Here is a 57,671-nt window from a genome sequence, read left to right as displayed (position 1 = left end):
AGTTCTCGAGGCCGACGACTGCGACGTCGTTGTGCGCGAGTTCTCCCCCGAGACCGTACCCGCGATGCTACTGCGTGATGCTGACGGTGAGCACCGCCGCGAATTGAACCGCGAACGCGAGGCCGAACCGGGCCGCTGGGACGGTTTGCTCGATTCGCTCGCGGGTGACACACACTCCCGGACCCGCACGCTCGTGCTGAATGACACCTCAGGGGTTGTGCGGCGTCTTCTCACGGCGCCACCCGGCGACGTGTTTGATGCGGGGCTGCGTTCCCTCTACCTCTCGGCCGTGATGCTCGCTGGTGACGGTCTCCGTTCTTCGGAATCGGCGGCACTCACCGACGCCCTTGGAACACTCCTCGATGGTGCGCTTGGCGCGCCCGCCCAGGAAGGCAACCTGTGATCGCAACAGTACAGCGCGAACTCAACGACATTCGGCGCATGCCCTACGGCACTGCACGCACGGCAGCGAGCGAGGCGATCACACGCCGCATCGAGACTGAGGGTCCGAAGGAGCTGCTCGCAGAGGCGCTCCTCGATCTGGTCGAGTCATACAGCTTCTCGGATCAGGGGGTGAAGTCGTTCTCCGCCTTTGCGCGCATCCTGCGGCTCTGGGACGAGAGCCCCGAGCTCTTCGACGAGGGTGACGAGCGCAACCTGTTCTGGGAGTTTAAGTGGGTGGCGGGCGATCTCGCCGAGTACCCGCAAATCTCGCTCGCCCAGGCCGTCGCGTTTCTCGACGACATGGAGCGCCGCTTCGAACTCGCGGGGCACGGCGTTTCGTCGGTGCGAATGAGCCGTTTTCGCTGGGCCTGGCACGCCGGCCGCCCCGACACGGATGCGTTCCGCCTGGAGTGGATCACGGGGCTGCGCGACGAGTTTGAAGATTGCCGAGCCTGCACGATCGGGCAACAGGTCGACTACTTCACGGCGGCTGAGCGCTACGATGAGGCTGTGGCGCTCGGTCTCACCCAAGACAGCTCGTGCAACATCGAGCCGACTCGCACCTGGTACGGGGTGGCCCTCGCTGCGCTGCTGAGCGGTGATCCCGAGCTTGCGCTCACCATGCACAAGCGTGCGCTCGCGACCGACGATGGCGGTCCCACCGAGTTCGCCTCCGCTCGCGGTTACGGCTTCGAAACCCTTGCCCGCGGAGGGCGCCTCGAACAGGCACTTCGGTTGCTCCGCAACGACTACCCCGAAGCTCTCACTAAGGGTGAGAGCCCGGCATATCACCTGCGGTTCTACCTCGGCGTGCTCGCCGGTTTGTCGGCGAACCTTGATCGTGGTGACCTGCCAACAGGGTTCCGCGAGCCCGAGTGGAGCACGGTCGCTGGGCTCCAGGCATGGGTGCTCGCGGCCGCGCAGCGCCTGGCTCGGGATCTCGACGCGCGCAACGGCAACGACATGTACGAGCGGTCAATCAATCGTGCTCTCGCCGCAACCCGAGTGGAGAAGCTACTGGCAGATCCTTCGCTCGACACACCTGACATTTCTGAGGAGATCTCCTCCGCCGCCGGACCGTCAGTCAGACAAACCGAGTCAGACAGCACCGTTGCCCCGTCAAGCGCCCACGACGTTCTTCTCGCTCAGGCCGAAGAACTCGCCGGCCGAGGAGACTACGGCACCGCTGTTCCAGCCTATGCCGAAGCCGCAAAACTGCTGGAGGCCGAGGGATGGCTCGAGCGCTCCGGCTTCGCCTTCGCCGAGGCCGCGCAGTGCGCATCAATTGCTGGCGAGGAAGAAGCCTCTCACCGGTTCTTCGCGGCCGCAGTCTCGCGGCTGCGCACCGGAGGCGGCGATGCAGGCACCCTCTCAGCAGTTCTTACCGCGTGGACTCCCGTCGCCGCGCGCATGAACGATCCGGAGACCCTGCTCAACGTCACGCGGGAAGAGCTTCAGAAACTTGGGGAGTTCAACACCGATGGACTCAGTGAGGATCTCGCCGAGCGTCGCCGGGCCGAATGGCTGCTCGAACGTGCCTCGCTTCGTGACACGTTCGCCCGCTCCCTCGCTGCGGCGGCTCCCGGGCAACGGCCCAGTGGCCTAGGCCTTGAGCAAGCAGCAGCAGAGGCGACAACAGCCGGCGAGGAGTTTGCGCAGCTTGGCAGGATCGCCGACGCCGCACACGCCTTCTGGCTCGCGGGCAAGGTCCAGCTCGAAAACGGGCAGACCACGGAGGCGCTGTGGTCGCTGGAGTCGGCGTTCGAAGGCTTCACTGTGGCGCAGCGGCGCGAGGAGCGCACAAACGCAGCGAGCGAGCTCATCGATCTGCTGCGCCAGACCGGCCAGCCCGAAAGAGCAGACGAGATCGTCGCGCAGCTGTAGCTGCCCTACCGCGTCATGTCGTTGTCACTGCGCTCGATCGCCGGGCCAAGCTCGTCCAGAATAAGCGTCTCTGAGTCGAGCTGGCCTGTACGGTACGCCGCGCGGCCCACCATATGGGCCGCGATCGGTGCCGTGAGCGATTGGAACACAAACACCGGGATCAGGCCGAGAAGTGTCGCAATCGAGCGCTGATCAAGTGCGATCGCTGCGATTACCAGCAGCAGACCGAAGATCTGCGGTTTTGTGGCGGCGTGCAGTCGGCTCAGCGCGTCAGGAAACCTGAGCAGTCCGACGCCAGCGGCTACCGAAAGCAGGGCGGCAAGAACCACACACACCACTGCGGCGAGGTCGAGGATCTGCTCAAACATGGGTCGCCTCCCCCGAGTCCGCCACCGCTTCGGTTTCGGCCTGCAACGCCGCGCGGCGCTTCACGAAACGGGCCACCACGATCGTCGCAAATGTTGCGGTCGCTGCGATCACTGTCATCAGCGGAATACTCGCGGTGTGGTGCCGCACGACCATGTCTGTGCCAACCGCCAGCATGAGTGTTGTCAGCAGCACGTCGGAGGCCACCATACGATCAAGGATCGTTGGACCACGCACAATACGCACCAGAGCCATGAGCGCGGTTGCGGTCAGCCCGATCCCTGCCGCGATGAGCAAAGCCGTCGAGAACATCGTCATCGCAGCACCCGCATCTCTTCACGTGACCCGACTGCCATCACCAGAAGACGCTCAATGTACAGCGTCTCCCGTCGCATTTTGGTGATTTCCTTTTGGGTCGGGGTGTTCAAGACGTGCAGGTACAGCGTTGACTCAAAACGATCGATGTCTGCCACGAGCGATCCCGGTATGAGAGATGTCGTCAGACCAACCATGGTCAGGATGAAGTCGGAACGGGTGCGCAGCTTTACCGCAATAATCGAGGTCTTGGGCGGCGGTCCGGGGCGCACCGCCAGCAAGGCGACCTGACAAGAAGCCACTGCGAGCTGCCACAGGAAAAAGCCGAGGTAGCGGGCTGCCCACCACACGTTAAACCGACCGGCGAGTTCGACCGGCGGAAGATAAAACAGGCGCATCACGGAAAAAGCGACGATAAACCCACTCACAAGCGACAGCAGGGAGAGGGTCTGCCACAGCATCATCCACAGCAGTACGAGTCCGATGAGAAGTGGAAGCTCGTGCAGCCGGACACCCCACTCGATGCGGCGAGCGGTGGGAAGCGCAGGAGTGTTTTGATCGCTCAATGTCCTCCTCCTTCCGAGTCGCCTGAGCCACTTGGTTCAGTCGTCCCGCTGCCTCCGCCGAGTTCATTCGGGGAGTTGCCCAGCACTCGTTCAACCAGTTTGCCCGGCTGGGCGAGATCTTGCCCCGCCTTCCAAGCGTAATCGTAGAGGGGTCCCGCGAACACAGTGAGTGCAATACTGACCAATACCATGCCTGCCGTGGCGCCGACCATCAGCCGCGGAATCGTCTTACGTTCCTGCTGAGGTTGGGCATCAGGCGCATCGTGGAGCCTCTCGAAGAGCGCTTCCTCACGCTCACGCAGCCGAAGCGCCTCGGTTGCGGCCGCAGGCGTCGAGCCCGTGGTTGGGATCGGGCCAGTTTCAAGCGCGGTCGCGCGATCCCGCCCGCTCTCTCCCAGTGCCTTCGGGCGTTGCCGCCAGAATGCCAGCACCCAGGCGCGCGCGAGCGCGTACAGCGTGAGCAAAGACACGAGCGCGCCGATCCCGATCAACCAGTAAGCGCCGGGTGTTGCGAGCTCGGCGGCGACGGTAAAGAGTCCAACCTTGCCGATAAACCCGGAGAAGGGAGGAATGCCGCCGAGGTTGAGCATTGGAATGAAAAAGAGCACCGCGATAACGGGCGCCGTCTTGAGCATTCCGCCGAGACCCGAGAGGGATGTGGTGCCCCCCTTACGCTCGAGCAGACCCACCGCGAGGAAGAGCGTCGTCTGCACGATGATGTGGTGGGTGATGTAGTAGATCGTGGCTGCGAACCCCGCGGCATTCGCCATGCTAATGCCGAAGATCATGTAGCCGATGTGGCTGATGAGGGTGAAGGAGAGCAGACGCTTGATATCGAGTTGCGAGACCGCCCCCAATATCCCAATTAATAGCGTGAGCCCCGCCACCACAAGCAGGAGCTTGTCGACGCTGGAGTCCGGGAAGAGCTGCGTTTGAGTCCGAATAATGGCGTACACGCCGACCTTTGTCAGCAGGCCCGCAAACACCGCCGTTACCGGCGCCGGGGCAGTCGGGTACGAGTCGGGCAACCAAAAAGAGAGCGGGAAGACGGCGGCCTTGATCCCGAACGCAATGAGCAGCATGAGGTTCAGCAGTAACTGGACCTCGGACGGAAGCTCGGCGATCCTCACGGTCAAGTGCGCCATGTTGACGGTTCCGGTCGCCCCATAGATCATCGCGATCGCGGCGAGAAACAGCACTGACGACACGAGAGAGACCACAACGTAGGTCACACCGGCTCGAATGCGCTGCGCGGTGCCACCGAGGGTGATCAACACGTAGCTCGCCACGAGAAGGATCTCGAACCCCACGTAGAGGTTAAAGAGATCACCCGCGATAAACGCGTTGAACACCCCGGCGCCCAGCACCAAATACGTTGGGTAATAGATCGAAACCGGGGCATCCTCGTCGCCGTCGGCGAGGCGCTGACCCGTTGAGAAGATGAACACCGCGAGCAGCACCACGGCCGAAACCGTAACCATCAGGGCAGAGACGCGATCCACCACCAAGGCGATACCGAATGGCGCGGCCCACCCGCCCACTTCCATGACCAGGGTGCCCTGAGTGTTCACAACAAACATCAGGATGCCGCCAAGGGCAACAACACCGCCGAGCGCGACCAGGGTGATCCCCTGCTGGAGGCGGCGCCTTCCAGGCACGGCGAGTGCGAGCGCCGCGCCAATCAACGGGAGCAGCACAACAAACGGCACGAGAACGGTCATCGCTGTTCACTCCCCTCTGCGGTGGTCTCGGTGGTCTCGGCGGGCACACGATGGCTGCTGTCGCCTGAAGCGGCGTCGGTGCCAGTGTTGGTGTCAGTGTCGTCATCGGAATCGTCGTCGGAGAACTCAGGGGTCTCCGCGAGATCCTCGTCGGTAACCTCGTCGACGGACAGTTCGTCCGCCGTAGCCAGCTCAAGATCGGTCTCGTCATCTCGCACGGTGTCATCCCGATCCTGCGCCAATCGCCACGAGCGGTATATGAGCGCCAAGAAAAAGGCGCTGACACCAAATGTGATCACGATGGCGGTAAGAATAAACGCCTGCGGAAGCGGGTCGCTCATGTCTTCAGGCGCCGCCTCACCGACGATAGGAGCCGCGCCGAAGGATCCTGACATGAGAAAAATAAGCAGGTTTGTTGCGTTGCCGACCAGCAAAAACCCGAGCAGCAAACGCGTCAGAGTGCGGTCGAGCATGAGGTAGATCCCGCACGTGTACATCACGGCCATGAGCACGACCAGCACCAGGGGCATTGTTGTCATCGGGATTCCACCTCCTCCTCGGTCATTGAAGCCTCGTTCTCCTCGTGTTCGTCAATCTCAGCACCAAGGCTGCGCAGCACGTCGAGAATGAGACCAAACACCACGAGGTACACACCAACGTCAAACAGCGTTGAGGTGACAAAGGGAAGTGTGCCGAAGATGCCGAGGTCGACGTCGACCCACGAAGAGGCAAGAGCGGCCTGCCCAAAGAACATCGGTACAAACGCCATCGTAACGGCGAGGGCAAGGCCTGCCCCGAGGATCCGTCCCGCGTCTAGCGGCACGGTGGCACCCAGCTCGTGGCGACCTCCCGCAAGGTACCGCGCAACGAGCGCGAGCCCGGCAACGAGTCCACCCGCAAACCCGCCGCCTGGGCCATTGTGACCGGCAAGCAACAGGAAGATCGACAGAATAATGAGCGCGTGGAAGAGCAGTCTCACCACAACCTCGAGCATGATCGAGCGCCGTGCCGGGTCAAGGTGACGGCCCGCAAGCAACCAGCTAATGCGGCGCATTGGGTCGTTCGGGTCCACCACCCGCAGGAGGTGCTCACGTGCCTGAGTGCGAGCGGCGCTGCGACTGAGCTTGGGTCGGTTGTCTTCGCGAGTGTTCAAGAACACGAGCGAGGCGACGCCCGTGGCCGCCGCGAGGATCACAGAGAGCTCACCCATGGTGTCCCAGCCTCGAATATCGACCAGCATCACGTTCACCACATTGCTGCCGTGGCCGCCGCTGTAGGCGAGCTCGGGCAACTGCAGCGAAATGGGATCGGCAACTCGGGAGCCCAGGGCCACAAGGGCGAGCGCACCGATCGTCAGACCGACCGAGGCACCAATAATGATCCTGATCCAGCGCACACGCCGCGTTGAAGAGGAGCCAAGACGCTGCGGCAAACGACGGATCACGAGCACAAACGCGATCAGCGTGACGGTCTCGACGAGAGCCTGAGTCAGCGCGAGGTCGGGGGCGCCCGACATCGCAAAGATTGCGGCCATGCCGTAGCCGGTCACACCGACAAGCACGACGGACTGGAACCTGGTGCGGGCGCGCAGCGAGAAAATCGCGGCGACCACCATCACGATCGCGATCGGGATCTGCACGGGCGAAGTGATGAGTTCAAACGATTCGGGCCACTGATCCGTGGCAATGAGCGTTCCCCCGAGGGTGCCCACCACAACGATCAAGATCACCGAAAGATAAAACGGGAGGGATCCGCGCTGTGTAAGTGAGGTCAACCGCACCGCAACAACGTCGAGCCACTGCGTAATCAACCAGTACACGTGTGAGGCGGAGAACCGCTCGGGCACCGTTCGGAAAACCGCCGTGGTTCGCGAGCAGAACTTGGCCAGCAGAAGCCCCAGAACGATGACCAGAGCGGAGGCGCCCAGTGCGGGAGTCAGCCCGTGCCACAGAGCGAGGTGCTCGATTGCGTGGCCGTCTGTCGCACCCTCAAGTTGCGGCGCGATCGCAGCCTGCATAAAGGGATCAATCGCGCCCGCGAACAGCCCGGCGAGCAGCGCAACCGCTGCAAACGCCATCGGGGCGATCAGGATCGCGCGACCGGGAGAGTGAATCACCGTGCAGGTTTCGGTGTTGGCCTTTCGCGAGAAAGCTCCCCAGAGAAAGCGTCCCATGTACGCGACCGTCAAGATGCTACCGAGCACGGCAACCGTAAACGCAAAGAGCGCGAGCGGGCTGTCTGTTCCTATGCTCAACATCTCGGTGAACGCGGATTCTTTTGCGACGAAACCTACCAGAGGAGGCAAGCCTGCCATCGACGCTGCAGCCAAGGCAGTCACCACAAAGAGCACTGGCATCCTTCGTCCCAGTCCCGAGAGCTTGCGCAGGTCACGAGTGCCGGTGGCGTGATCGATGATACCAACAGACAAGAAGAGCGGCGCCTTGGCGACGGCGTGAGCAAAGAGCAGTGCGAGCCCTGCGAACGCAGCTCGAGGGTCTGCCAAACCAAACACCATCACCAGCAGCCCTAGCTGGCTCACCGTGCCGTGAGCGACGATGAGCTTAATGTCGAACTGTTTGAGCGCGCGGATCCCGCCATTCAGCATGGTGATTGCGCCGAGAATCACGAGTGTCTCGCGATACCCCACAACATCCCCAAATCCGGGGCTGATACGAGCGATGAGGTACACCCCCGCCTTGACCATCGCGGCCGCGTGCAGGTAAGCGCTCACCGGGGTGGGCGCTGCCATAGCGCCCGGAAGCCACAGGTGGAAGGGGAAGATCGCTGACTTTGAGAGAGCACCGGCCAGCACCAGGTAGACAGCGACCGTGCCGAGTGCACCCTGCGGAGGATTGGCGACGATTTCAGAAAGCAGAGTGGTGCCGGCGGCCTGCGAAAGCAGCACAAACCCCACGAGCATCGCGAGGCCACCGAAGGTGGTCACCATCAACGCCTGGAGCGCCGCAGCGTTTGCGGTTCGCAGTTTCGTCACGTGACCAATCAACAGGAACGACAGGATCGTCGTTCCCTCCCAGAAGATAAAGAGCAGGTAGACGTCGTCCGCGAGCACAAGCCCGAGCATGGCGACCGCGAAGCCCATGAAGACCGCGGCAAATCGAGCGAGCCCGGCTTCGCCCTCTTCAAAGTAGTAGGCGCAGTAGAGCAGGATCAGCGCGCCCGCGCCGGTTACGAGCAGCGCGAAGAGAGCGGAAATCGCGTCGAGACGGAAGCTGAGCGTCATGTTCAGCTGCGGGATCCACTCGAACGATTCGGTGATCACTTCGCCGGAGAACACGGGTGCAACCGCGATGAACAGCGCAGTAAAGGCCCCTGCCATTGCGACGGCTAGGCCAATAAACGTCTTGCGCCCGAACCTCTGAACAATCGGGTGGGTAAGAAGGGAGATGAGTGCAAGCGCGAGCAGTGTGCTCGTCATCACACCCATAGGCGGCCTCTTCCACTCGGTCGTCGTTTGGTTCCCAAAGCAAAGCTTATCGGAAACTGGGCACCCAAACTCTGGGCTTGCAATGCCCCCTAAAATGCGAAAGGGCCCCTCTCGGATTGACGATCATCACAGATCGTCGCTCCGAGGGAGCCCTTTCTAAAAGTTGTCCGGCGGTGTCCTACTCTCCCACGAGGTCCCCCTCGCAGTACCATCGGCGCTGTCAGTCTTAGCTTCCGGGTTCGGAATGTGACCGGGCGTTTCCCTGACGCTATAACCACCGTAACTCTATTGACATGTCCCACACCCCACCAGAACACCCCGAAAGAGTATCCCCGTGTTGGGGTGTGTGGCCGTACGTCAAGAACCACAAAGCGGACGCGATTATCGTTACAAAAATAAGTCTTACGTCTCCACCACAAAGAGTGGAGAGAGAAGTCAAGTCATCGGCTTATTAGTACCAGTCAGCTCCACACGTTACCATGCTTCCACATCTGGCCTATCAACCCAGTCATCTACTGGGAGCCTCACCACCTCAAAGGGTGACGGAAATCTCATCTCGAGGCCGGCTTCCCGCTTAGATGCTTTCAGCGGTTATCCATCCCGAACGTAGCCAACCAGCCATGCCCTTGGCAGAACAACTGGCACACCAGAGGTTCGTCCAACCCGGTCCTCTCGTACTAGGGTCAGATCCTCTCAAATTTCCAACGCGCGCAGAGGATAGGGACCGAACTGTCTCACGACGTTCTAAACCCAGCTCGCGTACCGCTTTAATGGGCGAACAGCCCAACCCTTGGGACCAACTCCAGCCCCAGGATGCGACGAGCCGACATCGAGGTGCCAAACCATGCCGTCGATATGGACTCTTGGGCAAGATCAGCCTGTTATCCCCGAGGTACCTTTTATCCGTTGAGCGACAGCGCTTCCACAAGCCACTGCCGGATCACTAGTCCCGACTTTCGTCCCTGCTCGACCTGTCAGTCTCACAGTCAAGCTCCCTTGTGCACTTACACTCGCCACCTGATTGCCAACCAGGCTGAGGGAACCTTTGGGCGCCTCCGTTACTTTTTAGGAGGCAACCGCCCCAGTTAAACTACCCACCAGGCACTGTCCCAGAACCCGATCAGGGTCCGTAGTTAGATATCCAATATGACCAGAGTGGTATTTCAACAATGACTCCACCTGAACTAGCGTCCAAGCTTCACAGTCTCCCACCTATCCTACACAAGCCACACCGAACACCAATACCAAGCTGTAGTAAAGGTCACGGGGTCTTTCCGTCCTTCTGCGCGTAACGAGCATCTTTACTCGTAGTGCAATTTCGCCGAGTTCACGGTGGAGACAGCTGGGAAGTCGTTACGCCATTCGTGCAGGTCGGAACTTACCCGACAAGGAATTTCGCTACCTTAGGATGGTTATAGTTACCACCGCCGTTTACTGGGGCTTAAATTCAAAGCTTCGACCGAAGTCTAACCTCTCCTCTTAACCTTCCAGCACCGGGCAGGCGTCAGTCCGTATACGTCCACTTGCGTGTTAGCACGGACCTGTGTTTTTAGTAAACAGTCGCTTCCCACTGGTCTCTGCGGCCACCACACCCTTTCGGAGTAAATCCTAATAAGTGGATGGCCCCCTTCTCCCGAAGTTACGGGGGCATTTTGCCGAGTTCCTTCACCATGATTATCTCGATCTCCTGAGTATTCTCTACCTGACCACCTGAGTCGGTTTGGGGTACGGGCAACAGCAAACCTCACGTCGATGCTTTTCTCGGCAGCATAGGATCACCTGCTTCCCCATACGGGTCCGCATCATGTCTCACCCAAAGCCGAAAACTATTAATAATCGACGGGCTACACATTTACACCGGGACAACCATCGCCCGGCACAGGCTACCTTCCTGCGTCACACCTCACGCTCACCACCCCAGTTCGGGTTCGCAGCCTCCACCCCACATCACCCGAAGGATCCATGAAGTTTCAGTTTGCTTAGCACTACTAGTTAGGTCTTTGACGGTTTACCGCCGGTACGGGAATATCAACCCGTTGTCCATCGACTACGCCTGTCGGCCTCGCCTTAGGTCCCGACTTACCCAGGGAAGATTAGCTTGACCCTGGAACCCTTGGTCTTCCGGAGGACGGGTTTCTCACCCGTCTTTCGCTACTCATGCCTGCATTCTCACTCGTGTGGCATCCACGGCTGGTTCACACCGCCGCTTCACTCGCCACACGACGCTCTCCTACCCATCCATACGGCTGGACCACGAAGGCCTACCTGTTATATGAATGCCACAACTTCGGTGGCGTGCTTGAGCCCCGTTACATTGTCGGCGCGGAATCACTTGACCAGTGAGCTATTACGCACTCTTTCAAGGGTGGCTGCTTCTAAGCCAACCTCCTGGTTGTCACAGCAACTCCACATCCTTTTCCACTTAGCACGCGCTTTGGGACCTTAGTTGGTGATCTGGGTTGTTTCCCTCTCGACAATGAAGCTTATCCCCCACTGTCTCACTGCTGCGCTCTCACTTACCGGCATTCGGAGTTTAGCTGACGTCAGTAACCTTGTAGGGCCCATCGGCCATCCAGTAGCTCTACCTCCGGCAAGAAACACGCAACGCTGCACCTAAATGCATTTCGGAGAGAACCAGCTATCACGAAGTTTGATTGGCCTTTCACCCCTATCCACAGCTCATCCCCTCAGTTTTCAACCTAAGTGGGTTCGGTCCTCCACGCGCTCTTACACGCGCTTCAACCTGGCCATGGATAGATCACTTCGCTTCGGGTCTAGGACATGCGACTGAATCGCCCTATTCAGACTCGCTTTCGCTACGGCTACCCCACACGGGTTAACCTCGCCACATATCGCTAACTCGCAGGCTCATTCTTCAAAAGGCACGCTGTCACACCTACAAGGGTGCTCCAACGGATTGTAAGCAAACGGTTTCAGGTACTATTTCACTCCCCTCCCGGGGTACTTTTCACCTTTCCCTCACGGTACTAGTCCGCTATCGGTCATCTGGGAGTATTTAGGCTTATCAGGTGGTCCTGACAGATTCACACGGGATTTCTCGGGCCCCGTGCTACTTGGGATACACACCACGCAGTGCCACCATTTCGGATACGGGACTCTCACCCACTCCGGTCCGCCGTTCCAAGCGGTTCTCCTATAGCTACACATTCACGTCGGTAGACCGGCAGATCTACCAGGCATGTCCCACAACCCCAACCATGCAACCCCTGCCGGGTATCACACATGACTGGTTTAGCCTCATCCGGTTTCGCTCGCCACTACTACCGGAATCACATGTTGTTTTCTCTTCCTGGGGGTACTGAGATGTTTCACTTCCCCCCGTTCCCTCTACCCGCCCTATATATTCAGGCGGGAGTCACCAGGTACGCACGCGCCCTGGCGGGGTTTCCCCATTCGGAAATCCTCGAATCACAGCCCGTTTATCGGCTCCCCGAGGCTTATCGCAGATTACTACGTCCTTCTTCGGCTCCAGATGCCAAGGCATCCACCGTTTGCTCTTAAAAACTTGAAATCACATAAGTATAATCATAAAAAACACACACACTCCCCAAAAGGAATGCATGCGACCAATGAAATTAATTTAAGTATCTCAAGACAAGACAAAGTCTTGTCTTGAAAGATGCTCGCGTCCACTGTGTAGTTCTCAACGTACGGTCGATCCCCGCATCATGGACAACGTGTTCCATGACCCAGGGTCAGAAGATCAGTCCCCACACCAACAATCACACTCTTACGAGCATGACCATCAATGTGACGGCTGGGCCTCCAGGACCCAATAGTATGCACAATACGCACCAACCCACATCAACCAGCAACGTTCCAACCACCCCCGAAGAGACAGCGTACTTATCACCAATCAACACGATCAATGCTTGTCAAATGTTCCACCCATGAGCAGCTCGCAGTGAACATTCGCCACTGTTCGAGCCATTCTGCAACAACATAGTTGTTGAGTGCTCCTTAGAAAGGAGGTGATCCAGCCGCACCTTCCGGTACGGCTACCTTGTTACGACTTAGTCCTAATCACCAGTCCCACCTTCGACGGCTCCCTCCACAAGGGTTAGGCCACCGGCTTCGGGTGTTACCGACTTTCATGACTTGACGGGCGGTGTGTACAAGGCCCGGGAACGTATTCACCGCAGCGTTGCTGATCTGCGATTACTAGCGACTCCGACTTCATGGGGTCGAGTTGCAGACCCCAATCCGAACTGAGACCGACTTTTTGGGATTCGCTCCACCTCGCGGTATCGCAGCCCATTGTATCGGCCATTGTAGCATGCGTGAAGCCCAAGACATAAGGGGCATGATGATTTGACGTCATCCCCACCTTCCTCCGTGTTGACCACGGCAGTATCCCATGAGTTCCCACCATAACGTGCTGGCAACATAGGACGAGGGTTGCGCTCGTTGCCGGACTTAACCGAACATCTCACGACACGAGCTGACGACAACCATGCACCACCTGTTTACGAGTGTCCAAAGAGTTGACGATCTCTCGCCCGTTCTCGTATATGTCAAGCCTTGGTAAGGTTCTTCGCGTTGCATCGAATTAATCCGCATGCTCCGCCGCTTGTGCGGGCCCCCGTCAATTCCTTTGAGTTTTAGCCTTGCGGCCGTACTCCCCAGGCGGGGAACTTAATGCGTTAGCTACGACACAGAACCCGTGGAACAGGCCCTACATCTAGTTCCCAACGTTTACGGCATGGACTACCAGGGTATCTAATCCTGTTCGCTCCCCATGCTTTCGCTCCTCAGCGTCAGTTACGGCCCAGAGATCTGCCTTCGCCATCGGTGTTCCTCCTGATATCTGCGCATTCCACCGCTACACCAGGAATTCCAATCTCCCCTACCGCACTCTAGCTTGCCCGTACCCACTGCAGGCCCGGAGTTGAGCTCCGGGATTTCACAGCAGACGCGACAAGCCGCCTACGAGCTCTTTACGCCCAATAATTCCGGACAACGCTTGCACCCTACGTATTACCGCGGCTGCTGGCACGTAGTTAGCCGGTGCTTTTTCTGCAGGTACCGTCACTTTCGCTTCTTCCCTACTAAAAGAGGTTTACAACCCGAAGGCCGTCATCCCTCACGCGGCGTTGCTGCATCAGGCTTGCGCCCATTGTGCAATATTCCCCACTGCTGCCTCCCGTAGGAGTCTGGGCCGTGTCTCAGTCCCAGTGTGGCCGGTCACCCTCTCAGGCCGGCTACCCGTCGTCGCCTTGGTGAGCCATTACCTCACCAACAAGCTGATAGGCCGCGAGTCCATCCCCAACCGATAAATCTTTCCACCCACACACCATGCGGTGATAGGTCATATCCAGTATTAGACGCCGTTTCCAGCGCTTATCCCAGAGTCAGGGGCAGGTTACTCACGTGTTACTCACCCGTTCGCCACTCTTCCACCCAGCAAGCTGGGCTTCATCGTTCGACTTGCATGTGTTAAGCACGCCGCCAGCGTTCGTCCTGAGCCAGGATCAAACTCTCCGTAAAAAATTACATGCCCACAAACCAGCGGAATAAGCCGGAACGTGAGCGAGTTCAACCTGACAAAAAACAAACATCATTACTGACGTTCATCTATAATTTTGTCCAAAAGGAATCGCCATCAACCAACCACCAAAGCGGTCAGCGACGGGATAAATAATTGGCATTTGACAATTAAAGTGCACACTATTGAGTTCTCAAGGACCAGACACCCCCCGTACACACCCAACCGGGCTTCCGAAGAGCAACTTTCCTAACCTACCAAAACAACCTGGAAAAACCAAGTTAGCCGAATCATTCAGATCTCGGCATCAACGTGACACACGAATTCGTGTTGTCACCGTTTCGGTGAGATGAGGTTCCCTACTCTACACACCAGAACATGACTAATCAAGTTCGAATGTGATCCTTGAGTGGGATCCTATTCAGGCTTTCGGTCCGGGCCGCTTTCGCTTCCCGCACCGTCTCGCTGACAAGGGAAAACATTACGCGGATCGAGCATGGCTGGCAAAGCGCGCCCCCTTCCCGGGCGTGTCTCCGCAGGATCATGCGGATCTCGGTTCTCGGTGCCCGAGAGCGTGCTTTTCGTGCGCAGCCCAAATCCTCGTCAAAACAGGGCAAACTGCCTTGGGCGCCACGTTTCCCGGGCGCGCCGGAGCGCTCACCGCACCCATAACCACAGCCAAGCGATCAGCACACCTGCTTGAATAGTCGGGTGAACGACTCCACTCCCCCAAAGACACAGCCCTCCCCCTCTGATTTCAGCTTTACTCTCGAGCATCGCCTAGAAGAGGGAGGCGCCCGCGGATCCCGCGATCAGGCACTCGGACGCACGGGAACGATCCACACTCCTCACGGCGAGATCCAAACCCCGGCCTTTATTCCGGTTGGCACCAAAGCAACGGTCAAGGCGATGCTGCCGGAAACCGTGAAGGATCTCGGTGGGCAGGCGGTACTCGCAAACGCTTACCATCTCTTCCTGCAGCCGGGCAGCGATCTCGTTGACGAGGCAGGTGGACTCGGCAAGTTCATGAACTGGAGCGGCCCAACCTTCACCGACTCGGGCGGGTTCCAGGTCATGTCACTCGGCGTCGGCTTCAAGAAGGTCATCTCTATGGCGGAGGAAGAGTACGCGAGCACCGAGGTCATCGCCTCAACAAAAGAGCGACTGGCTCACGTCGACGAAGACGGTGTCACCTTCAAGTCATTCCTCAACGGGGATCGCCACCGCTTCACACCTGAAGTCTCCATGCAGATCCAGCACCAGCTCGGCGCAGACATCATCTTCGCGTTCGACGAGTGCACCACTCTCATGAACACCCGCATCTACCAAGAAGACTCGGTCGACCGCACCGCACGTTGGGCGGTCCGTTGCCTCGACGAGCATGCCCGGCAAACGGCGGAACGAACCCACCGTCCGTATCAGGCACTTTTTGGTGTTGTTCAGGGCGCGCAGTATGAGGATCTGCGCCGCAAGGCAGCCTCGGGTCTCGCGACCATGACCGGTGCCGAAGCATCTGAGCAGCAGTTCGACGGGTTCGGGATCGGCGGGGCGCTCGAGAAGAGTCGCCTCGGCACCATCGTGTCGTGGGTTAATGACGAGCTTCCAGAAAACAAGCCCCGGCACCTGCTCGGTATCTCTGAACCCGATGACCTCTTTGCCGCGATCGCTGCGGGTGCCGACACCTTCGACTGCGTTGCTCCGTCGAGGCAGGCACGCGGCGGCACCATGTACTCTTCACGTGGTCGCATCAATGCCAAGTCCTCCGGGCAGCGACGCAGCTTCGAACCGCTCGACGCCGAGTGCGACTGCTACACCTGCCAGAACTACACCGCCGCCTACCTGCACCACCTGTTCAAGGCCAAGGAGATGCTCGGCTCAACCCTCGCGACGATTCACAACGAGCGGTTTATCGTGCGTCTTGTTGACCGTATTCGCGAGAGCATTGTCGACGGCACCTTTGCCGAGCTCCGCGATGAGGTGCTTGGGCGACAGTACGGTGCAGAATTTGCGCGCGAGGCTGCCGCTAAGCATCGCCTACTTACCGCGCAATAGCCTCTTCGGCGCGACGCACAATTCGGATCACGCGCGTCGTCACGGGCAGCAGCACGACCTCGGCCAATACCTTCACGAGGTAACCGAGAACGATATACATCACAAAATCAATGCCCGTGATGATGCCCGCGAAGGCGATGGTGCAAAACAGCAGCGTGTCGGCCAGCTCGCCGACAAGTGTTGACACGATCAACCGAGACCGCAGGAAGCGGCCCTTGCTGCGGCGGTGCATGAGGTCCATCACCCATGCGTTGAGCAACTGTCCTGCAAGGAAGCCGGTGAGGCTCGCGATAACAATGCGCGGCACAAACCCGAGGACCGCGGCAAAGGCCTCCTGGTTCTCCCACCCGGCAGCGGGTGGTGAGATCTGGGTGGCAAGGATCGTGAGCGAGGCCAGCGCCGCAAGCGCAAACGCCGTGAAAATCGTACGTCGTGTAGCTTTCAGCCCGTACACCTCCGCGAGCACATCACCCAGGATGTAGGCAAGCGGGAAGAGGAACACGCCACCATCGAAAACGAGCGGCAGCGAAAAATCGCCGAACGGAATCGCACCAAACGCGATCGGCTTCACGGCCACCACGTTCGAGATCAACAGGATCCCCACGAAGACAGCAGAGATTGTCGCGTAGCGAGCTCCGCTGGCAGCGGCCCGCGCACCCGGCGTCAGATATTTCGAGGAATCAGACGATTCCGCTGCGGCCTGTTCCACTTTCTGCTCCGTCTCACTCATCGATGAGGCCAACCCCCAGTGCGCCGCGAATCATGTCCATGTTGAGCTTTGCGGCAACCCGCGCACCATCGCCCGCAGCGATCACAATTTGCTGAGGGCCGGGCGGCACGATGTCGCCAACCGCGTAGATGCCTCGCACAGAAGTTTCCCCGCGCTTATCAACAACAACAAGACCCCAGTCATCCCGCTCGATGGCGTTTTCACCGAGAAACTCAACGGGCGCGTGCCAGCGTGGGCGCACAAACCCACCAACACGGGGAATAACCTCACCATCCGCGAGGCGAACACCGGTCATGTCGGCCTTTTCGCCAACAATGTCGTCGATCTGACGACGCTCGACGCGGATCCCGATCTTGGAAAGCTGTTCCTCTTGCGCAGGGGTGATCGTGTCAGCACCGTTTGTGAACACAATGAGGTCTGAGCTGATCCTGCTGATGAGCAGAGCGCGCGCGAAGAGATCGCTCGTCTCGCCGATCAACACGAGCGGCTTGTCACTCTTTTCGAAACCGTCGCACTCAACACAGCTGTGCAGCGCGGTGCCGTAGTAGGCGCGGATCATCGGGAGGTCAGGCAGATCCTCGGTGAGCCCGGCCGCGATCAACACGCGGCGCGAAATCACCTCAGCGTCTGCGGCCCCACGCACTCCGGTGCCGCGCACTCGGAAACCGATGCCGTCGGGGAAACCAACCGCGATCGCTTCATCTCGAGTGAGCGGGGTGACCTCGCTCGCCACGGCTTGCACAACCTTGGCGGTCGGGTAAGCCTCGAATTCTTCGCGCGCCAGCCTGCGCACCTCAAGCGGTGGCACACCGTCCCGGGTCAAAAAGCCGTGCGAGCGCAGTGTCGCCGCGTGCCGAGGCCGATTGCTATCGAGCACCGTGATGCGGCGATTCGCGCGCACCAACTGCAGCCCCGCTGAAAGGCCAGCGGGACCTCCACCGATGATTGCAACTCCGACGGGCAGCTCAGTCTCTTGCACGACAGCTTCTCCTTTGTTGTGTTAACGGACCAGAAAGGTCACAACTTGCCCGCTAGGACTCTACGCTGAGGCGGCCCTCGAGCTTTGCGAGACGCGCGAGTGACTCCTCGCGGCCCAGCAGCTCGAACGATTCAAACAGGGGTGGAGAGACGCGGCGTCCGGACGCAGCAACTCGAAGCGCTCCAAAGGCAACGCGTGGCTTCAGACCCAACCCATCAATGAGGGCGGTCTGCAGCGCGGTTTGGATCCGCTCGGTGTTCCACTCGGCCTCCGGAATCTCCGTGAGCGCGGCGGTACCGGCAGCGAGCACCTGGGGCGCATCGTCTTTCAAAGACTTAAGCGCATCGTCTTCGTACTCAAGCGCCTCAACCGAGGTGAAGAGGAAGCCCAGCATTGCGGAGACTTCCGACAGCACGGTGACACGGCTCTGCACGAGCGGTACTGCCTTGCGAATGATCTCTTTCTGGTGCGCACTCGGCTCGATTGGCAGCACGCCGCTCGCAACGAGGTACGGGCGGATCCGCTCGCCGAAGTCCTCTTCGCTCAGCAGGCGGATGTGATCCGCGTTGATGGAGTCGGCCTTCTTCTGGTCGAAACGAGCCGGGTTCGGGTTGACGTCGGTCACGTCGAACGCGGCGATCATCTCTTCGCTCGTAAAGATGTCGCGATCCGGGCCGATCGACCAGCCCAGCAGCGACAGGTAGTTCAGCAGTCCCTCGGGAATGAAGCCACGCTCGCGGTGGTGCAACAAGTTGGACTCGGGATCGCGCTTCGAAAGTTTCTTGTTGCCCTCACCCAGCACGTAAGGCAGGTGCCCAAACTGCGGGATCGCCTCTGAAATACCGAGGTTCACAAGTGCGTGGTGCAGGGCGATCTGGCGCGGCGTCGACGAGAGCAGGTCTTCACCGCGCAGCACGTGGGTGATGCCCATGAGCGCGTCGTCAACCGGGTTCACCAGTGTGTACAGCGGGGCGCCGTTCGGGCGCACCACAACAAAGTCGATCGTGGAGCCGGCAGGGAACGTGATGTCGCCGCGCACGAGGTCAGTGAACGAAAGATCGGTGTCGGGCACCCGGAAACGCAGGGCGGGCTGGCGACCCTCCGCGCGGAAGGCAGCGCGCTGCTCTTCAGTGAGGTCACGATCAAAGTTGTCGTAGCCGAGCTGTTTCGGGCGACCCGCGGCTTCGTTGCGCGCATCGATTTCCTCGGCCGTTGAGTAGCTCTCGTAGAGGTAGCCACCATCGACCAGCTGGGCAATGATGCCCTGGTAAATCTCGCCGCGTTCTGACTGGCGGTACGGCCCCTGCGAGCCGCCGGCGTCGATGCCCTCGTCCCAGTCAAGGCCCAGCCACCGCAGGGAATCGAGGATCTGCGCGTAGCTCTCTTCGCTATCGCGCGCAGCATCTGTGTCTTCGATGCGGAACACAAACGTGCCGCCAGTGTGCCGCGCGTAGGCCCAGTTAAACAGGGCGGTGCGCACCATACCCACGTGCGGTGTGCCCGTCGGAGAGGGACAGAAGCGGACGCGAACGTCGGAACCGGTCGCGTTTGAAAATTTGGGGGTCTCGGTGTGTGCCATCCCCACTAGTCTACCCTCGCGTGACGATGGCGAGCCGCGCAGCGGCCGCGATCCCAAGAGGATCAAAACCCCGGCAACGACCGACAGCGTCGGGAAACCACCGATCGCAAAAATGACCCCGGAGGCAGCACCAAAGAGTGCACCCGCCGCGTTCATCGTGGTGTCTGACTGGCCCTGACTCCTTGGCCGCTGTGCGAGTGGTGTCAGATTCGTGAGCAGCGTTGCACCCGCGACCGTCACCATGCTCCACCCGATACCAAGCAGCACAAGCGCCACCTGGATAATCGCGACGCTTTCTCCCCCGGAAAATGTGCCGAGCGCTGCTAGGCCGAGAAACACGAATCCGGCGAACACGACGGGGATCGCGCCGAAGCGTCCGGTCAAGAAACCGAACACGGGCGAGAGAGCGTACATGCCAGCGATGTGGATGCTGATGGTGAATCCGACGAGCTCGATGGTGCCACCGTGGTGCGTCAGGTGCAGCGGTGTCATCGCCATGAGGCCAACCATGACCGCGTGAGCGAGGGCAATGACCGCGATTGTGAGGTACTGCGGAAACGGTGAGCTCGGCGCTTCGACGGTGACCTCGGCAGCCGCCGCGGATCCGCCATTCTCTTCGCCGGCAATCGCGAGGCGGCGTGATTCGAGCAGCGGATCCGGGCGCAGCCCGAACCACACGACACAGGCCGCGGCCAGCTGAGCAGCGATCGTGAAGATGAAGATGCCGGAGAGCCCGGGGAGTCCGAGCGCTTCGCCCAGGTGCTCCCCCGGGCCAATGAGGTTAGGCCCGGTGACCGCGCCAATTGTGATCGACCAAACGACGAGCGAGAGATCCCGACCTCGCCGCTCGGGCAGCGCGAGGTCTGCCGCGGCAAACCGCGACTGCAGTTGCACGGCAACGGCAATGCCGAGCACGGCCAGCCCAACAAACAAGAGGGGAACGATGTGAGCGGCAGCTGCGACGATGACGAGCACGGCACCGCACACGGCGGTGAGATTGCCGGTAGCCAGCGCGATTCTGCGCCCGCGTTTTGCCGCGAGCCGAGCGAGCGGGATTCCTGCGACCGCCGCGCCGACCGCGTTCATGGTGGAGCCGAGGCCCGACAGTGCGGGGTTGCCCGTAATATCGGCGATGAGCAACGCACCCGCCGAGAGCGAGGCGCCCACACCGAGACCGCCGAGGATCGTGGCGAGCGCCAGCACCGTGACAGTGCGGCGCTGCACGCGAGATTGAGTTGAGAGAGTATCAGTCGTCAACGGGCGCTAACCCCCAGCAGCTACCGTCCACCTCAGAGAGCAAACGCTTTGCGAGCTTCACCTGAGGGCTCTCGTTGGCGGTGACCATTGAGACGAGACCGATGGTGCGATAGCGCGGCGGAGCAAGTGGCAGCGCCCTGGCGTCCTCGGGCAGTGTGCGCGCCGCAGCGAGCGCGAGGCCAGGAACGAGCGCAACCGCGCCACCCGCCGCCGCCATCGCGAGCATCGCTGGCACGTTATCGGTCTCTTGAATAATGTCGGGTTCGAACCCCGCCTCGCCCGCGGCGGTCAGCAGGTGACCGCGGCACTTCTCGCAGCCAGCGATCCAGTGCTCCTCCGAGAACTCCCCCAGATCTGCCGAGGTTGCATCGCCCGCGCGCTCGTCTGAGACGACCAAACTCACTTCTTCGCGCCACAGCGGCATAAACGCGCTGCCGGCGGGCAACTCGGCGGCTCCTTCGTAGTCAAACACGAGAGCACAGTCGACCTCACCGTCGCGCAGCATCTCGGTGGCCGTGGGCGGCTCGGCCTCGCGGTACTGCAGCGAAACCTCGGGCGCTTGCACAGCGAGTGTGCGCATGATGGCGGGGACGACGGTTGCGGAGGCGGAGGGAAACCCCACCAGACGGAGGGTGCCCGCGCGCTCGCCGCGTAGATCGTCGATCGCGGCCAGCGCAGCGTCGATCTCGGAGACGACGGTGCGGCCGTGCTCCGCAAGAATTCTGCCTGCTGGCGTAAGCCGAATGCCACGTCCGCTGCGCTCGATGAGCGGAACCGCAAGCCTGGTCTCAACGCGCTTGATGCGCTGACTGACCGCGGGCTGGCTGAGGCCGAGCTGCGCGGCGGTTGCCGTGAGTGAACCGGAGAGGGCGAGGGCGTGCAGAATGCGGAGCTCAGTCGAGTCGATTGAGCCGAGAGGATCGGCGCTGCGAATCGTGTTCATGCGGCAATCATAACCCAGGATGAGGGAAATGATAAGAATCTTTCACTTTCATTATGTTGGCCCGTCGCTTAACCTGGCTGCATGACCGCATCAGTCAACACCGCCGCTTTTCTGCAGAGCCAGTTCTCACCGGCACCCGGATACCTTTCCGCGTGCACGGGTGGCCTTCCCAGCCATGCAACGAGCGCGGCCATGCACCGCTTCACAGATTCCTGGGCTGCTGGAACGATGGACGCCCGAGCCATTGGCAAAGAAGCCGACCGCTGCGTTGAACTCTTCGCGACGATCGCTGGGGTGGCGCCAGATCGAGTGGCCATTGGGTCGCAGGTGTCACAGCTCGTATCGATCGTGGCGACCTCGGTGCCCGATGGTGGCGAGGTACTGTGCGCTTCAGGTGACTTCGCCTCGCTCACACATCCGTTTGAACAGCTCCGCGGTCGCGGGGTAACCGTGCGCTATGTGCCGGTGCCTGAACTGGCTTCTTCGGTCAATGCCAAGACCTCACTCGTGGCGTTTTCGCTCGTGCAGTCCGCTTCGGGTGTTGTCGCCGACGCGGCCGCGATCCAACGTGCCGCCGCCGCAGTCGGCGCGCGCACCTGTGTGGATCTCACCCAGTCACTCGGTTGGTTGCCCATTGGGGCTGGTGACTTCGACTACACCGTCTGCCACGCCTACAAGTGGCTGTGTGCACCGCGAGGCACCGCGTTCCTTACGGTCAGGGCAGGCCTCGACGACACGCTCACCCCGATCGCCGCCGGATGGTGTTCAGCCGACGACGTGTGGGGATCCTGCTACGCCGGTCACACTCCCCTCGCAGCGGGCGCTGGCCGATTCAGCGTGTCGCCTGCCTGGCCCATCATCGAGGGAACCGCCGCGGCACTCGAACTCTTCACGAAACTCGACCCGGCGTTCGTTCACGCGCACGACCTTGCGCTCGCGAACTCGGCCAGAGAAGTACTCGGCCTGCCCGAGGGCGACTCGGCCATCGTGACGTGGGCCGATCCTGAAGGCACAGCGCTGGCAGCCATGCAGCGGGCCGGGATCACCGCCTCGGGCCGCGCGGGCAACGCGCGGGTCTCATTCCACCTGTGGAATACAGCCGCAGACATCGAGATGCTTGGGCGAGCGCTCGGTAAGTGACGCTTCAGCCGGTGCAGAGCGTTCAGCCGGTTCAAGACCGCGTCATTGGACCGGTTGAGCCGTGAGTACCGGCTGAGCTGCTGCCCGATCGAAACCCCAACAGTGACCGCGCAACGGTCTCGACGTAAACTGCTCGCATGACCGATCACGCCCTCACGGAGCAGCAGCGGCTCGTCGCTACCATCGCGATCCTCGCCTCGTTTGTCACCTCACTCGACGCTTCGGTGACCAATGTTGCGCTGCCTCGGATTGCGGCGGATCTCGGCGGCGGTCTCGCAACCCAGCAGTGGGTGGTCGACAGCTACCTCGTGACTCTCAGCGCGCTCATGCTGCTGGCCGGGTCGATCGCCGACGCCTACGGGCGCGTGTTCATCATGCGCATTGGGCTTGTCGGATTTGGTGTCGCCTCGATTGCGGTTGGTCTTGCGGTCAACCCCGAGATGATGATCGTGGCGCGCGCCGTGCAGGGTGCAGCGGGCGCCTTTTTGCTGCCGAGCTCGCTCGCGCTAATTACCTCACGCATCTCCGGCCCCGCGCAGGGGCGGGCCATCGGCGTGTGGACTGCGGCGACAACCGGGGCGATGATCGTTGGGCCGCTAATGGGCGGCCTCTTTACCGATTATTTTTCGTGGCGATTCGTCTTTCTCATCAACGTCATTCCCATCGCAATCACTCTGTGGATGCTCGTGCGGCTGCGCGGCACTGACGACCGGCAAACGGGGGTGCGTATCGACTGTGCGGGTGGCGCTGCGGCGGCCCTGGGACTCGGGCTCGCGGTCTGGGCCCTGATCGAGGAGCCGTCCCACGGGTGGGCGAGCCCTCAGATCTGGATGCCCCTGGTCGCCGGGGTCATACTCTTTGCGGGGTTTCTGTGGTGGCAGACGCGCGCTGCGTCGCCGATCCTGCCGCTCGAGCTCTTCCGCGTGCGCAACTTCTGGACGGGCAACCTTGCGACACTGTTTATCTACGCGGCGCTGTCTCTCAACGGATTTGTTGTTGGGGTGTACCTGCAGAACACCGACGGCCCGGGGTTGACCGCTACCCTCGCGGGCCTCGCCAGCCTTCCGATCACGATCCTGATGGTGCTGCTGAGTTCGAAGGTCGGCGATCTCGCGGGCAAGTACGGACCGCGGCTGTTCATGTCGGTGGGGCCGTTTTTGCTAGCCATTGGAGCATTCATGCTGCTCTGGGTCGGTCAACCCTTTTCTTACTGGTGGCAAGTATTGCCGTCGATGATCGTGATGGGCCTTGGGCTTTCCATCATGGTCGCCCCGCTCACCGCGACGATTCTCGGCGCCATCGGCCCAGAACGAAGCGGCATCGCCTCGGCGGTGAACAACGCGATCTCGCGCGTGGCCGGACTCATCGTCATCGCGCTGCTCGCGAGCATTGTCGGCGGCAGCCTCGACCTTGCCGGGTTCCACTCGGCAGCCATTGTGACGGGCACGCTGTTTCTCGCGGGGTCGCTCGTCTCGTTTCTCGGGATCCGCAATCCTGCTCGGGCAAGCATTTAATCACGTGGATTCTGCGACTCCGCGCAGAATGACCGGGTGAGGCGGACGGCTCAGGAGCCTAGGGCCGCCTCAGCCGCGACCGCCGCGTCAGCGTCGGCGCGATCCTGCTCCGTCGCCACCAGCTGCCCGCAGGCACCGTCGATCTCTTTGCCGCGGGTATCGCGCAGCGTCGTCGGCACACCGGCAGCGTTGAGGCGATCCACAAACTCGCGGGTCACCTCGCGCGTTGACGAGGTCCAGATGGAGCCGGGTGTCGGGTTCAGCGGGATTGGGTTCACGTGCACCCAGCCCTTGCCGTACGCGTTCAACTTGTCGGCGAGCAATTCCGCGCGCCAGGCGTGGTCGTTCATGTCTTTGATGAGCGCGTACTCGATCGAGACCCGACGGCCCGTCTTTTCGTAGTAGTGATAGGCGGCGTCGAGCACCTCCTCGACCTTCCAACGGCTGTTCACGGGGATCAGTTCGTCGCGCAGCTCGTCGTCCGGCGCGTGCAGCGACAGGGCGAACGTGATCGGGATGTCTTCGTCGGCAAGCTTGCGGATCGCGGGGGCCAGGCCAACGGTCGACACCGTGATGCCGCGCGCAGACATACCGAGGCCCTCGGGTGACGGCGCGATCATGCGGTGCACAGCGTTCATGACGCGCTTGTAGTTGGCAAGCGGCTCCCCCATGCCCATGAACACGATGTTGTTCACGCGCTCGGGCTCGGCGCCATTCACGGCCTTTCGGGTGTGCCCGAGGCCACCCTCTTCGATCACGCGGTTCGCCTGCACAATCTGGTCGAGGATCTCGGCGGTCGACATGTTACGCGTAAGTCCCGACTGCCCGGTTGCGCAGAACGGGCAGTTCATGCCGCAGCCGCACTGGCTCGACACACAAAGCGTGATCCTGCCCGGGTACCGCATCAGCACCGACTCAACGAGCGCGCCGTCAAACAGGCGCCACAGGAACTTCACCGTGTCGCCGTCGTCGGTGACGAGGCGTTTCACCTCGGTGAGCAGCGGCGGGAAAAACGCCTCGGCCATTTCGCCGCGGCGATCCTTCGGCAGATCGGTCATCTGCTCGGGATCGGTGGTGCGGTGTTCGAAGTAGTGCTTTGAGATCTGCTTGGCTCGGAACTTCGGCAGCCCCATCTCGACGACCTTGGCTTCGCGCTCCTCCAGCGTCATGTCGGCGAGGTGCGTTGCGGGTTGTTTGACACGCGGCGAAGCGAACTGCAGCGTTGGCCTGCCGTCGGGGCCAGAGAGCTGCTTCCAGCCCTCAGCTTTCGGGCGCACCTGTGGACGCGAGGTGTCTCGCCGCGGACGAGTCTTGATGTACTCGGCCTTTGCCTCCTCGCCTGACGGCTTGGGGGCATCATGATTGAGCTTGTTCGGATCCATTGCCATCTATTGTCGCATCTGCGGCCTGGGGGCGCACGCAGAAGAACCAAGGGCTAGAGCAGGCGGGAGCGAATCAAGAAACGCTGACCCTCCGGGGCCTCAAGCGAAAAACCGCTGCCGCGACCGGGAATCGCGTCGATGGTGAGGTGCGTGTGGGCCCACACGCCGAACTGCTCACGAGACATCCAGAACTGGATCTCGCGCGGCTGATCCTCGGCTTCCGCGAGACCCGGCAGTTCAAGCGTGCCGAGCAGTACATCTTGCGATCCTGTTTTGAACTCACCGTTCTGGTAGCACATGGGTGCGCTGCCATCGCAGCAACCTCCAGACTGGTGAAACATGAGCGGGCCGTGCATCGCCCACAGCCGATCGATGAGATCAATAGCGACCGGGGTAAAAGCGAGTCTGCTCTCGGCTTCACCCGCAACCTCGGGACGCGCGGCCACGAGGTCTTGCGATTCTGCTGCGTGCTCAGACATGTTGCCCTCCTCTGACGGCTTCGCTGCCGCCCACTGTCATGCTATGACGCTGCCCCGAGAAGGGAATCAGGAACTCGGGGCAGCGACCCCCCTTGTATTGCTGCGGATTAGGCGTTTGCCAACCGCAACACGATGCGACCGTCGATCGCACCGGCCTTCATCTCGTCGAACACCCCGTTGATGTCGTCGAGTGGACGCTCAGCAATCGTGGGGTGGATCATGCCGCGCGCGTAGAAATCAAGCGCTTCGATCATGTCTTGACGCGTTCCCACGATCGACCCGCGGATCGTGAGCCCCTTGAGCACAATGTCGAAGATGGGAGCGGGAAAGTCCCCGGGCGGCAGACCGTTGAACACGATGGTGCCACCGCGTCGGGTCATGCCGATCGCTTGGCCAAACGCCGACGGGTGGACCGCCGTGACGAGCACACCGTGCGCTCCTCCGGTTGCGGCCTGGATCGCCTCGACCGGATCCTCGTTGCGCGCATTGACCGTAACCTCGGCGCCGTGCTGCTTCGCCAGCGCAAGCTTGTCGTCGGCAACATCCACGGCCACGACGCGCATGCCCATCGCCACCGCGTACTGCACGGCAATGTGGCCAAGGCCACCAATTCCCGAGATCACAACCCACTGGCCAGGTCGCACACCCGTAACCTTTAGGCCCTTGTAGACGGTGACTCCTGCGCACAGCACCGGAGCAACCTCGGCGGGATCGGATCCGGCTGGCAGCGCCGCCGCGTAGGCAGCATCAACGATCATGTACTCGCCGAACGATCCATCAACCGAGTAACCACCATTTTGCTGCTTTTCGCAGAGTGTCTCCCAGCCCGTGCGGCAGTGCTCGCAGTGCCCACACGCAGACCAGAGCCAGGCGTTACCGACGAGGTCACCGACGGCGATCTCGGTGACACCGTCGCCAATCTCGACGACAATGCCAACACCCTCGTGTCCGGGAATGAAGGGTGGGCTCGGTTTGACTGGCCAATCACCCTCAACGGCGTGCAGATCGGTGTGGCAGACGCCTGTTGTGAGCACGCGCACAAGCGCCTGCCCCGGGCCCGGCTGTGGCACCGGGACCTCGTCAACCTCGAGCGCTGCGCCGAGTGTTCTTACGTTTGCCGCACGCATGGTCGTGGGCGTGGAAGTGCTTGCGTTCATTGTTTGTCTCCTGGGGAGGGTATTGGTCGAAACAGATTGGGATACCGCGGTGCTGCGGCCTAGAAGAACCCGTCTGCCGTCTCCTTGTAGCTCACCAGCAGGTTTTTGGTCTGCTGGTAATGGTCAAGCATCATCAGGTGGTTTTCACGACCGATGCCGCTCGACTTGTAACCACCAAACGCCGCGTGTGCGGGGTATGCGTGGTAGTTGTTCACCCAAACTCGACCGGCCTGAATCGCCCGGCCCGCGCGGTATGCAGTGTTGCCATCGCGACTCCACACGCCCGCACCGAGACCGTACAGGGTGTCGTTGGCGATCCTGATCGCGTCGTCAAAGTCGGTGAACGTCGTGACCGAGACCACCGGCCCGAAGATTTCCTCTTGGAAGATGCGCATGGAGTTATCACCGCGGAAAATGGTCGGCTTGATGTAGAACCCACCGCTGAACTCACCGCCGCGATCATCGGGCTCACCACCCGTGAGCACCTGCGCACCCTCTTGGCGGCCAATATCGAGGTACGACTTGATCTTCTCGAACTGGTCATTGGAGGCCTGCGCGCCGATCATCGTGTTGGTGTCGAGTGGGTTGCCGCGCGTGATTCGCTCGGTGCGCTCGACCACTGCGTCAAGGAAGTCGTCGGCGATCGAGGCCTGCAGCAGACCACGAGACGGGCAGGTGCAGACTTCACCCTGGTTCAGGGCGAACATCGTGAAGCCCTCCTTCGCCTTGTCGAAGTAGGCGTCGTCCTTTGCCATCACGTCTTCGAAGAAGATGTTCGGGCTCTTGCCGCCGAGCTCGAGTGTGACCGGAATGATGTTCTCGGAGGCGTACTGCATGATGAGGCGTCCCGTGGTGGTCTCGCCGGTGAAGGCGATCTTGCGGATGCGCGGACTCTTCGCCAGCGGCGCGCCCGCCTCGGCCCCGAAGCCGTTGACGATGTTGAGCACACCTGGTGGTAGCAGATCGCCGATGAGCCCGGCCAGCACCAGGATCGAGGCAGGGGTCTGCTCCGCAGGCTTCAACACAACCGCGTTGCCCGCGGCGAGCGCTGGCGCCAGCTTCCAGGTCGCCATGAGGATCGGGAAGTTCCAGGGAATGATCTGGCCGACCACCCCGAGCGGCTCGTGGAAGTGGTACGCCACCATGTCTTCGTTGATCTGCGAGAGGCCACCCTCTTGCGCGCGGATCGCACCCGCGAAGTAGCGGAAGTGATCGATCGCGAGGGGAATATCGGCGTTGAGGGTTTCGCGCACGGCCTTGCCGTTATCCCAGGTCTCGGCTACGGCGAGCACCTCAAGGTTTTGCTCCATGCGATCCGCAATGTTGTTGAGGATCACAGCGCGCTCTGCGGGGCTCGTGCGCCCCCAGGCGGGTGCCGCGGCGTGGGCGGCGTCAAGCGCAGCGTCAATGTCTTCGGCGGTGCCGCGAGCAACCTCGCAGAAGACCTTGCCGGTGATGGGGGTTGGGTTCTCGAAGTACTGGCCCTTTACCGGGGCAACCCACTCACCGCCGATGTAGTGCTGATACCGGCTCTGAAACTTGACCAGCGAATCGGGGTGGCCTGGGGAAGCGTACACAACCATGGTGGACTCCTTTGACGTCGATGTCAGGTGAATCCCGAGCTGCCTCTACGGGCTCGGGTACCCGCCAGGCTACGCAAGGCAAGGTTGCACTAAGGTTGCATGTTCTCCATCGCCTGGAGTTTTGCCACGACTCGCGCTCGACGAGGTGACAGCGGGGGCAAGATCGTCAGCAGCGTTTGCCACACCTCGGCATCTTCGTCGGCCCAGTGTTGGGCGTACTCGAACAGCAGCTCGGCGCCGGCAGCTTGCAGCATCGCCTCGCGCAGCGTGGCGTCGACATCCGCACGCAGAGACTCCACGAGCGGTGCGTCAGACAGCGGCAGCACCGCACCCTCGTAGGCGGCGAGCGCGAGCCGATGTGCGCCGCGCGACAGTGCCGAAAGCAGTTCACGGGCGTCGACCCTCAGAGCACTGCTGAGGCGATACGGTCGGGATTCCAGCTCAAGGTCAATCTCGCTCGTGCGCAACCACCTGCGCAGCCGCACAAGTTCGGGTCGCAGCGTCGATTCGTAATCGCGATCCCCATAGACCTTCTCGGCCAGCTCAACGGCGCTTAAGCCGCGCGGTGCATCACTGAGGGCAAGCAGGATCTCGGCGTGACGTCCGCTCAGCGGGAATGACTCGCGGCCCGTTTCAAGTACGGCCGGGTCTCTGCCGAGCACCAGCAACCGCGGCGCACGTTGCGGCGCCCTGCGGGAGCGCACTGCGCTGCCCCGCGCTCGCTCTCGTTCGATCGTTGCTTGGAGCGCAGCGAGCTGCAGTTCTGCCTCGACTGCGGCAAGCGTCGCTTCGACGAGCGGCAACAGGTGAGGTGAGGCCGCTTCGTCGCCCCCGGTCACGTCGATCACGCCAATGATCGAACCGTCGCTCGGGTCATGCACGGGGGCTGCTGTGCAGCTCCACTGGTGCGCGGATCGGTTGTAGTGTTCCGCACCCAACACCTGAATCGAGTGGTCAAGTGCCAGCGCGCTTCCCGGGGCGCTCGTGCCGACCGCTGCTTCCGACCAGTCCACTCCCGCGACAAACCCCATGTCTTCGGCCTCAGAACGAAGTCGCGAATCGCCGTCGACCCACAGCAGCCTTCCTTCGGCATCACCAACCGCAACGATAAACCCCGAATCGTTTGCTTGGTCGAGCAACAGCCTCCGCACCACGGGTAACACCCGACCGAGCGGGTGGATCCTTCGGAGTTCCTGGAGCTCATCGTTCGTCAGAGCGACGTGATCCGGCACCCGATCCGGATCAATCGTTCGGCGCTGCGAACGCATCCAGGAGCTGAGCACGACCGGCCGGAGCGTCGCGCGCGCCACACTGTTTACGGCATCGTCTGCCGCAGCGGCACCCACAAACTGCTCGTGGACACGCTCAAGCAGACGTCGGCGTTCTCGCGCGGATTCGCCCTGACGCAGGGCCTGCCATCCGTTCGACATGGGGCTCCTTCTTCGCAGCGTTACCCCGAGGCTACCCCAGTTACTCCACCCCTGAGAATAGGAACTCTTTTGCGTCAAACCCGGATCCGGTATCTGTCGGAACAACCACAACGGTGTACCGCAGCGTCAGCCGCTGGCCCAGATCATCGACCACATCCACGCTCAGAGCATCAACCCCCGCAAAATCTTTCGGGGGCGTGTACACGACTCGCCCAGCACGCAGGGAAACCGAGCCGATTCCGCCATGCAGGGAAGCTTTGGCGAGCGGCATCAGGTTGACACCGGTTGTCTGCCCGACGGGATCAAAGGAAATGCTGTCTGCGTCTCCATCGATGGTCAGCGAGGTGCCAGACCCCTTGGGTTTTTGCTGGACCGTGACCGAATACTCATCGGTGTTTTCACCCGGGCTGAGTAGCCGGAACGTGTACGTACCGGGCGCGATACCCGTCGCGTCAAAGAGGATCGCTTCGTTCGTGAAGCTCAGCTTGCCTCGCTTCGGGTGCACCTGAATGGCGGGTTGGGATCCCTGTTTCACTCCCCTCGGCAGCACAAAAGCCGCCGTTCCGCCCTCGGGAATGGTCGCGGTATGAGTGTCCGATTTGCCCGTGACGATATTCGGAGCGCCACACGGCTGTTCCTCGCACTTTGGAATGGACTTCGCACGCGTCATCACGAGCTGAACGCCCGTTACCGACTCGGCCGGCTCGAGACTAACCGTGCTCGGCGAGCTCTCGTACCAGCCCTCCGCAAGCGCCGCCTTCAAATGAATCGCATACGTACCCGGTTGTAGGCCGTCAAAACGGAAGGTGCCGTCTTGAGCGATGGCACCCGCTGTCACGTCTCCGGACTCGTCTACGAGTTCAAGACCGTCATCCGCCGCGGGCCACGCCTGGGCCGGCCCGCCTTCCGTGTCTGTGCGGTACACCGTGCCCGTGACCATCGCCGATGAAGACTCCAGCAGTGAGGCGGTCCCGTGCCGCACATTGAGCTGTTCGCCACCGTTTCCGACGGCAAAGGAAACGTCGTTGCCGAGTGCCCCCATGTGCTCGATGGTTGGCGCCCGATACGAGATCGTTGCCGCCCCCATGGTTCCCGGCTGCAAAGCTGTTTGGGGTGAGAAACGGAACGCAGTGACCGATGCGGGTATTGCCCCGTCAAGCGGCATCCAGTTGATGCCGGATCTTCCGTCCGCGTTCCCCGTCCGGTCCAGGGCGGTCGCCACGTCCTCCGGGGCATCGGTTGAATAGTCAATTGCTACAGCCGCCGCTGGATCGTCCGGCACAGACGCACCCACCCCCAGCACCCGTGTGGCTGCGGTGCCGAGCCCCGAGGTGCCTCGCCCGTCACCCTCAAACGGCAGAACACTCACAAAAGATCCGCGTTGATAACTCGTTGCCGAAGTGTTGGTCCAGAGCAGCGAGTGAGTCACCGTTTCCAAGGGCCCGATTTCACCCTGCACTCTGGTTGTGTCGACGGTCGAAACGTTGAACGACGCGGCGCCAGAAACTCGCAGCGTAACCTTCTCGGTGCGATCCTGCCCGATCGAAACCATCGTCGCGAACGGATTCTTACCGTTGTTCTCAACAGTCGGGTCACTCGAGCTTGCGACGACGACCGGAACGGTGAGCTGGGCCGGTACCGAGAGGTCTGCGTCAATGACAAGCGGCAACACAATGGCGCCTAGCCGCGTCGAGCGGCCCGGATAGCTGGACCCCTGCGGGGCTCCCGCGGGGGCAGCCACGTCGCCAAGCGGGACCGTAACGATCCCGGGCACAGCGGTGTTGCAGTCTGTCCCGTCGCCACCCGGGGTGAATGTTGCACCCGTTGGCAAGGCCGACACGAGCGGTTTCACGCAGGCGCTCGGCAGGGCAACACGCACTTGAGCGTCACGAAGCGTGGCATTGCCTCCGCTAAGCGGTCCGATCGCCACCGGCGTCACCTTCAACTCCACGATGTCACCGCGCTCGGCCTGTGAACCGGGAAGCTGCGAACCGTTCGTGGGTTTGAGCGCAACAGTCGCACGAATCAACGCATCGGCGGCCTGGACGCTGCCGCCCAAGCCGGTTATCGTCGATCCTGACCCCGCGTAATTCGATTTCGTGAGCGCCATTCCTTCTGCGCCGTACTGCCAGAACCAGGGCATGTGCGCCCCCACGGTCAGCCCTTTGCTCAAGTCGCTGCGCTGCATCGGCAACACAAACCCCACGGTGTTGTGAGGGGCAATAGGGGTGAGGATCCGAAGCCGCACACTAGAAACCGAGTCAAGGCCGCCCGGCAACTCTTGCGGATCCTGCACCCAGTGAGGTGCGCTCGACGAGAAGGCGGCCAGGCTCTTACGCTCGGCATCGTTCGCAAACGCGTAGTCCGTGTACTCAATCTGAGTCTGCTCTGCCGCGAGAGGCTGAGAGGTCTGGATACCCGAGAAGCCGCTAAAGCTCGACACTCCAGAGTTGAGCCTCGCTTGGGGCGCTGCCGTCAAGTGTTGCTGCGCCGGATTCCAACTGAGACTGGCGTAGGCCCCGTTGAGGTCTTCTTCGGCGGTTGCCGCGTTGAAGAGATTCGTCTGCACGTTGTACCGCTGCCCCACGAGCACCGCTTCGGTACCCGTGGTGTTGGGGTCACCATCTGCATAGATGTTGCTGATGCCGTCAGCGCCGGACGTCGTTGAGTAGGTGGATTTTGGTGCGGGTAATGCCGCTCGGGTGAAACGCTTCCCGTAGCAAGAGGCGTCAACCTCTCTCGCGGGAACCGCGGGGCAGGTCACTCCCGGCGCGAATCCCGGTGCGAAACCATCGCCAAAGTTTGACTGGCCCGACATCGATACGGGATCGAAGCCGCGCAGCTGGCCTCCCAGCGTGACCGTTTGCCCGACCGCAATATTGCCCTCGTACGGCACAAACAGTGACAGCTTGTAGCTCGCGATCACCCGAGCGTCTTCAGCAAGCCCGGAAGCGGCGAGCCCACCCGCAAAGCCGTTGGAGGCAGCTCGAAGGAAATCGAGGGGCGAGCCGTCTGCGTTGATCGTCACACTCACGGTCTCCCCCGGAGCTGTCTGCTCGGTGGTCAGGGTCGCGGAATCCGGGGTGCTCACGACGGCACCGCGCGGCACATCTAGCTCGAAGGTGATGGGAGACGCGATGGCCTCGTACCCAAAGAAGTTGGGGTTTGCGGGATCCCGTTCTGCACCGAGGAGAAATGTCAGCTGCGTACTCACACCGCGGACACCGTTGAACTCGGTTCCGGCAGAGAGGGCGCCGTGGCGCACCGAAAGTCCCGTGCGAGGGGCCGCCGAGATGGTGACCGGCGCCGAGGCCTCAATCGCTTGACCGTTTACTGCAAACTGTGGGGCAACCCTCGCTCCGTTGGGGAGTGCTCCCGCAACCGCAGAAACGGGGAATGCCGAGGTCTCGTGCGCTCGTACGGTCCTGTCGCAGCGAAGTGTGAGCCCATCCGCACTGATCGATCCACCGGCCGGTCCGTTACACACCGAGGCCACGATCGAGGCTGGGGTCCACTGCATTCCCGTCGGTAGTGTTGCCGTGAATGTCGCGGTCGATGCGGCCTCACCCGTGTACTTCACCTCCCAGGTAGCGGTGTCTTGCGAACGCAATATTCCGTTCGCTGCCCCCGAATCGAGCCCGGGACCATCTTCCGCGTCAAACGGTGCCGTGCCATCGGATACGAGCGCCACAGTCGGGCCGGAGACGGTGGGTTCTGCCATGGCCGCGTCACCGGCGAGACCGACAGTCATGCCAACCATCGCGACGCAACCGAGCAAACCGAGAGCGGCGTTCGTTACTCTCCGGGTCATTTCGTTTCTTCCCCCGCTTGAACTTCAAAGTCCCTCGCCACGGTCTGCTCGGGCGCCTCAACGCTGAACGAGTAGATACCTGTTCTCGGCGCCATGATGATTTCGTACTTCTGCACTTCCAAGGGATGGCGCACCGTTTCACCGTCAAAGCGAATACCGATGGTGCAGCTGCCTCCCGTCTCATTGCTCGCGATAAATCGGGAGCTCGCCTGTGAGCCGGGCACAAAATGCACGGCGCAGGCGCCCTCAGAACCGACTACCTGGGCAACAAGCGTCTCAGCTTCTCCCCCTGAAGATTGAGCAGCGGTGCCGCTCCCGCCAGATCCGCTCAGGGAGATCGCCACGACAACGGCCGTGACTGCCACCGCGCTTCCCGCGACCCCAGCCAGCAGTTTTGCCCTTAGCGGCCACGCTGTTGCGCTCTTTGCGCCCGCGGTCGTTTGCGCTGCAGCGGCGGCAGGATCTGGAGCACTGGGGATCACTGCCAGGAGAGGGAGCACCGCTACAAATCTTGACGCAACCGCCAGCATGCTCTGTTCCTGCTCCCTGCAGGAATCACAGATCGAGAGATGATCCTGTAACCGCTTCGCCTTCGCTCCGCGCAATGAGTTACGCACCAGCGCCGGCAGCATTGCAAAGAACGGCCTGCACGCCTCGGGAAGCTTTGCGACATCGACGGTCAGCAAAAACGAGAGCCGCATCTCCTCTTTGGCCCGGTAGTACAGCACGGAGAATGCTGCGGGGCTCAGGTCCATGGCGGTGGCCGCTTCCTTGACGCTCACTCCCTGAACAGCACGCAACCAAATAGCTTTGCGGCGACGTTCCGGGAGCGTGAGAAACGCGTCGACGGCGCCCGTGTCTTCAACGGGGAGGTCCTCAGCAAGGTCGGTCACGTAGTCTTCGATGCCACCCGAGAGCACCTCGCGTGCACTTTTTGTGTTCTTTTGAAGTGCGATACTGCGAATGGCCGTCATCCAGTAGTGCCCGAACGAGAACTTCGGTCCTTTACCTCGCCGAATTGCCTCGCAGGTCGCGACAAACGCGTCTTGCACGAGGTCTTCGGATGATCCCGGATCATGCAGGAAGCGGCGGGCATGCGCAAGCACGTAGGGATGGTGGAGCAGGTAGAGCTCGCCTAGGGCAGCACGATCCCCCTCTCGGGCGCGCAGAAGAACCTGCTGTTCTTCTTCAACCGAGAGCTTTCGAACTGTCGTTTTTTCGTTCACGAACATACAACTTTGACGTCACTACTTTGACGCGCACCAAATAACATGCGGCGAGTTCCTCCCCAAGGACGGTCGGTACGAGCGAAGGCTCCTTCGACCGATAATTCTTACCAGTGTAAATTACCGCCCCCGGTGTTCCCTGGGTACGGCAAAGCTCGGCATCCCCCACGAAGAGAGGATGCCGAGCGCGAGTCGAGCTTGTCAGCAACGAGCTACTTGCGGTAGTCGAGCACCAGTCGGTAGATGAACGCGGCCATCGCCTGACGGCTCAGGTCGTCCTTCGGCCAATATTCCTTACCGGTCGCAGTCTTGTTACCGGTGGAAAGCTTCTCGCTATACATCCACGAGATCTCCTTGTAGAACGACATCCCCGGCTTCATGTCAGCCATGGGCGACACCTTCGGTGCCGTGTAGTTCTTCGGAGCCTCAAGACGGTAAATGAACGCCGCCATCGCCTCACGCGACAGGGAATCATGCGGACGGAACGTCGGCTTCCCGCCCGTCTCCCGGTACCCGGTCGACAGCTTCGACTCGTACATCCACGCGATCTCCTTGTAGAAGGAGTCGCCCGGCTTCACATCAGCGAACGGAGACACCTTCGGAGCCTTGTAATTCTTGGGAGCCTCCATCCGGTAAATGAACGCTGCCATCGCCTGACGCTCCAGGTTGTCGGCCGGCTTGTACAGCGGCTTACCGACGGGCTGACGCCAACCGGTGGAGTATTTCATGCACTCCATCCAGTCGATCTCTTTATAGAACTTGTGCGCGAGCGGGGTGTCAGCAAACACCGGAATCGGACGGGGTGCGGAGCACTTGTCAGTACCGCTACCGCCGCCGTTGCCGTTGCCGTTGCCGTTGCCGTTGCCACTATCAGCAGCAACGGTGATCGACCAGGTGCCCACAACGGCGTTCCCCGCCGCATCACTACTCGCCGTAGAGAACTTAAACGTTCCAGCCTTTGTGGGCTTGCCGCTCAGCTTTCCTGTTTTTTTGTCGAGGGTCAACCCTGGTACGGAGCCCGAGGTGATGCTGTGGTTGGTCGCGACAAAGCCGGGGGTTACTGTGAGGTCTGCCGCGTACTGCGCGCCAACCTTGGCTGAAACGGGGTTAGCGTTTGTGTACTTTGCGGGGACCACCGGGTAAGTCGTGACAGCACTGTAGCTTCCCTTAGCCGAGTTGTCACTCACGACGCCCAGCTTCAACTCCGCGGGAGTGGTCGCGCCCAGCTTCCACTGAGCGACGCCCGATGAAAGCGTCGCACCACTCTCAACGTTGACCTTCTCACCCTTGGCGAGAACGTAGGGAGCCAGCGGATTCGCGAGCTTGAACGAGGTCGCATTTTCAGGCACGTAGAGCGTAGGACCCGTGACCGCCTGACTCGAGACATCTGACAGAGGCAGATTCTCGAGCGAGGAGAGATCGGTGATGCGGTTGTTCGAGAGATACAGCGCAGTAAGGTTCTGTAGCCCTGCAAGAGGAGCAACATCACTGATCTGGTTCAGATCAAGCAGGAGGCTCGTCAATGTATTGAGCTGACCAAGCGGCGCAACGTTTTCGATTTGGTTCGCTGACAGCGACAGGTTCTGAATGCTGCTCAAATTCGACAAAGGTGCCACATCTGAGATCTCGTTCTGGTCGAGGAAGGCACTCTCAAGCGAACCAAGCTCACTCAGCGGGGTAAGGTCGCTGATTTTGTTGAGTGAGGCAGTAAGCGTCCTCAGCTTCGTGAGATTGCTGAGGGGCTCGAGAGAGGTAATTTCATCGTTGTAAAACGAGAGATTCTCGAGGTTGGTAAGGTTCGCGATCGGAGTTAGATCTGTCACACCAGTAGAAGAAAACCTGAGTGTCTTCAGAGTTGAGAGACCAGCAATCGGGCTCAAATCACTGACCTGAGATTGGTCCAGGGTAAGGGTTTGGAGCTTCTTAAGACCCGAGATGGGACTCAAATCACTTACCTGATTTTGAGAGATCTGCAGGTTAGAAAGGTTTGGCACATTCTCCAGACCACTGAGGTCTGTAATGCCTCGATTACTAATCGCTAAGTAGGTGACTGCAGCGAGGCGCTTCTCAGTGAAAGGGGTTCCCGCTGGTTTGTTTGTGACTGCGTTAAGTGCATTCTCAAGCGCAACATCGGGGAATGTCACCACATCGTCTGGAGCTGCGGACGCCGCGCTTGCGACTCCCCCAACACCAACAAGCGCGCCGACAAGCGTGGCTGCGGCGACCTGTACAAGCCTGCGCAACATAGGTTTCTGTTTGGTCATGTTTCCTTCTGTACTCGGGTAGCAAAAGGGCAAAGAACTTCAGCTAGCGGCCGAAACTTCGGCGCACAAAACTCAAGGCCCTAGTTGCTAAGAGAAGGCAACAGGCAGAACACAACACACTCGGAAAAGAATTATAAGTCAGCGGTTTGGTAGAGCTCAAGCAGCCCCGCGACACCGCCCTCGGCGAAACGCTGCAATTGCAGTCTCGCCGGTTCACCCTGTGCGCAGCGGCGCTCGATAAACCGCTCGACCCGGTCGAGGTCACCCGCAGCCGCGAGCTGATCCTGCACATGCTCGATGAGCGCCGCAATCGCGTCAGCAGCCCGCACCGCATCACCCGACAGTGGATGCACCAGCCGAGAGCTCAGGCCGTTGCGCGCCGCGAGCCAGTGCGCACCCTTCACGAGGTTGAGGTCGGGATCGTGCCTGGGCGATCCTGACTCAGCCTCTGCAACGCAGCGGTCAACCAAAGCGCGCACAATCACGGCAAAGGCGACGGTGTCGCGCGGATCAAGCTGCGCGTCGGCGGTGCGCAGCTCAACAGTCGGAAAATTCTCGGAGAGCCGGATCGACCAGTTCACGACCCCGGTATCGAGCACGATCCCGCTGCGCATGAACTGCTCGATCATCACATCGTAGTCAGCGCCGGTCTCGAAGTAGGGTGGGTACCCCGCAGTCGGCCACTGCATCATCGTCAGGTACCGCCAACTGGCGAACCCGGTCGGTTCGCCAAGGTGAATAGGCGAGTTCGCAGTGAGTGCAACCAGCAGCGGCGACCAGCGGGCCATGCGCGCCATCACGTCAACGCCGACATCGCGCGAGGGCACCTCAACGTGCACGTGAGTGCCCGTGGAGTAGTAGCGGGAGACGAGCGTTCCGAGATCCTTTTCGATGGCCTTATAGCGAGGCTTTTTGGTCACCGTGCCGTGTTTGTCTCCCCCGACAGGCGGCAAACCAGTGCTCGCCAGCACAACTCCAAGGTTGGTGGCGGCGTGAGCTGCCCCGGCTCGGAAGGCAAGCAGCGTGTCTTCCGCCTCGTTCGCATAGGTGCAAATAGGGGTCGCGGTTTCCAGCTGGCTTTCGAAGTACTCAACCTCGGCGCGCAAGTCGGGTAGCGCCGCAATCATCTGCTGCGCGGCGTCACGGGGCAATCCCGTTTTCGCGTCAAGAAGCAGGTATTCCTCTTCTACGCCAAAATGGCGCGGACCCCCCTGTGTGGAAACCATAAGGCACTCTACCGCACGACTTCCCTACTGCACAGGATTGCGGAGGATCCCGATTCCCTCGATTTCCACCTCGACCACATCACCCGATTCGAGCAGGCCGACCCCGGCCGGTGTGCCGGTAAGGATCACGTCACCCGGCAGCAGGGTGAACGCCTGCGAGGCGTAGGAGACGATCTTCGGGAGGCTGTGGATCAGTTGCGAGGTGCGACCATCTTGGCGAATTTCACCGTTCACCCTTGTGACCACTCGGGCGTCGCTGAGGTCGGGATCCGTCTCGATGATCGGGCCGAGCGGGCAGAAGGTATCGAAGCCCTTGCCCCGGGTCCACTGTCCGTCCTTAATCTGAATATCGCGTGCTGTGACGTCGTTCGAGCAGGTGAAGCCGAAGACGTACTTCAGCGCGTCTTCTTCGCTGACGTCCTTCGCCATCGCACCGATCACGATGGCGAGTTCACCCTCGTGCTCAACACGATCCGACACCGCGGGCCGCACAATGGTGTCTTCCGGGCCGATTACGGAGGTGTTGGGCTTCAGAAAGAGCAGCGGCTCAGCGGGTGGCGCATCAGAGCCGCCGGTGACTCCGCGCATCTCTTCCACGTGATCGAGGTAGTTCTTGCCGACGCAGACAACCTTCGAGCGCGGAATCACGGGAGCAAGCAGCCGCACGGTTTCGAGCGGAAAGCGCCGCCCTGTTGTGTCGTACCCCGAGACCAGTGGATCGGCGACAAGTTCTACTACGTCAATGCCGTTGCCGCTCTCAGCGGCATCGAGGACCCCGTAGGAGATCTCACCATCGACCTGAAACCGTGCAACCTTCATGCTTTACGCCTCCACCATAACTTCGAGCCAACCGTGCTTGTCATCCAATGCGCCGAACTGAATCCCGGTCAGTTCTTCGCGCAGCGAGAGGGTGATCGGGCCGGGTGCCGCCTCGCCAAAATCAATGCTGAAATCGGGTGACTTGAGCTGACCGATTGGAGTGATCACGGCGGCCGTGCCACAGGCGAACGCCTCGGTGATCGAGCCGTCAGCAACACCCGCACGCCATTCGCTTACGGTGAGTGCACGCTCTTCAACGGCGAGGCCACGATCCTTCGCGAGCTGGATCAGGCTCTTGCGTGTGATCCCCGCGAGAATATTGCCGTTCAGCTCGGGTGTGAGCAGCGTTCCATCAGCGCGCACCAAAAACAGGTTCATGCCACCGAGCTCGTCGATCGTGTCGTCGGTCGCGGAGTCCGTGAAGAGCACCTGCTGGCACCCGTTTTCGGCGGCCTCGTTCTGCGGAAGGAGCGATGCGGCATAATTGCCGCCGCACTTGGCGGCGCCCGTTCCGCCGCGACCCGCGCGGGCGTACTCCTGCGACAGCCAGATCGACACCGGTTTCACGCCGCCCTTGAAGTAGGGACCAGCCGGGCTAGCGATCACCATGAAGCGAGCCCGTTCAGCGGCGCGCACCCCGAGGAAGTTCTCATCTGCGATCATGAACGGTCGCAGGTAGAGGCTCTGATCCGCACCGCTCGGCACCCAAGCGGCATCGGCCGCGATGAGCTCGCGCACGGCCTCAACAAAGAGATCGACGGGGATCTCGGGCAGCGCAAGACGGCGGGCCGAATCGTTGAGGCGCTTGGCGTTTTCGTCTGGGCGGAAGGCCACGATCGAGCCGTCAGCGCGACGGTACGCCTTCATGCCCTCGAAGATCTCCTGGCCGTAGTGCAGCACCGAAGAGGCCGGATCCATCGGGATCGGCCCGTACGGCAGAACCTCTGCGTGCTGCCAACCGTCTTGTTTGGTCCACACGATCGAGACCATGTGGTCGGTGAAGTAGTTGCCAAAGCCGGGGTCTGCGAGGATCGCCTCGCGTTCTGCGGCGGGCAGCCGCTGAGCCTCGGTGCGGGTGAACGTGAGTTCGGTCATGATGGTGCCTTTGGTGTTGGGCTCGCGTTAAGAGAGCGAAAGTTAAGCGATTGCCGCGTGTGCCGGTGCCGGGAGCTGCGCGATGACGGAGTCGCCGATCTGCGCGGTGGAGCGAGCGGCGGCCCCGCGTTCGGCGAGGTCTGCGCGCACTGCGTCGCGTACACGGCTGGCCTCAGTGGTGAGGCCAAGATGATCGAGCATGATTGCCGCGGAGAGGATCGCCGCGGTCGGATCCGCCTTCTGCTGCCCTGCGATGTCGGGAGCAGATCCGTGAACGGGTTCGAACATGCTCGGGAACGTGCCGTCGGGATTGATGTTGCCGGAAGCTGCGAGCCCGATGCCGCCACCAATGGCGCCGGCAAGGTCTGTGAGGATGTCACCAAACAGGTTATCAGTCACAATCACGTCGAAGCGCGAGGGGTCTTGCACCATGAAGATGGTGGCGGCGTCGACGTGCATGTAGTCGACGGCAATTTCGGGGTACTCCGCCGCAACAGCCGCAACGACCCGCTGCCAGATCGAACCCGCGTGCACGAGCACGTTGGTCTTGTGCACCCAGGTGAGCTTCTTGCGCGGGCGAGCCTGCGCGGTTTCAAAGGCGTAACGCACGACACGCTCAACACCGTAGGCGGTGTTGACCGAGACCTCCGTGGCAACCTCGTGCGGGGTGCCGGTGCGCAGGGATCCACCATTGCCCGCGTAGGGCCCCTCGGTTCCCTCCCGCACAACCAGGAAGTCAACATTGCCGGGGTTCGCGAGCGTCGAGGTGACACCCGGGAAGAGCGTGCAGGGTCGCACATTGGCGTAGTGATCGAAGTCAAAGCGCAGCTTCAGCAGCAGACCACGCTCGATATTCGCGGCTTTCAGTCGTGGGTCGCCAGGCACACCGCCGACGGCGCCAAAGAGGATCGCGTCGTGCTCGGCGATGGCCGCCTGCTCGACCGCCGGGAGCGTGTCGCCCGTAGCAAGGAAGCGCTCGGCGCCGAGCTTAAATTCGGTGCGCTCCAGCGTGACGTCGCTCTCTGCCAGCACAGCATCGAGCACACGATTCGCCTGCTCAATCACCTCCGGGCCGATACCATCGCCGGGAATTACTGCGAGCTTGATGGTGCGGGTCACTGGCGCTCCTTTGCCTACTGTGTGCTGCGTCTGCTGCGTGGGGCTTACTTTTTGCTTGCAAATTGCTTGCACGCGTCATTCCAGCATACTGCCGCTTTGGCCTCGGATCCTGTCCTTTTCTCACACTAGGCTGGGTCATTAATCACTCAACCGAGGAGGAGTCATGGCTGCAAAAGAACCTGCAATGTCACCATCATCTATCCCCGTCGAGACGGTGCTCGATAAGGCGACGGGCCCCAGACGCGCTGAGGCCGAAGAACTGCTTGAGATGTGCCGCGAACTTACGGGCGAAGAACCCGTTGTGTGGGCCGGGCGCATCATCGGCTTCGGCGAGTACGAGTACACCTACGACACCGGCCACAGCGGCCGCGCTCCGCTTCTCGGATTTGCGCCCGGTGCCGCACGCCACACGGTTTATCTCAGCAATGATTTTGAGGATCACTGGCCTGATCTGATGTCGAAGCTCGGAAAGTACAAGGCCAGCAAGGCGTGCCTCTACCTGACCCGCCTCACCGGTGTGGATCGCGAGGCGCTGCGGCAACTGCTGGAGCGTTCACTCGTGGAGACGCTTGAAGAGTGGGGGCGGAAGTAGGTTACTGATCCAGGATCGCCCGGGCACTCGTCTCTGGTGCAAGGTCGATGCGACGCAGCAACTGCGCATTCAGCGCGACGACGATTGTCGAGAGTGACATCAGCACCGCGCCCACCGACATCGGCAACACAAACCCCCAGGGTGCCAGCACCCCGGCTGCGAGCGGCACCGAAACGAGGTTGTAGCCGGCGGCCCACCACAGGTTCTGCTTCATCTTGCGGTATGCCGCTCGCGACAGCGCAATAACCGAGAGAACCGATCGCGGATCCGAGCTCGCGAGAATCACTCCGGCAGAGGCTATCGCGACGTCTGTTCCCGCACCGATCGCGATCCCCACCTCGGCTTTCGCGAGCGCCGGCGCATCGTTCACCCCGTCGCCCACCATGGCGACCCGCTTGCCCTCACGCTGAAGCTCCTCGACCTTCGCGGACTTATCTTCGGGGCGAACCCCCGCAAACACTCTGTCGATGCGAAGCTCGGCGCCGACTGACTGCGCGACGGCCTCGGCATCCCCCGTGATCATGACAACCTCGATGCCAAGCTTGTGGAGCGCATCGACCGCTTCGCGGGACTCAGGTCGAACCTCATCAGCGAGTTTGAGGCTGCCGACAACAGTGGCGTCTTGGGCCACGTGCAAAATGATTGCCCCCTCTTCGCGCCATTGCGCCGCACGGTCGAGCTCGTGCGCACCGAGTTCTTCGAGCAGCCTCGGGCCGCCCACACGAACCTCGTGGCCGTCCACCATTGCGGTGATACCGACAGCTGGCGTCGCGGTAAAAGCCGAGGCCTTCCCCGGGCGGAGACCCTTCTCGTGTGCGGCACGCACGATCGCCTTCGCGAGCGGGTGCTCGCTCTCAAGTTCTGCGGCGGCAGCAAGCGCGAGCACCTCGTCAGCGTTCAGGTCACCCGCTGTCTGAATACCGGTGATCGTCGGCTCGCCCCGGGTGAGGGTGCCAGTTTTGTCGAACAGGACGACGTTTGCGGTGCGCATACTCTCGAGAGCGAGGCGATCCTTCACCAATACTCCACCGCGCGCCGCGCGCTCAGTGGCGATTGACACCACAAGTGGGATCGCCAGCCCCAGGGCATGAGGACAGGCAATGACCAGTACCGTAATGCTGCGCACCACTGCGGCGTCGACGTTGCCAAGGATCCCCCAGACGGCCGCCGTGACAGCCGCAGCGATCAGCGCGAACCAAAACAGGAGTCCCGCGGCACGATCGGCGATCCGCTGCGCACGAGACGATGAGTTCTGCGCCTCGGAAACGAGACGTTGAATGCCGGCCAGGGCAGTGTCAGCACCGGTCGCTGTGATTTCTATACGCAAGCTTGAATCGGTTGCGACGGTGCCCGAGGTAACGAGGTCCCCAGTCTCTCTGGTGACAGGCCGAGATTCACCCGTAATCATCGATTCATCCATGGCGGCTCTGCCCTCAACGATTTTGCCGTCTGCGGGGACACTGCCGCCGGGTCGCACGAGCACTGTGTCGCCAACGTTCAGTTCGCTGGGCGCAACTTTCACCAGTGAGTCACCCTCAACTCGTTCAGCCTCATCAGGCAGCAGCGCCGCGAGCGAGTCAAGAGCCGAAGTAGTTTGGGCGAGGGAGCGCATTTCTACCCAGTGACCGAGCAGCATGATGACGATCAGAAGGGCCAGCTCCCACCAGAACTCCAGTTCGTGGTGCAGCAATCCGAGCGTTGCGCCCCAAGAGGCAAGCAGCGCAACCGTAATCGCGAGGCCAATCAGCAACATCATGCCGGGTTTGCCAGACCTCACCTCACTGACAGCACCGGAGAGAAACGGGCGGCCGCCCCACACATACATAACGGTGCCCAGAACTGGTGCGACAAATCGCGCCCAAGCGGGAACGTCGTAGCCCAAAATCATTGCGAACATGGGCGAAAACGCCACCACCGGAACCGCGAGAATCAGATTGAGCCAAAACAATCGCCGAAACTGCCCGACATGGTCACCGTGGCCGGAGTGGCCAGAGTGCTCGGAGTGCTCGGAGTGCCCAGAATGTTCCGAGTGCTCCGAATCGCCGGAATGCCCTGCCTCGACCCGATGACCTGATGCGTGATGCACTGTGTGATCTTCTAGATTTGACATAACCCAATTCTATACCCCCTGGGGGTATCCTTTCTAGGCCGATCGACGACCTCTGACAATCAACACTCCCGCGGCCGTCAGCCCGATCCCGATCAGCGCGGCCGAGATGAGAAGCCCCGAGCCCGTTCTAGCCAAAGGACCACTCTGAGACTTCGGACCCTTTGAACCCGTCTCGGTAGATACCACCGTGTTCGTTACCGTGCAGACCGCGTGATCTCCGGCAGCAACGGTCACGCTCGTAGCGGTCGATTTCGTTGCGCCCTCACACTTCCAGTCTGAGGCCTTGTAGCCGCGAGGTCCCGTTTCTGAAAGCTTGTAGGTTCCGGCTTTCACCTCAACCTCGGTCACCGAACGGTCTGCAGAAACCCCCTCAAGACTTTGGGGCCCTGCAGCGTGCAGGGTCCAATCCTGAGGTGTTCTGATTGCCCGACTCGTTCCGTTGTCAACCTTTTTTATGAGCGTGAGTTTCGGCAGAACCGAACGATTGTCGTCTGGTTCCGCGGTGTTGGTTACCGTACAAACCGCGTGATCGCCCTTACCCACTGTCACGCTCGTCGCGGTCGACGATCTTGCGCCCTTACACACCCAGGGAGAGGCAGTGTATCCACGGGGGCCCTCCTCCGACAGCTGGTAGGTCCCCTCGTTCACCGGCACTTCAGACGCCTCATCGGAGCCAGAGGTTCCTGAGACATGATCGAAGCTGCCGACCGCGTGAAGTGTCCAGTCGGTTGGCCCGTACCGCTTTTGGGTCTTACCGTTGTCGACGACCTTAACCAGGGTGAGCTTCGAATCAATCGTCTTCAGCGGCGGGATCGCTGGATCGTTCACGCTGTTCACAAAAATGCAAGTGATGTTATCGCGGGCACCGGGCGTCACCTCCGTGACGTCGATGTACGCTCCACTATCCCCAACATTGCAGCGGAGAGAGCTCAAATGGTAATCGGTCAGCGGCCCCGTTTCGCTCAATTCGTAGGTGGTCCCCGGATTCACCTCGACGGACACTCCCTGGTCGGAGCCAACCACCGTCTGCGCCTTGTCTCCCGCCAGAATGTTCGCTTTTGGTGTCACTACAAGTTTCCACTCCGACGGAGTTCGCTTTCCACCAACCACCTGTTTCACCAGGTTGATTCGCGATCTACAACTCACGGTGTTCGTGATGGTGACGCTGTTGTCCCCCTCTGCGAGAACCATCGTGTGCGGAATCGGCTTGTCCACTTCCGTGCCGTTCTCCACCGTCAATCGGGAGGAATCGAGCGTACACAGAGCCGGCATCTCACCAGCCATCGTTTCGCCGACCACCACGCTGTTTCCCGCGGTCTTTCCTGCCTGCTTCGTCCCCCAGGTAACCGACGTTCCGTCGAGCTGAGGCACCGCACTTAACCCGTATGGCTGCTCTCCATCCGCGTAGCTTTGCCCGTTGACGACCCAGGTTTTCTGGATCGAAATGTTGGTTTCGGGTGGAATAGGGTTCACGCCCCCCGAACAATCAGGGAGGGACCCCAGGAACGGGTAACTGTGGAATTCACCGCCCGCACCGCCAAACCCGGGTTCAGAAACGTGACGAATGCTACCAGCGGTAAAAAATCGCCCGGCGAGACCTGGAACAGAGACCTGAGTCGTGCTCCCCGGGTTACCGATGAGCACACTCCCCTGGAACTGCTGGAAGCCGCGAAGCGCCACCGAAGTTGCATTCGGAAAATTCCAAAGCAGCCGACTTCGCATCTTGTTCCACTGGGAAGAATCATCAACTGAGCCGCCATTCGTGATGATCTGCGGCGAGACACCGGTCATGTTCACGATTACCGTTGCCCCGTCTGGGACTCCCGTGAATTGCACTCCGTTGAGAGGACTGCTGCCTGACTCCGGGATCGATCCCTTCACTTCAAACACCTGCCTCATCGACGCACCGTCACCAGCGAAACGCACGACACCAGCGGCAATCTGAGCCGTGCCCGTGACCGGTTGTGTCGCAAGGCAGAGACTTCGCGCGGTCAGCCCCGGCACAACGCCTCGGTAGGCAGCGGCGGCTTCGGGATCCCTAACCCACGGCGAGTCCACGTTTCCCTGGATGTCACCCGCCTCGGCATACCGAATAACCCCGGGGGAACTCCAGATCGTGTTGCCAGCGGCGAGAGAGAATTTTCCGCCCACCGTCAGGAAGTCAGAACCGCTCGGTGGCTGCACTTGAGACCCTTTACCCACCCGGCCAACGTTGTACCCTCGGTACCCAACCTCTGGCCCCTTGTTCTGGGTAAAATCTCCGAGCGTGACAATCTTGCCTTCCATCTCTGCCGCGGCCCCAGACACCTCAATGTTTCCCCCGGCGAAGATGTTCACCGCCTCATCTCGGTAACCCTGGTCTTCCGAGGCATCCGAGGTCGGTGGAAAATCACCACTTGGGCAAAGCGGTCCTTCGCACGGCCCCGGTAGGAAGTTATCTGGATCTACTGCGCCCGCAGGAGTGATGCCCGGCAGTAGCGCGATCCCCAAACCCGCGACCAGAACCGTAGCGGCGATCCTCCGCCCGATACCGCGATAGCTTTTGCCCCTCATGTGCGTATCCTGTTCATTTCGGGATCGCCCAGCTGAGGCCCGAAAAACGTTCACATCGGCGGTCACCAGCCCGGACCGACCCTCCGATCCATTGCTGATACTCACACTTCAGCAAGCAGAAAGGGCACACCAGGCCAGAATGAGAACGTGGCCTAAATACTGCCTCCAAACTGCATGTTCGGGGTCAACTACGCGGAAAGCTCAGGGTATGTCTGGCGATTCGCGAACACACTCTCGATTTCGAGGAAGTCACGCGCTGCGGACTCGTCATCTCCGAGGTCGCGATAGGCCGATCCGCGCCCCATAAGAATTTCAATCAAGACGGGGTGTCCCTGCAAACGGGATTTCCATTCGAGAGCATCCGTACTCACCGAGATGCAGGTTTCGAGGTCTCCCCTCAGGCGAAATGATTCAGCGGTAATTCTCGCCAGGTTGGCCAGGAAAAACTCGGGGATACGAGGAACAGAATCATAGAGCTCGAGGGTCATGTCACGCGATTCGAGCACTTTTTGCATCGCCTGCTCATGGCGCCCAAGCTTCACAAGCAGCTCAGCTTGAATCATGAGGGAGTGCAGCAGAAGCCCCGGGATCGTTTCTGCCTCACGTTCAATCACACGAACCGCCTCATCGCAGCGCCGCAACCCATCCTCAAACTCCCCCACCTCAAGGTCTGCTTGCGCTCGCAAAAGCAGGTTCTGCACAGTATGTCGAGGATTGCCCAGTTTCAGGGCAGCCTGCTCAGCACCTTCCAGCGCCAGCAATGCCCGAGGCACGTCGCGTCGAAACTTGAGCGAGAACCAGGCAATCTCTTCCTGGAACCGCACCAGTTGCGCCGCATCGCCAGTAGCCTCAGCTGACTCCAGCGCGAGATCCCACAGTTCAAGCCACCCAAGCTCCTGTGGCCACAGCTGAGCAAACCAGTGCAGATAACGCACGAGGGACAAAATGAGTTCATGCTTTCCGGCAGCCTGAGCCCTTTGCAGGGCTACCGGCCAGTTCTCTCCTTCGGCAAATAACCATTCTGTGGCCTCCTCGAAAGACACCAGGGGCCTCACTTCCGAGCTCAGCTCTGGTGCGGGCCGGGCGGAGAGATCCCGAAACCACCAGACCGCCGAGGCAACCCCCGAGATCAGGTACTCGTCGGCTCGTTGCCTCGCAGCCGCCGCATCCGCGTCTGCGTTTATTTGCATGCGCGCGAAAACGTCAACGAACCCGTGCAAGCGGACTCTTCCGCTGCCATCAAATTCAACGATCGACAGCTCACCAAGTTCTTGAACTATCGCCTGAGTTTTCAGCTCGCTCACGCCGGCGAGCACCGCTAACAATTCTGTCGTGGCGAAGTTCCCGTCAGTCAGGCAAAGTCGCCGAAAGACCGTCTGCTGATCCTGACGAAGGCGCTCGTATGAAGCTTCAAACACAGCGAGCAAGCTCCGATCCCCCGCGCTAAAAGCTCCCAGGCTGCGATTTGTGTGAGAGTCAAGCCTCTTGAAAACTCCGCCCGCGGTCAGGCCAGGATTTGAGGCAACCTGATTTCCTGATATCCGAAGCCCGAGGGGTACGTTCTTGCAAAAGTGCGCAAGTTCAAGCGTGTCTTGAGGAGTGCGTTGCTGCTCCGGGATGATGCTCTCAAGCAGCCGCACCGAATCCTCGACCTCGAGAGGCTCCAGCGGCAACCGGAACACTCCGTCAAGGCCCGCTAGTGGGAGCCAGCTTGTGAGAATCATCGCCGATTCCCCGTGCGCCGGAAGCAGGGGTCGAATCTGCGATTCACTTTCGACGTCATCACAAACGATCAAAATGCGTCGGCCGATCAGTGATTCTTGAAACTGTGCAACCACATCGCTGTCGGGGACAGGCTTAGCTGACGGCGTAATCGCCCGCACAAGGTTTCTGGCGGCCTCTTCTGGGTGAATCGGGGCGTTGTTTTCTGAACCCACCATCGGCAAGAAGACCGTCATTTCGAAGTCTTCCTCGGCTGCACGGGCAAGCGCAACGGCAAACGTTGTTGTCCCAAAACCGACCGGGCCGGTGACCGTAATAATTGGCGAACGATTCGATACGAGCATCTGCATCGCTCGCTGAAGTTCGGCGTTCCGCCCGGTGAAATCCGGGACCATGCGCGGAAGCACAAAGGGACCGGTTGCCTGTGCCCGCGGGAGGGATCGCACCCGACTTACCAACGAATACAGCGTCTCAGCGTCCTGAGGCGAAAGGTTAAGCGCGGCGGCGAGAGTGTTGAGCGTGTATCGATGCGGGGTTCGCCGGACGCCGCGCTCGATATCACTTATCGTGCGAAGCGAAACACCGGATTGAGCTGCTAGCGCCTCAAGCGTGAGCCCACTTCGATGGCGAAACCCGCGCAGTAGTGGACCGAGTTCTGCCTCATTCTCAGACTCCATAGCTTCCTCACCATTTAAGACTTGAAATCATGCCTCGCTAGCGAATCTTACTCCCACTTTTATTCTCAGCAAATTACTCAGAAAAACATCATCCATTGATCGCAAATGGAAAGCTTTAAAACCAGGCTTGGGGAGCTTTTCCGGCACACCAGGATCGAGGGGGTCGCTGAGAAATCATACATATCCACGCTTGGAATCCACGGGCAGTTTAGGCAACCTTCGAAAGCTGCCCGAGAGTAGGCATGTTCCTCCTTCGGCCAGCAATCTAGCATCGGAGCAATGCTACTCAGTGTCAATTTCAGGGAGAAACCATGAAAAAAACAACAAAAGCTGCGGTTGCCACCGCTGCGGCCGCGGTTCTGCTCGTCGGCTCTGCGGGCACGCTCGCGTTCTGGAACGACACCGCAAACATCAGCGGCCAGAATGCGATTACCGCCGGTGATCTCAAGCTCACCGCAACCTCTGCACCCACCTGGACGATTCGGCATACGAGTGGCACCGATTCTGAGGTGACTGACATCACCGCGGTCAGGCTAGTACCGGGTGACAAGCTCACGTATTCCATGCCGGCGACCATTACCGCTCAGGGGCAAAATCTCAGGTTCAAGGTGGGGCTCGCGGGCGGATCTATCGCCGCGCCGACCACTCCCACCGCAGCAGACACCGCCCTGGCAGCTCGCCTCACCAGTGCGACCACTTTCACCGTGGTCGGAGCGACCAGCGTTCCCGGAACGACAGACACGTTCGACCACAAAAACAATGGCGCATCGAACTACGTCACGACGATCAAGGCCACTATCACCTGGCCCTTTACCGGGCAGCCAACGGATGACAACGCCGCACGGACCGGGCAGGTGAACCTCGCGAACTTCGCCATTACGGTCACCCAGGAAGACGCCTCGGTCTAGGCTCGCGCAGAGAATCGAGGAGGTGACCAGGGTGTCGCACCAATCACGGTGCAGTCCACGCGGGCAACACGGCTTGCGGATCCGCAATGAGCCGCGTTTTTCCCGCACGCGCACTCTGGCCATCTCTACGCTGTCGACCGGTGTCGCCGCGGCGCTCGCGGTAAGCATGGCGGGCGGCACCTACGCCTGGCTCAACGCAAGAACTACAGCACCGGGGGCCACTCTGCGCTCGGGCAGTTTTGAGCTGTTGATAGACGGCGCCGGCTCCACAGTTCTCGACCCGTTCACTGCATCGCCGCTCTCACCCGCCGCACGACCTTTTTCGGTAACCAACAGCGGCGACACCCCGGCCAAGCTGACCGCGGTCGCGACCACCAATTCGGCGCCAACGCTTCTCGACCACACCACGGCCCGGCTCACCCCGGTCGCTAATAAAGCGAGCTGCGTTGTCGGTTCAACGGCCCCCAATGCGTCACTCAGGGGTTTTGCCACCCCACCCGATTTCTTCACGCTCCCGGCCGCTTCGACCCAGTGGTTCTGTTTCGAACTTGGCATCACGCCGAATCCCCCGGAGACGGCAAGCGGGCAGGAAATCTCGTTCGCCCTCACTATCACTGGAGATCAAGGTGGCAGCTGATCAGCACAAACAACTACAAGGCGGTTCTTGGATCGCCCGCAGCCGCGTGCCCACGATCACCGGTTTCGTCACGCTCCTACTCCTCATCAGTGGCGGCACGGCCTGGGCCTACTGGTCGACCCAGGTGACGGCGAATGCTTCACTGCACACCGAAAGGGTCCGGGTCGTCGAGAAGGGGTTTTCAGATCTTTCAGCCGACTACACCCCCAGCGGCTACAGCCACACTGGATCGTTTACGATCAAAAACACGGGCGACATTGCCGGGCAGTCAGCGGTGAACATCGCCGCAACGGGTGAGCTCGCGGCCGCACTCAAGATCACGATCTGGGAGACGGCGGCCTCGCAGAATTGCACCAACAACGCGCAGGTGCCCGGTGTGGCGTTCACCGGCACTTGGGCCGCGCCGCCCTCCATTGCCCGCTCCATCGCTGCGGGCGAGGAAGCCAGTTATTGTTTGCGATCTTTCGCCTCCGACCCGGCAGACATCGCTTCCCCTAGTGGTGCCCAGTCGTTCACCTCTGAGATGACCGTGACTCTCACGGCGAAGGGATGGCTATCAACCACCCCACCCTCGACGAATCTGCAGCAGACAATAGGCATTTTTCCGCCCACACCAAACTTCTACGACCCGACGCTGTCACGCTGGTTCGAAGTGCATAGCTCGATCAATAGTTTCGTTTGCCTGGGGGCCTCTTGGAATCAGAGCACCCTCTACAACTTGCCACTTCGCTCCTACGCCTGTGCGCACAGGGCAGATCGTCGCTGGGAATTTGTGCCCGTGAATGGCCAGGATCAGTCCTTCGTCACGATTCGCTCCCGCAACGTGCCAAGAGCCCGGGTGTTCGAAGACTATGATGGCTGGCTGAGCCTAAAAACACCGACGGCGGCCATCACCGCCTCCCAGCAGTGGCGGGTGCACGAAGACAAAACAACGGTTCCGTCTACCTTCAAGTTTGTGAACGCGGTCTCCGGGCTCTGCCTCGGTGTCGCCTCGGTCAACACCAACGATGATGTGTACACCGTGTCGTGTGACGCCCCCCAAGCACGGGTCGTCCTCATTAGAGAGCCGCTCACCTTTACCGAAGTACACATTCAAGGGGTGAGTCCGTACCGAATCGGGTTTTCAGACGCGCAACTCCCGGCCACAAGATACCTTGAGCGTTGGACCGGCAGTTCGTGGGAATCGGTCAGCTTCGCAATCAATGGAGACACGTACATTCCCATTCCACTTGCCAAAATTAACGCGTTCCCACCGGGTGAAAGCAGCTACCGGATCATTGATTCTGAGGGGCAAGTGTTGTGGGACAGTATCAAGCTAGTACGCGACGGCAGCACGCTCACCCCCACCGGAGGGTTCGGGTAATGGCGGGCAGCGTTCGATTCCGCGACAGGGTGGAGCGCGGGTTCGGGATCGCAACAGCCCTGGTTGTTGCCTCGTGCATCGTATTGGCCACCCCACCAGCAGCCCTCGCCTCAGTCGACGGACTGATGGTATCCACCGACGGCATCAATTACGCCCCCGGAAGATCGCTGTCCATGTTCGAGGAAACAATGAGGCTGGTGCCCGGTGACCATCTCGGCGACTCCGTGTGGGTGCGAAATGATGCACCTTTTGCGACCCGACTGCGCATTGACGTGACCCAGCCTGACAGCGACTCCCCCGAGCTTGCTGCGGGACTCACACTGACGGTGTCCCAGCAGGGCACGGTTCTGGGCGAGCGGCTGTCATTCGATCACAGTATTGCCAACGGAAGCTGCACGGTGCTCGCAAACGGGATCACACTCGAGCCGGGTGAGGGTAAACGCCTCGACTTTGAGCTCACCATCGCTTCAAGCCTCAGAGAGCGCCAGGCGACCGGTGCCTCCGGACATTTTTCGGTGCGGGGTGTGCTGGAAGAGCGGACAGTCCCCGATACCTCTGTCGCCGGCGGCGCGTGTTTTGAGCCGAAGGGCAGACCCGAGGCTCCAACGCCGCAGCCGCCCGGATCACTTACCCTCACCGGCGCCCAGTCCCTACTTCTGCTGGCGGCGCTGGGCGGAATAGCGGTGTGTGGCGGTGTCTTCGTTGGCTTGCGCTCATGGATACAACGATTGGACGCCTCGGAGGACCCCGGTGAGTGAGGTGCGGGTTCGTCCGCAACGCAGAGGAGTATCCGCATTTCTCAGTGCCCTGGGTACGGGGGTGATGGCCGGGCTCACGGTTCTATTTGTGGGAGTGATCTTTGCCACAGTGGCGATTCCGTTTTTCACTGGCTCGACAGCGCTCACCGTGAAGACCTCTTCGATGGAGCCAGCAGTGCCTCCGGGCACCATGATTGTGGTGCACCCGATCAGGTTCAGCGAAATCGAGCCCGGGATGATCGTGACGTATCAGCTGCGCAGTGGCGAACCCACCCTCATTACTCACCGAGTAACGCAGCAGCAGAAGCTCGCAGACGGCACCGGAGTGCTCATCACGAAGGGCGATGCGAACCCGGCGCCCGACGTGGATCCAATCATCGAAACGCAGGTGCGCGGCACCGTGAGGTACGCGATTCCCTACATTGGCTGGGTGACAACTCTTTTTGCTGGCGAGACTCGCACCGCCATCGTCACGCTTGTCGTCGCCGGTCTGCTGCTATACGCAGCCTGGATGCTGATCTTGAGCGTGCGTGAGCGGCGCAAAATGGGCAGGTAGATCCTGGCCCAGAAGTACACCCCCATACATTCACTCATCTTGAACTACTCGACTTACTAAACTCTCAGGGCCACCTGACGACAGCACTCATGTCAGGTGGCCCTGCGACTCTCGTTATTTCTTGCGAAAACCGGTTTCTAGCCGGTAAATAAAGGCTGCCATCGCCTCACGCGATAACGCATCCTTCGGCCGATACGATCCGTCACGGTACCCAGTCGATAACCCCGACTTCTTCATCCACTCAATCTCCGTGCGAAACTTCTGTCTCACAGACACATCCGTGAACGAGTCCTTCTTCGGCGCATCGAAGCTCTTTGAAGCCTTCGCCTCCAACCGGTAGATAAACGCTGCCATCGCCTCACGAGAAAGGGAATCGTGGGCACGGAACGTCGGCTTCCCGCTCACTTCCCGATACCCGGTCGATAATTTCGCCTCGTACATCCACGAGATTTCCTTGTAGTAGGAATCACCAGGCTTCACGTCAGCGAATGGAGACACATTCGGTGCTTTGTAACCCTTCGGTGCCTCCATACGGAAGATAAATGCCGCCATGGCCTGACGTTCAAGACTATCGGCTGGCTTGTACAGGGGCTTGCCCGCGGGTTGCCGCCAGCCGGTGGAGTACTTCTTGCACTCCATCCAATCAATCTCCCTATAGAACTTATGGCTCAGCGGAGCGTCTGCAAAAACACTATCTTTCCGCGGTAGTTTGCAACTCTCATTTGTGGGCGGTATACCTGGTTTTCCAGGGTCCGGATTCTCTGAGCCAGGGTCGACGGGGACCTTGTTATAAATGAATCCCCCAGAAATGAGCACAGGATCTACTGGCTCACCGTTAGGCCTTTCGCCAGTTACAGTTATATCCACCGCACCGGCATCATGCGCTGGAGTTTTTACGGTCACTCTCGCGATGCCTGCAGAGATCTCACTTCTTACGATCGTCCCAGCCTCACCATCAAACAGCACCGAGGTCGGCGTCCATCCCGCAACCAAGGTTGGTGACCACCGATCGGTCGTGGTGCCATCGCCTAACTGACCCGAGTCATTTGCCCCCCAAGCATATGCAATCCCTTCCTCAGTGAGGGCTACAGCGTGCGCAGACAAGGACGCTGACAGGCTCTTAAATTTCACCCCCGCAGGAAGCTCAACTTTGGTCGGCACGAGGCGGTTAACTTGCGTACCGTCACCGAGCTGCCCTTGATCGTTCAGGCCCCAAGAATAGAGTTCCCCTGCCTCAGTAAGGGCGAAGGACTGGTCCCCTCCAGCCGCAATACTCACGAACTTTACGCTTTCCGGCATCATTACTCGGGTAGGTAGAAGACGCCGCTCTAAGGATCCGTCACCCAGTTGTCCGTAAGAGTTACTTCCCCAACCGTACACATCACCATCATCCGACAACGCGAGGGAATGCGATCCGCCTCCCGCAGCAATGCTCGCAAACTTTATTCCTTCTGGCATCAGCACAGCACTCGGAGACAAACGATCAATCTGATCCCCCGTCCCCAACGCGCCACGATTAAGCCCCCAAGCATATGCGTTACCCTCGCTCGTAAGGCCGAGCGAGTGATTGTTACCTGCAGCAACACTCACAAAAGTTTTCTCAGCAGGCATACGCAAAGCTTCCAATGAGCGATTGCAGGATATCCCACCGGCACCCCAAGCGTTCGAAGGCTGGTATTCATTTCCCCAGAAGTATCCTTCACCGTCAGAATTCAAGGCGACAACATGCCTCGAACCGGCGTCGATCTGAGCAATTGCCACGCCAGTAGGAGACTCAACAGCGGTGGGTATCCCGTCAACTGGCCAGGACGCGTCGCACCATATTTGGCCCCATTCGTAGGCAGTCCCGTCAGTTGCCAACGCCGTTGACATTGACCCCGCAGAGACCTTCGAATACGTGACGCCCTCGGGCGTTGCAACTATGTCAGGCAAAGTTCGATCATTCCGCGTACCATCGCCCAACTGCCCATGGTTGTTCGCCCCCCAAGAGTATGGCGTGCCGTTCGGCCCCAATGCGAGAGTGTGATCGGTTCCCGCAGAAACACTCAAAAGATGCACTCCAACAGGCACTTGTATCAACACTTCTGTACCGCCCAGAGAACTGCCTCTAGCTGGGCGCACCTGGAGGCCCGAATCGGTGCCCGGCGCAGCAACAGCTGCAGCTCCGCCGCAGACACCAACGACAACTGACAGCACGAGAGCTCCCGTGAATAGTCGGCGTAGCCGTCGACTGGGCACTACATTTATTTGACCTCTCCTCACTTCGTTCTTTCCAGTAACGTCACCAGTCAAAGTCTTCTTATGGAGTCCCATTGAGCGCCGCCTTCACGTTGATGTCTCTCGCTGCTGGTGGTGCGTCCTGTCCAACCAGAGGTGCTCCTGTCTTAGCCAGAAGCGCTGTTAGCTCGTCAACCGTCGGTTCATCGCCGAACTTTTGTCGCAGTACAGCGAACGCACCTGCAACCTGAGGTGCTGCGAATGAAGTACCGCACCAGTATTGGAATCCTTTATCTTTGTAAGCAAGGAGTATGGCGTCTCTGGCCCCGTCTAGAGCGGTACAGGTGCCGTTTTTTGCTTTCCCACCAACTGGCGCATAGAGCACTGTTGAGGGGTGAAAGTTGCTATAGGTCGCTCTTTGGTGAGGCACAATCGTCGTTGTTGCGCCAACTGTGATGATGTTCTCGCCGCAGTCCAGATGGCGTAATACGGGCAGTCCCTCGTTCCCTGAGGACATAACCACTGCAACGCCTTTCTTTTTTAAACGTCCCGCAACTTCATTGATACGTTTTCCTAGAGAGGAGTTTCCGCAAGTCTCCTGAGAGAACGTTCCTGAACCACTAATCGCCATGGTGATCGCGACCACTTTTCCTCCGAGGCGATGCTCATTAAGCCTGGTCCCTCCTCCGGCACCGAGCATGCGGTCAACCCATTCAAGAGCATTTATCAAAGATGGCACCGACCACCCCCAACGTTCGGGCCCCATTCCTCCGCCCACTTTGATGCCGAAGACCTGTGCTCCGGGCGCAGCTCCCACCGATGACACGACGGCCTCATCCATAATGCCGAGATCCTTATGCGACCCTTCTGAGCGGGTTGCGGCCTGTCCGATGATTGCGCCGGCGGTTCCTGCACCGTGGCTAGCGTGACAGGGCTCAGAACCGCCACCTTCTAGCGGCAATAAACAATCGAGGCTCGGGGCGGCGCTTCCTGGTTGCACACTAATGTGTGCCGATTCGTACAAGTATGGGAGGTCGAATTGGCTGCCGGTCTGGCACAAGTTCTTCAGATTCGCCCAATGGTTTGGGTCACTGCCGTCTGTGGGGTCAATCGTTCCGAAACACGCATCGCCTGCAAACTTTGAGTTTCCTGCTCTGTCAAAGAACACTGGGTTCCCTGTCATGAACGCGCCATCAATATCAATCACGACCTGCCCGGAGCCATCCCACTTTTTCCCATCGCGGTCGATGTAGCCGCCATCTACTTCGCCTCCCAATAGCACTGAAACGTTAGATTTGTTCCAAATTGTGGGTTCGATAGCACTTCGGAAACCAGCATTTGCCTCCCGGAACGGGACACCTTGCTCATTGAGACCTTGAACTTCGTTAAACTCGGTCGAGCCCTCGTCTTGTTCCACGCCTAGTGCCACAGCAGGCTGCACCAGAATCGCTATCGCGCACACCGCGACGACGATTTTTGCCAGAAGATTCCATTCGAGCCTTAGGGCTGAAACCTTGGCTTTTTCCTTACTGCTCAACATATGTCG

The 57,671-nt window shown here is 60.5% G+C and carries 39 protein-coding genes and 3 rRNA genes (2 of these 42 running past the window's edge); 11 read left to right on the top strand and 31 right to left on the bottom strand.

Going from position 1 to position 57,671, the window contains the following annotated elements; all coding sequences use genetic code 11:
* Both G7068_RS15265 and G7068_RS15260 read left to right on the top strand, forming a co-directional pair.
* Positions 1–403, top strand: the 3' end of a protein-coding gene (locus G7068_RS15265; protein ID WP_166292746.1) for an HSP90 family protein. It extends 1,448 nt beyond the left edge of the window; only the last 403 of its 1,851 coding nucleotides appear in the window; the start codon falls outside the window, past its left edge; its stop codon occupies positions 401–403.
* Positions 400–2,328 carry a hypothetical protein gene (locus tag G7068_RS15260; protein ID WP_166292745.1) on the top strand — a complete coding sequence of 643 codons (1,929 nt, stop codon included), beginning with the start codon at positions 400–402 and terminating at the stop codon, positions 2,326–2,328. Before G7068_RS15265 ends, G7068_RS15260 begins: the two co-directional genes overlap by 4 nt.
* A 5-nt stretch (positions 2,329–2,333) precedes the next feature.
* Here G7068_RS15260 and mnhG read toward each other — a convergent pair whose 3' ends face one another.
* The 9 genes from mnhG to G7068_RS15215 all read right to left on the bottom strand — a co-directional run bounded on the left by mnhG (position 2,334) and on the right by G7068_RS15215 (position 14,249).
* The gene (gene mnhG / locus G7068_RS15255) at positions 2,334–2,696 is read right to left on the bottom strand and encodes a monovalent cation/H(+) antiporter subunit G (RefSeq protein ID WP_166292744.1); all 363 of its coding nucleotides are present in this window, start codon (positions 2,694–2,696) and stop codon (positions 2,334–2,336) included.
* Positions 2,689–3,012, bottom strand: coding sequence for an MrpF/PhaF family protein (locus tag G7068_RS15250; protein ID WP_166292743.1), 324 nt, complete (start codon positions 3,010–3,012; stop codon positions 2,689–2,691). The genes mnhG and G7068_RS15250 overlap by 8 nt, the downstream gene beginning before the upstream one ends.
* Positions 3,009–3,575, bottom strand: coding sequence for a Na+/H+ antiporter subunit E (locus G7068_RS15245; protein ID WP_166292742.1), 567 nt, complete (start codon positions 3,573–3,575; stop codon positions 3,009–3,011). Before G7068_RS15245 ends, G7068_RS15250 begins: the two co-directional genes overlap by 4 nt.
* Positions 3,572–5,296 (bottom strand): Na+/H+ antiporter subunit D, encoded by a 1,725-nt coding sequence (locus G7068_RS15240; protein ID WP_166292741.1) that lies wholly within the window; start codon positions 5,294–5,296, stop codon positions 3,572–3,574. Before G7068_RS15240 ends, G7068_RS15245 begins: the two co-directional genes overlap by 4 nt.
* Positions 5,293–5,835, bottom strand: a complete 543-nt coding sequence (locus tag G7068_RS15235; RefSeq protein ID WP_166292740.1) for a Na(+)/H(+) antiporter subunit C — start codon at positions 5,833–5,835, stop codon at positions 5,293–5,295. Before G7068_RS15235 ends, G7068_RS15240 begins: the two co-directional genes overlap by 4 nt.
* Positions 5,832–8,741: a Na+/H+ antiporter subunit A gene (locus G7068_RS15230; RefSeq protein ID WP_166292739.1), complete on the bottom strand. Its 2,910-nt coding sequence runs from the start codon at positions 8,739–8,741 to the stop codon at positions 5,832–5,834. Before G7068_RS15230 ends, G7068_RS15235 begins: the two co-directional genes overlap by 4 nt.
* 165 nt (positions 8,742–8,906) lie before the next feature.
* Positions 8,907–9,023 (bottom strand): 5S ribosomal RNA (rrf, locus tag G7068_RS15225).
* Between the two features lie 149 nt (positions 9,024–9,172).
* Positions 9,173–12,273, bottom strand: a 23S ribosomal RNA gene (locus tag G7068_RS15220).
* A 453-nt stretch (positions 12,274–12,726) separates the two neighbouring features.
* A 16S ribosomal RNA gene (locus tag G7068_RS15215) occupies positions 12,727–14,249 on the bottom strand.
* Together the 16S, 23S and 5S rRNA genes form the textbook arrangement of a ribosomal RNA operon.
* 709 nt (positions 14,250–14,958) lie before the next feature.
* Here G7068_RS15215 and tgt point away from each other — a divergent pair.
* Positions 14,959–16,299 (top strand): tRNA guanosine(34) transglycosylase Tgt, encoded by a 1,341-nt coding sequence (gene tgt / locus G7068_RS15210; RefSeq protein ID WP_166292738.1) that lies wholly within the window; start codon positions 14,959–14,961, stop codon positions 16,297–16,299.
* Here tgt and G7068_RS15205 read toward each other — a convergent pair.
* The 4 genes from G7068_RS15205 to G7068_RS15185 are packed head-to-tail and all read right to left on the bottom strand — an operon-like array spanning position 16,286 to position 21,787.
* Positions 16,286–17,029: a queuosine precursor transporter gene (locus G7068_RS15205; protein WP_166292737.1), complete on the bottom strand. Its 744-nt coding sequence runs from the start codon at positions 17,027–17,029 to the stop codon at positions 16,286–16,288. The two genes, tgt and G7068_RS15205, sit on opposite strands and share 14 nt — an antisense overlap.
* Positions 17,022–18,008 (bottom strand): NAD(P)/FAD-dependent oxidoreductase, encoded by a 987-nt coding sequence (locus G7068_RS15200; RefSeq protein ID WP_166292736.1) that lies wholly within the window; start codon positions 18,006–18,008, stop codon positions 17,022–17,024. Before G7068_RS15200 ends, G7068_RS15205 begins: the two co-directional genes overlap by 8 nt.
* Positions 18,009–18,060: 52 nt before the next feature.
* Positions 18,061–20,844, bottom strand: a complete 2,784-nt coding sequence (gene gltX / locus G7068_RS16625; protein WP_205881315.1) for a glutamate--tRNA ligase — start codon at positions 20,842–20,844, stop codon at positions 18,061–18,063.
* Positions 20,834–21,787, bottom strand: a complete 954-nt coding sequence (locus G7068_RS15185; protein ID WP_166292735.1) for a LysR family transcriptional regulator — start codon at positions 21,785–21,787, stop codon at positions 20,834–20,836. Before G7068_RS15185 ends, gltX begins: the two co-directional genes overlap by 11 nt.
* Positions 21,788–21,868: 81 nt before the next feature.
* Here G7068_RS15185 and G7068_RS15180 point away from each other — a divergent pair, with 81 nt between their 5' ends.
* Both G7068_RS15180 and G7068_RS15175 read left to right on the top strand, forming a co-directional pair.
* The gene (locus G7068_RS15180; RefSeq protein WP_166292734.1) at positions 21,869–22,927 is read left to right on the top strand and encodes an aminotransferase class V-fold PLP-dependent enzyme; all 1,059 of its coding nucleotides are present in this window, start codon (positions 21,869–21,871) and stop codon (positions 22,925–22,927) included.
* Between the two features lie 137 nt (positions 22,928–23,064).
* Positions 23,065–24,441, top strand: coding sequence for an MFS transporter (locus tag G7068_RS15175; protein WP_166292733.1), 1,377 nt, complete (start codon positions 23,065–23,067; stop codon positions 24,439–24,441).
* 50 nt (positions 24,442–24,491) lie between these two features.
* Here the strand turns inward: G7068_RS15175 and rlmN are convergent, their stop codons facing one another.
* The 12 genes from rlmN to G7068_RS15115 all read right to left on the bottom strand — a co-directional run bounded on the left by rlmN (position 24,492) and on the right by G7068_RS15115 (position 42,032).
* The gene (gene rlmN, locus G7068_RS15170) at positions 24,492–25,823 is read right to left on the bottom strand and encodes a dual-specificity RNA methyltransferase RlmN (RefSeq protein WP_166292732.1); all 1,332 of its coding nucleotides are present in this window, start codon (positions 25,821–25,823) and stop codon (positions 24,492–24,494) included.
* A gap of 53 nt (positions 25,824–25,876) precedes the next feature.
* Positions 25,877–26,302, bottom strand: a complete 426-nt coding sequence (locus G7068_RS15165; RefSeq protein WP_166292731.1) for a DUF779 domain-containing protein — start codon at positions 26,300–26,302, stop codon at positions 25,877–25,879.
* A gap of 107 nt (positions 26,303–26,409) precedes the next feature.
* Positions 26,410–27,429, bottom strand: coding sequence for an alcohol dehydrogenase AdhP (adhP, locus tag G7068_RS15160; RefSeq protein ID WP_166293211.1), 1,020 nt, complete (start codon positions 27,427–27,429; stop codon positions 26,410–26,412).
* An 89-nt stretch (positions 27,430–27,518) separates the two neighbouring features.
* A complete protein-coding gene (gene adh, locus G7068_RS15155; RefSeq protein WP_166292730.1) occupies positions 27,519–29,042 on the bottom strand; it encodes an aldehyde dehydrogenase in 1,524 nt (507 codons plus the stop codon).
* A gap of 89 nt (positions 29,043–29,131) precedes the next feature.
* Positions 29,132–30,472, bottom strand: a complete 1,341-nt coding sequence (locus tag G7068_RS15150; RefSeq protein ID WP_166292729.1) for a GAF domain-containing protein — start codon at positions 30,470–30,472, stop codon at positions 29,132–29,134.
* A gap of 40 nt (positions 30,473–30,512) precedes the next feature.
* Entirely contained in the window at positions 30,513–34,283 is a 3,771-nt protein-coding gene (locus tag G7068_RS15145; RefSeq protein ID WP_166292728.1) for a carboxypeptidase-like regulatory domain-containing protein, read from the bottom strand.
* Positions 34,280–35,509 (bottom strand): sigma-70 family RNA polymerase sigma factor, encoded by a 1,230-nt coding sequence (locus G7068_RS15140; protein ID WP_166292727.1) that lies wholly within the window; start codon positions 35,507–35,509, stop codon positions 34,280–34,282. Before G7068_RS15140 ends, G7068_RS15145 begins: the two co-directional genes overlap by 4 nt.
* A gap of 212 nt (positions 35,510–35,721) precedes the next feature.
* The gene (locus G7068_RS15135) at positions 35,722–37,773 is read right to left on the bottom strand and encodes a leucine-rich repeat domain-containing protein (RefSeq protein WP_166292726.1); all 2,052 of its coding nucleotides are present in this window, start codon (positions 37,771–37,773) and stop codon (positions 35,722–35,724) included.
* Between the two features lie 131 nt (positions 37,774–37,904).
* A complete protein-coding gene (locus G7068_RS15130; RefSeq protein ID WP_166292725.1) occupies positions 37,905–38,999 on the bottom strand; it encodes a carboxylate-amine ligase in 1,095 nt (364 codons plus the stop codon).
* Between the two features lie 24 nt (positions 39,000–39,023).
* Entirely contained in the window at positions 39,024–39,818 is a 795-nt protein-coding gene (locus G7068_RS15125; RefSeq protein WP_166292724.1) for a fumarylacetoacetate hydrolase family protein, read from the bottom strand.
* A gap of 3 nt (positions 39,819–39,821) precedes the next feature.
* Positions 39,822–40,913: a branched-chain amino acid aminotransferase gene (locus tag G7068_RS15120; protein ID WP_166292723.1), complete on the bottom strand. Its 1,092-nt coding sequence runs from the start codon at positions 40,911–40,913 to the stop codon at positions 39,822–39,824.
* Between the two features lie 42 nt (positions 40,914–40,955).
* Entirely contained in the window at positions 40,956–42,032 is a 1,077-nt protein-coding gene (locus tag G7068_RS15115; protein WP_166292722.1) for a 3-isopropylmalate dehydrogenase, read from the bottom strand.
* A gap of 163 nt (positions 42,033–42,195) precedes the next feature.
* On the opposite strand from G7068_RS15115, the gene G7068_RS15110 reads away from it, so the two are divergent.
* A complete protein-coding gene (locus G7068_RS15110) occupies positions 42,196–42,624 on the top strand; it encodes a DUF1801 domain-containing protein (protein ID WP_166292721.1) in 429 nt (142 codons plus the stop codon).
* 1 nt (position 42,625) lies between these two features.
* Here G7068_RS15110 and G7068_RS15105 read toward each other — a convergent pair whose 3' ends face one another.
* The 3 genes from G7068_RS15105 to G7068_RS15095 all read right to left on the bottom strand — a co-directional run bounded on the left by G7068_RS15105 (position 42,626) and on the right by G7068_RS15095 (position 49,686).
* Entirely contained in the window at positions 42,626–44,734 is a 2,109-nt protein-coding gene (locus G7068_RS15105; RefSeq protein ID WP_166292720.1) for a heavy metal translocating P-type ATPase, read from the bottom strand.
* Positions 44,735–44,767: 33 nt separating this feature from the next.
* A complete protein-coding gene (locus G7068_RS15100) occupies positions 44,768–47,287 on the bottom strand; it encodes a choice-of-anchor A family protein (RefSeq protein WP_166292719.1) in 2,520 nt (839 codons plus the stop codon).
* A 188-nt stretch (positions 47,288–47,475) separates the two neighbouring features.
* The gene (locus G7068_RS15095; RefSeq protein WP_166292718.1) at positions 47,476–49,686 is read right to left on the bottom strand and encodes a helix-turn-helix domain-containing protein; all 2,211 of its coding nucleotides are present in this window, start codon (positions 49,684–49,686) and stop codon (positions 47,476–47,478) included.
* Positions 49,687–49,997: 311 nt separating this feature from the next.
* Here G7068_RS15095 and G7068_RS15090 point away from each other — a divergent pair, with 311 nt between their 5' ends.
* The 5 genes from G7068_RS15090 to G7068_RS15070 are packed head-to-tail and all read left to right on the top strand — an operon-like array spanning position 49,998 to position 53,908.
* The gene (locus G7068_RS15090; RefSeq protein ID WP_166292717.1) at positions 49,998–50,594 is read left to right on the top strand and encodes an alternate-type signal peptide domain-containing protein; all 597 of its coding nucleotides are present in this window, start codon (positions 49,998–50,000) and stop codon (positions 50,592–50,594) included.
* A 31-nt stretch (positions 50,595–50,625) separates the two neighbouring features.
* On the top strand, positions 50,626–51,231 hold the full coding sequence (locus tag G7068_RS15085; RefSeq protein ID WP_166292716.1) for a M73 family metallopeptidase: 606 nt from the start codon (positions 50,626–50,628) through the stop codon (positions 51,229–51,231).
* Complete coding sequence (locus G7068_RS15080) at positions 51,221–52,594, top strand: RICIN domain-containing protein (RefSeq protein ID WP_166292715.1); 1,374 nt, start codon at positions 51,221–51,223, stop codon at positions 52,592–52,594. The genes G7068_RS15085 and G7068_RS15080 overlap by 11 nt, the downstream gene beginning before the upstream one ends.
* On the top strand, positions 52,594–53,352 hold the full coding sequence (locus G7068_RS15075) for a hypothetical protein (protein WP_166292714.1): 759 nt from the start codon (positions 52,594–52,596) through the stop codon (positions 53,350–53,352). Before G7068_RS15080 ends, G7068_RS15075 begins: the two co-directional genes overlap by 1 nt.
* On the top strand, positions 53,345–53,908 hold the full coding sequence (locus G7068_RS15070; protein ID WP_166292713.1) for a signal peptidase I: 564 nt from the start codon (positions 53,345–53,347) through the stop codon (positions 53,906–53,908). Before G7068_RS15075 ends, G7068_RS15070 begins: the two co-directional genes overlap by 8 nt.
* 114 nt (positions 53,909–54,022) lie before the next feature.
* On the opposite strand, the gene G7068_RS15065 is transcribed toward G7068_RS15070, so the two are convergent.
* The 3 genes in view from G7068_RS15065 to G7068_RS15055 are tightly spaced (each overlapping or abutting the next) and all read right to left on the bottom strand, a layout consistent with a single transcriptional unit that may run on beyond the window.
* The gene (locus G7068_RS15065; protein WP_482799930.1) at positions 54,023–56,221 is read right to left on the bottom strand and encodes an RCC1 domain-containing protein; all 2,199 of its coding nucleotides are present in this window, start codon (positions 56,219–56,221) and stop codon (positions 54,023–54,025) included.
* A complete protein-coding gene (locus G7068_RS15060; RefSeq protein WP_166292711.1) occupies positions 56,208–57,665 on the bottom strand; it encodes a S8/S53 family peptidase in 1,458 nt (485 codons plus the stop codon). Before G7068_RS15060 ends, G7068_RS15065 begins: the two co-directional genes overlap by 14 nt.
* Positions 57,652–57,671, bottom strand: the 3' portion of a protein-coding gene (locus G7068_RS15055) for a S8/S53 family peptidase (RefSeq protein WP_166292710.1). 1,273 nt of this gene lie beyond the right edge of the window; 20 of the gene's 1,293 nt are visible here — the last part of the coding sequence; its start codon lies beyond the right edge, outside the window — the gene reads right to left on this strand; its stop codon occupies positions 57,652–57,654. The genes G7068_RS15060 and G7068_RS15055 overlap by 14 nt, the downstream gene beginning before the upstream one ends.

It is taken from the genome of Leucobacter viscericola (assembly GCF_011299575.1).
Taxonomy (GTDB): Bacteria; Actinomycetota; Actinomycetes; order Actinomycetales; family Microbacteriaceae; genus Leucobacter; species Leucobacter viscericola.
Note: the sequence above shows the minus strand (reverse complement) of the source record. Positions and strands in the feature narration are given on the sequence as shown.

Excerpts from the sequence above, each read along its gene's own strand:
- G7068_RS15240 (WP_166292741.1), bottom strand. The coding sequence starts at position 5,296 with ATGACCGTTCTCGTGCCGTTTGTTGTGCTGCTCCCGTTGATTGGCGCG.
- G7068_RS15175 (WP_166292733.1), top strand. The coding sequence starts at position 23,065 with ATGACCGATCACGCCCTCACGGAGCAGCAGCGGCTCGTCGCTACCATC.
- rlmN (WP_166292732.1), bottom strand. The coding sequence starts at position 25,823 with ATGGATCCGAACAAGCTCAATCATGATGCCCCCAAGCCGTCAGGCGAG.
- G7068_RS15250 (WP_166292743.1), bottom strand. The coding sequence starts at position 3,012 with ATGACGATGTTCTCGACGGCTTTGCTCATCGCGGCAGGGATCGGGCTG.
- G7068_RS15125 (WP_166292724.1), bottom strand. The coding sequence starts at position 39,818 with ATGAAGGTTGCACGGTTTCAGGTCGATGGTGAGATCTCCTACGGGGTC.
- G7068_RS15120 (WP_166292723.1), bottom strand. The coding sequence starts at position 40,913 with ATGACCGAACTCACGTTCACCCGCACCGAGGCTCAGCGGCTGCCCGCC.
- G7068_RS15230 (WP_166292739.1), bottom strand. The coding sequence starts at position 8,741 with ATGGGTGTGATGACGAGCACACTGCTCGCGCTTGCACTCATCTCCCTT.
- adh (WP_166292730.1), bottom strand. The coding sequence starts at position 29,042 with ATGGTTGTGTACGCTTCCCCAGGCCACCCCGATTCGCTGGTCAAGTTT.
- G7068_RS15060 (WP_166292711.1), bottom strand. The coding sequence starts at position 57,665 with ATGTTGAGCAGTAAGGAAAAAGCCAAGGTTTCAGCCCTAAGGCTCGAA.
- G7068_RS15185 (WP_166292735.1), bottom strand. The coding sequence starts at position 21,787 with ATGAACACGATTCGCAGCGCCGATCCTCTCGGCTCAATCGACTCGACT.
- G7068_RS15145 (WP_166292728.1), bottom strand. The coding sequence starts at position 34,283 with ATGACCCGGAGAGTAACGAACGCCGCTCTCGGTTTGCTCGGTTGCGTC.
- adhP (WP_166293211.1), bottom strand. The coding sequence starts at position 27,429 with ATGCGTGCGGCAAACGTAAGAACACTCGGCGCAGCGCTCGAGGTTGAC.
- G7068_RS15100 (WP_166292719.1), bottom strand. The coding sequence starts at position 47,287 with ATGAGGGGCAAAAGCTATCGCGGTATCGGGCGGAGGATCGCCGCTACG.
- G7068_RS15105 (WP_166292720.1), bottom strand. The coding sequence starts at position 44,734 with ATGTCAAATCTAGAAGATCACACAGTGCATCACGCATCAGGTCATCGG.
- G7068_RS15065 (WP_482799930.1), bottom strand. The coding sequence starts at position 56,221 with ATGGGACTCCATAAGAAGACTTTGACTGGTGACGTTACTGGAAAGAAC.
- G7068_RS15205 (WP_166292737.1), bottom strand. The coding sequence starts at position 17,029 with ATGAGTGAGACGGAGCAGAAAGTGGAACAGGCCGCAGCGGAATCGTCT.
- G7068_RS15095 (WP_166292718.1), bottom strand. The coding sequence starts at position 49,686 with ATGGAGTCTGAGAATGAGGCAGAACTCGGTCCACTACTGCGCGGGTTT.
- G7068_RS15090 (WP_166292717.1), top strand. The coding sequence starts at position 49,998 with ATGAAAAAAACAACAAAAGCTGCGGTTGCCACCGCTGCGGCCGCGGTT.
- mnhG (WP_166292744.1), bottom strand. The coding sequence starts at position 2,696 with ATGTTTGAGCAGATCCTCGACCTCGCCGCAGTGGTGTGTGTGGTTCTT.
- G7068_RS15180 (WP_166292734.1), top strand. The coding sequence starts at position 21,869 with ATGACCGCATCAGTCAACACCGCCGCTTTTCTGCAGAGCCAGTTCTCA.
- G7068_RS15075 (WP_166292714.1), top strand. The coding sequence starts at position 52,594 with ATGGCGGGCAGCGTTCGATTCCGCGACAGGGTGGAGCGCGGGTTCGGG.
- G7068_RS15150 (WP_166292729.1), bottom strand. The coding sequence starts at position 30,472 with ATGTCGAACGGATGGCAGGCCCTGCGTCAGGGCGAATCCGCGCGAGAA.
- G7068_RS15235 (WP_166292740.1), bottom strand. The coding sequence starts at position 5,835 with ATGACAACAATGCCCCTGGTGCTGGTCGTGCTCATGGCCGTGATGTAC.
- G7068_RS15135 (WP_166292726.1), bottom strand. The coding sequence starts at position 37,773 with ATGACCAAACAGAAACCTATGTTGCGCAGGCTTGTACAGGTCGCCGCA.
- G7068_RS15110 (WP_166292721.1), top strand. The coding sequence starts at position 42,196 with ATGGCTGCAAAAGAACCTGCAATGTCACCATCATCTATCCCCGTCGAG.
- G7068_RS15165 (WP_166292731.1), bottom strand. The coding sequence starts at position 26,302 with ATGTCTGAGCACGCAGCAGAATCGCAAGACCTCGTGGCCGCGCGTCCC.
- G7068_RS15130 (WP_166292725.1), bottom strand. The coding sequence starts at position 38,999 with ATGGTTTCCACACAGGGGGGTCCGCGCCATTTTGGCGTAGAAGAGGAA.